We start from the raw sequence: 53,451 nt of genomic DNA on the forward strand, positions 1-53,451 counted from the left end.
GCGGGAACAAAACGAAGAAAACCGAAGAAGAATATTTATAAATTTATTCCCAGGGAAGAAGACTCAGTTACGTCACACACCATGTTCGTCCCGCCAGCTTTAATACAATTCCAGGTCGCCACTGGCAAACTGCGACGCTCATGGATTTTGGGGCAGCCGGATTTCCGTAATTTTTGATTGGCCCAAACTAAAAGACGCAATCATACAGCTTGCGACTGCCTTCGGCCTCGATTTCAACCTGGTGGGGTTAGACCTCGACGCACTTAACGAGGCACGAAACAGCGTAGCGCATTCAGGTAAACTGGCCGCACATCCTATCGGGGCTGATAAACACTCATCGGACCTTCTCAAAAAAGGCCAGTACTGCTTGCAGCTACTCATCTTGCAGATGTTGAGATATCAGGGAACGGTGATTCATTCCCAGAATAGAATGCGATCGCTTGTAGATATCGAAAAAGCTTTGACTACGGTCAGAACCTGAGCATGGCTTTCGCTATTCTGCTGAATCATAGGTAAACAAATAGATGGCCAATATTTTCGGAGTTCAATTATGGCATGCTGCGAAAAATGTTTTGATGAAGAACACATAATACAATTTATCAAGGAATTCGAAACAAAAGACGATTGCGATTATTGCTCTGGCAAGGATGTTTATATTGCCGATCTATCGGATGTTGGTGGATTTATAAGAGAGTGTATCAGTAAGGCGTATGAGGACGTGAATAAATCTGGTCTCTACTGGGATCCTGAAGAAAAGGAAAATACAGCAGGACAATCTATTGAGGAAATCCTTATTGATGAATACACCATTTTTTCGGAAGAGAGACTCGATGCCAGTGAACAAAGGAAGCTATTGGGTGACTTACTCTCTGAGAGTGGACCCAGTTGGAGCGACCTAAAAGATGGGGATGGTGATCCCCTGGATGGCGGATCGGCTATTTTAGTGCTACGAGACGAATTTTATGGACCGGATAGCAATAAATACGAGTATTCCTGGAACGCTTTTAAACACTCCGTAAAACATCACGCCCGCTTCTTTGATCTTGGGGAGGATCAGTATAAAAGGGACCAGATTCTTGAACCGGTACTTCTGCTGCTTGATGAGCAAAGCATTCCCTTGGTTACTGGAACGACACTCTGGCGGGCACGGGCAGAAGGACAGAAACTTCCCCACACAGCCAAAGAGATACAGAATGAATTGGGTCCTCCGCCCTTGGACAAAGCTATGCACAGCCGTATGAGCCCATCTGGGATATCATACATGTATTTAAGCGATACGCCTGAGACGTGCCTCGCGGAGATAAAGCCAGATGTGGGAACGAGAACTTGGCTGGGTCAGTTTTTAACCAAGAAAGATTTAAATATTCTTGATCTAGCTGACGTTCGAGCTCAATATCCAGACAGCATCTTTAGTCCCGATTATGACCATGACAAAAATTGGGCAACAAACTTTCTGAAGAGTTTTGCCCAAGAGATATCGCGTCCGTTCAAGGAAGAGTCTAATGCGCTGGGCTATGTACCGACACAGGTATTTACAGAACTCATTAGAAGTAACGGATATGATGGTATAAAGTATAAGAGCAGTCAACGGCCCACTGGAACAAACTACACGCTATTTTGCGGACCAGTGGAGTCATATACCCCCTACGATTTACCCACCGTTACCGGCATAATCTGCTTTACTGATTGGATGCGCTTAACTTTACTCAGGACAGTCAGCATACAAGAAATAGATTACAAAGCCAAAAGTGGCCCTTTTGACAGGGAACAGAACTTTACGGAAGCTGACATGTTAGCGGAGACTGATATCCGCTCGGGTGCTTCATGAAGGGAAAGCGGCGGCTTATGCCCTTGTCACTTAAACTAAGCGTCATGCAAGTAATTATAATCATATTAACAACGGGGATTCTTATGGGTGCAAGTATATAGCCATCATTCCACCACAAATGAATAACCTTGGACTCTGGGTATTTAATTTCCCCCTGAAAATTAAGGTCCCTTTGATTGGATCAAATTGAAATAAAATTATTTTCTTTTCATCAATAGATACGTATGATAAAAACCAATCCGTTTTTAGGACGTTGGGAAAATACGGAAAAAATGACGCATAGGTTGAAATAGCCGCAATGGATGTGAACTACATAAATCCTTTTTTGCAGGGAACTCTGGATGTTCTTAAAACGATGGCTTTTATAACCGCCGTTCCGGGAAAGCCATTTGTTAAAAAAAACACAGCCGCCGCCGGTGATGTTTCGGGGATCATTGGAATAACCGGAGATGCAACCGGTTCTTTGGCACTCAGCTTCACCGAGCCATGTATTTGTGAAGTGGTCAACAGCATGCTGGGTGAAAATCATTCCGTAATCAATCCTGCGATCATCGATGCCGTGGGCGAACTAACCAACATGATTTCAGGAGCAGCCAGAAACTTAATGGAAAAAGAAGGGATAAAGGCCTTCGCAGCGATTCCGACCGTGGTCCATGGAAAGAATCATACAATCAATTCCATTTACAATGTCCCCAGCATCATCATTCCCTTTTCCACCCCCGCTGGATTGTTTTTCGTCGATGTATGCATCAAAACAACAACACAGGATGAAAGAAAAACTGCAACATATCGGGTAATAAACACAAAAACCAAGATCGATGCACCCTCCGGCGAAATTGCCGAAGAGATAAAAAAGCAAGAAGAAGAATCGGAAGTTACAGATAGAGGCGCTAAGTTGAGAGAAAAACTGAAAGAGTCTCTTTCAATGAAGAATGATATTGAAAAACAACTTTCCAACGACACCTTTATGGATCTCTCGAAAAGAAGAACATTTAAAAAAAGGGCTGCCGATCTCGAGGTCGTAATCCACCGTTTGAAACTCGATATTTCAACATGGGAGATGCTCTCCAAGATGGCTCCCGCCGAAATTGACAACCAGAAAATCACCAATAATTACCAAAATTATCCCACGAATAAGCCAAAGTAACGCGTGACGTAACTATTCAGGCGGTCCCATTAACTCACGGCTGAGAAAAAATAGACTATCCGGTGCGGGAAGGTCGTAATATACGCCGTATTCTCCTCCCCAGGCAGGGTTCATCCCCCGCAGAAAAAGGTAGAAAACCCCTCCGAAATGGCGGCGATAGTCGTAGTCGGGCTGCCGCAGCTTCAGATATGCGTGCAGCGCCAGCAGATAGATGTAGTATTGCAGCATGTATTTATGCTCGGCCATGGCCGCGGGAAGTTTGTCGCGCCTGTAATCAAGTCGGCTTTTGCCGAGAAAATTGGATTTCCAGTCCACCAGAAACCAACGCCCCTTCCAGTTAAAAACCATATCCATAAACCCCTTCATGAATCCGCGCAGAGGTTCAAACTGGATGCGCCTCAGTGAGTAAATAAAATCATCAGGCCGGGGGTTTTCTGCAAAAACTCCGCTTTCGCTGAAGATATCCCTCAGCCTGTCCTGGGAAAGATTCTTCAGCGGAAAGTAGAATTCGAGTTCGTTCAGACGCTGTTTAGTCCCAATTTCGGATAAGCTGATAATCTCCTGTTTTTCAGCCTGTTTGTTTCTGTCACTGCCCGTCCCTGCGATAAGTTCTCCAGGCGCCTCCCCGTCCGGGATGTCCGGAAAGCGACGGTTAATGTTCATAATAATCAAGGGGTGGTGGATAACCCGGTCGATCATTTCCAGAACAGTACCCTGCAACCCGGGATTAAAACCATTTTCGCGCAGTTTTACGACAACCGCATCCGGGAGGACGGGCTCAGGACGTTTGGTGAAATCGCATTGTTCAAGTATTTCGTGGAGAAGAACACCGGAGCGGCTGCCGGGGGGAAAATTAAGGATCGGATCATCTTCGTCTATCTTCTCTTCCCGTTCCGGAAACGATACCTGGGGATTGTCCATAGCGTCGCGATCGGGATACTCGCCGGCCTGTCCCCCTCCTCCGGCAAGATAGGAAAAACTGGCCACCCGCCAGGAACGGTCGATCACCCCGTCAAACTCCCGGCATACAGGCGCTGCGGCGGCAGACGAACGCGGCAAAGCGGTTATTCCCTCGCAATCCGGCAGCGGCAAGAGTTCTATCGCCCCTTGCGACGCGGCGACTATCTCCTGCATACGGGCGCGAACAGAATCACCGGAGAGACCATGATAATTTTTTGCCGCAGCCGTTACAATATCCTCCTCTTCCCCATCTTCTTCGCCATGTAAAAGATAAGCGGGCGCGGATGTTCCCGCTTTGTTGATCCATCCCCAGACAAAGGTGCAACTATTTACAGCCCTCGTCAGGGCTACGTAGAAGAGGCGTATTTCTTCGGCAAGCAGCTCTTTCCTGGTCTGCCGCAGATGGGCGGGATATTCGTCAGAGCCCAGATCGCAGACCTGCCCGCTTGCTCGCTCATGATAGAAAAGCGGCGCTTCCGGTTCTCTGAATCCCCCCCAGAGAAAGGGACAAAAAACAATCGGGTATTGCAGCCCCTTACTCTTGTGAATCGTCACGATCTCCACCGCGGCGCTGTCGGTCTCCAGACGAAGCTGATGTTCCTCCCCTGCCGGATTGTCCATCTTCCGGGCAAACCATTGGAGAAGAAGATCCAAGGTCATATTTTTCTCTTCCGCCTCTTTTTGCAGCGCCTCGGCCAGGTGCAGGAGGTTTGTCAAACGACGTTCTCCCCCGGCAAACGAAAGCAGCCGCTCCCTTACGCCCTCCCGATCGATAAAAAATCGGAACATCCTCAATAATCCGGCGTTCTCCGATAATTCGTGATAACGTTGGAATTTCTGATGCCAATCTTCCCATAGGACTTCATCCGCCTTAAGGGCGTTCAGCGCCTGGAGATCACACCCAATCATATCGGCTGCCAGCGCTGCCAGCATAAGATCATCCCGATCCGGAAAACGGACGGCTAACAGAAACCGCTCCATTTCCGCCGCCTCATGCGACGAAAAAATGCTTTCTGCACTATGCAGAACGGCCGGTATTTTCAGCTCGGCAAGGGCATCCCGGCAGAGGATCGCCTCCTGGTTTGTACGAACAAGGATCGCAATATCCTCTGCCTGCACCCTCCGCTTGCCGATGGTCGCCTTTCCCGCTCTGCCGGAAACAATGAGTCTTGCAATTTCAGCGGCGAGAGCCCTGGCGATCCGGGGTCGGGCAACGCCCCGGGACAGAGGTTTTCCATCTCCAGCATCTATTAACCAACACATCATAGGTGGTTCATAGATGCCATTAATAATTAATTTATTTATAAAACAATCACTTCCGGAAGAGGCATCCCGATACTCGATCTCCGGAAAAACGAACGGCGCCGTTCGCATGGAAAAGAGCGTGTTTACGGCCTTGATCAGAGTGGGTTCGGAGCGCCAGTTGGCTGTGAGGGTATAAACAGAATCCACCTCTCGGCCCGCTGCCAGATAGGCAAAAATATCCGCGCCGCGAAAGCTGTAAATAGCCTGTTTGGGATCGCCAATCAGAAAAAGGATGTTCCCGGCATCGCGAAAGACCTCTGAAAAGATTGCGTATTGAACCGGGTCGGTATCCTGAAACTCGTCAATCAGCGCGGCTCTGTACTGTTTGCGGAGAGCCGCCGTCAAATGTTTCCCCCCATTTCGGAAAAGGGCATGCCGGAGGCGGAGGAGTAAATCGTCAAAATACTGAACATTGTGGTCCTGTTTTTTCAGCGGCAGCTCTTTTGTCAGCGTCAGCAGCAATTCCCTCTTTACATAAAGCAGACGTTTCTCCAGAATTTCCTGCAATTTTCCGGAAAGAAACAATATTTGCTGGCACAGCTCAAAAAATGGATGTTCCGGAGGGGTTGTCCCCTTGCGTACCGCCGAAGCGATAAAGGCGGCGGAAAATTTCTTGAAAAAGTCGCAGGGAAAAAGCGACGGCGCCCCCGGAGAAAGAAAAATATCCATTTCCGAGATCAGCGCTGCAACCCTTTCGCCATAAATATTTTTTTTCAACGCCGGATTCATAAGAAGTTTTGCCGACTCTCCGCGAAAGGAAGGCCACTGATCGCGCAGCTCGGACAGCCTCTGTTTCAAATCGGCGACTATAGATTCCTGCCTTTCCTGAACGGGCGGCTCCGTTTCCGGAAGTATTAGCAAATCTTCGGAAATGTGACTGTTTCGAGAAAATTTAAGCAGGCTGCTCGGATCGATTTTACGATTCAGCGCATAGGCTGCAAATTCCTGAGAGGTTTCGTAGAAATTCCTCCTCCAGAAATCCTCTACTACCTCTTCCCTGAGCTTGAGGTCATCGGTTATCAGCTCCGTATCAAAAAGCTCGCCGCTCGCGAAGGCATTTTCCTGCAACACCCTTCGGCAAAAGCTGTGGATCGTGTAAATTGCCGCCTCGTCGAAATCGGCAAGCGCCCTGGTCAACCGTTCAACCGCCCTTGCTCGTTCTTCGGCTTTTGCCAATTTTTGGGAAAGCCCGGCAAGAAAACCGTCCGCTCCCGTGTCGTTTTTCAATATTCTGAGCGCTGCGCTTATGACCTTGCGGATTCTATCGGTAAGTTCGTTAGTCGCGGCAACGGTGTATGTGACAACAAGGATTTCTTTTACCGATAAGCCCGCCTCTATCAAAAGGCGTAGGTAAATTACTGTTATGGCATGTGTCTTTCCTGTTCCAGCTCCGGCTTCAATAAGGTTCGCACCCCGTAAGGGGGCGTTGAGGGGGTCAAACTCCCCCCTAAAAAAAAACTTATTGTCTTTCATCTTTCCAGCCTCTTTTTGCAGGCAAGAAGCGGCTGGAAAACCATGAGCGCCGTTTCCTGAAACGCACCGTCCCTGAAAGGCGGTTCATCGCCGAAGCATCGCTGGCAATAGGGGTCGTTAATCTCCCCATAGGCATATTCTTTGTCCGCCCAGGTTGTCATCGCCCGCCTCAGGGCCTCCTCTTCACTTTTTCCTCCGTACATGGCCTCGGCATAGCTAAGAGACGTCTCCGGGAAAAAAGGCAGCGGCCGACGCAGGCCGGCGGAGTACAGACCGAGGAGTTCTTCCAGTAGAGCCGCCGCATTTTCAGGCCGTGCAAAAACCCATCCCCCCTCTCGCCCGAAAAACAGCGCTGGCAGTGAGAATCCCTCCTCTGCAACGGAGATAAGCAACAGCTCAATCCAGATTCCGAGTAAATCCCGGGCGCGAATTTTACCAAACCGGTACTTCAGAAGACCAGATTCGGTCAGATATTTTAACCTTCCGGTCACGCGCAGTCCGGCGATCGCCAGATCAACGTCAACAATCATTTTTTGAACATTAATTTTCGATTTCTTCCCCCAGTCGGGAATGGTTTTCAATAATTCTACTAATTCGCTTACCTCGCCGGCCAAGGATTCATATTCACAGAACCCGACGGTTCCGTGAGGAAGACTCCCCGCAGCCGTCAAGACGGGATAAAGTTCCTGTAGGTCTCCTCCTTGAACGGCATACGCCAGCATAGTTTCCGCCGTCTGGAATCCTGCAAGCCCGCCAATGCGGAACAGCTCTTTTTCGGGAAGGATTTCATACCCGTTTTCGAAGGTAAGGCCAATCCTCTTTTTCAGCAGATATCGTGACGGATTGCTGAAAAATGACTGCAAATTGGCAATGCCGACTTCCCGCCAACCCACCTCCGGTTCGGGGAGCGGGTCGGTAAAAAACTCCTTCTTTAACCGGCACTCCTGAAATCGCAGATTAATGTCCATAATAAGCGCCCGGGCCGCTCTCAGATTTTCACGGGAATAGCTGAACAGTTTTGAGTTATTAGAGAAATATTCGGGATGAAATGCCTGCAAATGGTGCAATGTAAACAGTTGTTCCCGCAGTGTCCCCGCCTCAGCGCTGAATCCCTCCTCCAGACAGTCGAGCAGCTCCGATACCACCCCGGACGGGGGAATGACGCTGTTGTCTTCGCTGCTGAGCCCGGTATAACTTATGTAAAATGTTTTACGGGCGGACAGCAGCGCTTCCAAAAACAGGTAGCGATCCTCGTCCCTTTGCGAGGGGTCCCCCGGTCGCGGTTTTTTGGCCATCAGATCGAAATCAACGGCGGCAGAGCGCCGGGGAAAATCGCCATTGTTCATCCCGAGCAGACAGACAATCCGAAAAGGAATACTCCGCATCGGGAGCATCGAGCAGAATGTAACCCCGCCCCGCAGATATCCGTAAGGATGAATCGTTTTCTGGAGATAATTCTGAAAAAGAGCTTTTGCCGTTAAAAATTCAACATTCCCAGTGAACATGGCCCTGTTTTCCATGGCCCCTGTCTCTTCGACTTGTTTGCGCAAAAGGTGAAGGTCTTCTTCGTCGTCCTGGCCGCCGGATGATTCAAAAAGTGAGTTGATCATTGACAAGAAACAAAGCGCCCACGCTTTAAGGGAACGGGGCGCCATAAGGGTCTTGCGAAGCGAGATTATTGTTTCAACAAAGGAAATTAATCGTCCCAGGATTTCCCCGTCGCTGCCTTCGATGTCTCCATACGGCACAATTCCGGCAAACATGCCCGCATCGCCAGGCAATGCATACCCTAACAGCAGACGCTCCAGCCCCATTTGCCAGGTGTTTTCACTGGTAGCAGGCAGACCGGACATTTTGCGATCGAGAGCGTCCGTCCCCCAACGGATTCCCGATTCCACTGCCCAGCGGCGCATCAGCTCCACCTCTTGCTCTCCCAATTCAAAGCGTCTTCTTACGGGAGGAAAATCGAGCAGTGCCATAACATCGGCAAGGACAAAGCGGCCCTTCAGAAGCTCCAGGACGGCAAGCAGCGCCCGAACAAAGGGGTTGCCCCTGGTCAGTCCCCGGTCAGCAATACTGAAGGGAATCTCCCTGCCTCCAAAAACCGCCTCAATAAACGACCCGTATGCTTCTATCCGGGGCGACATGACAACGACATCCGTCGGCAAAAGCCCCGGTTCTTGGGAAAATATTTCCAGGAGCTGATCGTAAAGCACCTCTACTTCCCGCAGGGGACTATGGCAGGAATGGATTTGGATTGATTTGTCGCACGAAGACAGCATAACTGCGGGGGCGTCGGCGCCGCGATCACGCAGATTCAGGATGTCCGACTGAACGATCTCTAAAAGCGCATTTTCCCCGGGATCAGAAAATTTATCTGTAATATCGAAGGAAAACTGGAGAAGCTGCGCATAAAAATCCCGACCGCAACGGCCAAAAGAGGAAAGCAGTTTGTTCCCCCGCTGCAGGTAGAGATCATCGCTGGTGGCTGTTTTCCAGGACGTATTTTCCCGCACCCGCTTTACCATCATCCCCATCTCCCGTTCCGAACGTATATCCGTCCAAAACTCCCGGCTGGGGTTCAAAAAAAATCCATTTATCTGAATTGCCCGGGAAAGAAGCTTAAAGATGTCCAGATAGAGGGGGGGCAGATTGGAGATGCCGAATATCGAGATCCTCTCAGGAAGAAGCGAACGCACCGTCTGCTGGTTTAGTTGACTGGCAATGGTGGAGCGCAGGCCGCCGATATGCTCAGCCCGGCAGGAGGCGCGGATTTTTCTCCACATATCTGCCTGCCACCGTTCTTCGCCTGTTGAGCTGTCGCCCTTTTCCCAGGCGGCTATGGTCTCCGGACGATAGACCAGATAACGATCATAAACCATGGCCAGCATTGCAGAGAACTGGTATGCCCGCAAACCGCCGGAATCATCGGCAAGGTAGTTCCGGATTTCGAGATAGAGGGGATCACTCAGACAGGGCGGCAGGGCCTCCATAATTCGCCATGTCAGGATATCGGGTTCGTACTCGTCGCCGATCGAGATCCCGGCGAGCTTAACCCCGCTTTCGTAAAGAAAAGCACGGGGAAAGGGAAATCGGACATTCGCAGAGACGCCGTTTCTCTCTGCCAAACGCATCGAAACCCAGTGTTGCATCCCCTTGTTATGTACAACGACAATCTCGCTTTGGAGGGGATTTAAAAGGGGAGTATGCATGACATCGGCAAGCACATCCGCGAGCGTTTCAAGCCTGTTTCCCCAATAAATGTTGAAACCGCCCATGAATATCTGCCCCCGATGCCACAGAAAACTTCAGCTTGTCCTTCCGGCTTAAAACTTTTCCTTGATCAGCATTGTAGTCGGATCGAGCAACGCCGATTCGCTAACGGCGCCGCTTCCCCGCAGAACCTTTATATGAACGTCGGCATGTTCATGCCGAAGCTCCATGATGATTTCAAACAATTCTGCAAACGGGGCAAAGGAGGAGGGCAAACTATCCGCGACCGGCTCTTCATGACGGTGGGTCTGAACGGTGAACCATGCCTGCATCCCGCGTTTTTCCGCCAGTTTTTTTAGTTCTTTGATATCCGAAATTCTCGAATCTTCGAAGTTCAGACCGTCAATGATCATGATGGAGGGAGAAAATATCCCCTGCTCGGAGAGATCGTTCAGTCGTTCCTCCAATTTAGGAACGCTGAAACCCTCGACACGGAAGGTCATGATAAAGCGATTGGGCAGCAGAGACTCTAAAAAAGCGGCTTTATTGACCCTTTCGTCACCGGCGGCAAGGAGACGGAAAAGCTCATTATACCAAATATTTACCTTGTCAACTGGATCGTTGAGGCTGATATGGAGAACCTTTTTTTCATTGAGCAGCCCGCTTAAGGCCAGTTGCACCAGAAAGGCTGTTTTGCCTACCCCGGCGCGGGCCAGAACCGCACCGAAACCACCTTTGGGAAGGATTTCTTCTGACTCAAAACCGAGTTGACGCATGGTGTTGCGAAGGATCATTTCCTGTTTAATCATGGCGTGACTCCTGTCTTTGAATTCAAAAATACGTTATCATTATTGTTTATATCCACACCCCTGACTTCATGCCTCGCTTTTTTTCTTCTGGGCAAATTCCTCGGCGAGTTTTTCCGCGACTGACTGCGGAACCTGCCGGTAGATGGAAAATTCCATCGTAAACTGCGCCTTTCCCTGAGTCGAAGAGCGCAACACCGTGGAGAATCCAAACATTTCGGAAAGGGGCACCTGAGATTCGACCACCGTCATTACCCCCTCGTCCTGGGCGCCTACGATCATCCCGCGCCGCTGATTGAGCAGGCCCATGACAGAACCCTGAAACTCCGTCGGCGTTTCGACGACAACCTTCATGATCGGCTCCTGAATTACCGCTTTTGCCCTTGCATACCCCTCGCGGAAGGCGCCGCGGGCGGCAGCCTGAAAGGCCATTTCCGACGAGTCAACCGCATGGTAAGCCCCATCGTTGATGACGACCCTGACGCCGGTCACCGGAAACTCCATCTTCGGCCCCTTGGCCATCGAAAGCTGAAAGCCCTTTTCGCAAGCGGGAATAAAATTGGTCGGGATCAAACCGCCCTTGATCTGATTGTCGAAGATGAAATCCTCGTCGCCCTCGGTTATCGGCTCCATATAGCCGGCAACCCGCCCGTACTGGCCGGAGCCGCCGGTCTGCTTCTTGTGCGTATAATTGAATTCGCCCCGCTGGGTTATCGTCTCGCGATACGCGACGCGCGGCTTGCTTGTTTCGACTTCCGCATCGTACTCCCTTTTCATCCGCTCAACGTATATTTCCAGATGCAGCTCGCCCATCCCCTCAATGATCGTTTCCAGCGTTTCCTCGTCCACATGGGCGTGAAACGTCGGGTCTTCCTTGGTAAAGCGGTTGAGCGCCTTGGACATGTTTATCTGCGCCTTGTTGTCCTTCGGAACAATGGCCAGCGAAATAACCGGTTTGGGAACAAACATCGAGGTCATCGTCAGGTTGAGTCCAGGAGCAACAAACGTATCTCCGGAGGAACACTCGATTCCAAAAAGCGCCCCGATAACCCCGGCAGAGACTGACTCCATGTCTTCCATCTGATCGGCATGCATCCGCACAACGCGCCCCACCTTGGTCTTTTTACCGGTGCGCGTGTTGACAATGGTCGCGCCCTTTTCCAGGATGCCCTGATAAACGCGGATATAGGTAAGCTGCCCGTAATGTCCCTCTTCCAGTTTGAACGCCAGGGCAACAATCGGCTTTGTCGGATCAGAGTCAAGAACAACCGGCGCCTCATCGTGATTCAGATCAAGGGCGGTGTTCACTACCTCGTCCGGAGAGGGCAGATAGTTGATAACTGCGTCTAAAAGCGGCTGAACGGCCTTATTTTTGTAGGCAGAGCCGATGAAAACCGGGGTCATTTTTCTTGTCAGGGCGCCTCTGCGGACGGCCTTGGCAATCATTTCCTCAGTAACCTCGGTTTCCCCGAGAATCGCCTCGGTAAGTTCGTCAGAAAAAAGCGAAGCGGCATCAATCAGTTCTTCGCGCTTGCTGCGAGCGGCCGCCAGAAGTTCGGAAGGAACCTCTTCAACACGGATAATCTCTCCGTTGGCGCCGTCAAAATAAAGCGCCTTCATGGACAGCAAATCGACAACTCCCTGGAAATTGGCTTCCAAACCTATCGGTATCTGCATTGCCACTGCGTTGTGACCCAGTTTGGAGCGAAGCTGCGAAACAACCCGCTCCGGATTGGCGCCGCTGCGGTCGCATTTGTTGATAAAGGCAATACAAGGAACATTGTACCTCTTCATCTGCATGTCAACGGTAATGGACTGGGACTGAACGCCGCCGACAGAACAGAGCACAAGCACCGCGCCGTCCAGTACGCGCAGCGAGCGCTCCACTTCAATGGTAAAATCCACATGCCCGGGGGTGTCGATGATATTTATCTCATAATCCTTCCATTGGCAGAAGGTAGCTGCTGAGGCGATGGTAATGCCCCGTTCCTTCTCCAGCTCCATCGAATCCATGGTGGCGCCGACACCGTCCTTGCCTTTGACGTCGTGAATGGCATGGATCCTTTTGGTGTAAAACAGAATCCGTTCCGTCAGTGTCGTTTTTCCCGAATCAATGTGCGCGCTAATCCCGATGTTTCTAATTTTCTCTATCATGGTGCTCATACCACTTCCTTTATAAAAAATCGGTTGGAAAACCGTTTGCTGCTTAATAAAATTTCTTTATTTACAATATAATTAGAGGGTTTACAGAAATCACGTTTTGTCATGGAGAATTTCCCGCAGGGCCTCGCACAGGAGTGTAACGTTTTCCCTGCGACTGGAGAATCCCATAAGGCCGACCCGCCATATCTTACCCTTAAGAGGCCCAAACCCGCCCGCTATATCAATATTATAGGCTTCGCGAAGCTTTGTCCGCACAGCCGCGTCGTCAACCCCTTCGGGAACAAGAATCGTAGTCAGGGAGGGAAGACGGTTCTCTTTTTTGACCAGACACTGAACCCCGATACTGTCCATTTTTTCAAAGAGATATTCCGCAATCCTCCGGTGACGCGCCCAGCGATGCTCCAGCCCCTCTTCCAGCACCAGCCGCAGACCTTCGCGAAATCCGTAGTGGAGGGTGGTCGAGGGGGTATGATGATAAACCCTCTCCTTGCTCCAGTATTTTTCAATTTTAGTCAGATCGAGGTACCAGTTCGGCACCGGGGATTTCCTATCATGCAAAACGGCGGCAGCCCTGTCGCTTACGGTAAACGGGGAAAGGCCGGGAGGACAGCCGAGACACTTCTGGGAGGCGCTGAAGGCGATATCAATTCCCCAAGCATCAATGGAAAGGGGAACGCCACTCAAAGATGTTACGCAATCGACAAGGAAAAGCGCTCCGTGCCGATGGACTATCTCGCCGATTCCTTGAAGCGGCTGCAAGGCGCCGGTCGAGGTTTCCGCATGAATCAAGGCCAATATCTTGGCGTTGCCGTTTTCCTGAAGCGCGGTCTCAACCTCTTCCGGCGTGAATACCTCACCCCACGGTTTTTCGATCCGGATCACATTGGCTCCGTAAATCTTTGCCATCTCGCACATTCGATCGCTGAAATAGCCATTGCAGAGGATCATAACCGTATCGCCCGGCTCTACAAAATTGCAGTACGCGGTTTCCATGCCGGCGCTTCCCGTACCCGTCATCGGAAGGGTCAGGGTGTTTTCGGTCTGAAAAACCTTCCTGAGCAACTGCTGCTCCTCGTCCATCAATGCCAGCCAGGCCGGATCGAGATAGCCGACAAGCGGGGCGCTCATCGTCCGCAATACGCGGGGATGAACCGCACTGGGACCGGGGCCAAGAAGCAGACGATGCGGAACGTTCAAATCGCTGACTACAGATTCCATATCAATCCTCCCAAAAAGTTAGTTAAACAAAACGCCGCGGCAAATCCATTGTCGCGGCATAAACAACATATTACGAACGGCTGGGAATTACAATTTATGGGCCGAGATGTCAAGGAAAATTAGCTGATTTTACTCACGACTATTGACCGCAACCTTTATGAACATTAATCTTCGATTTCCCTGCGCGAGGTTTGAGAGAATGTTGAGTTCCAGTGTCGGCGAGGCAGGGAAATAATGGTGTCAAACCTACACTTTTTGAATATTTTTTATGCCGCGCCCCCCATTATGGTCAGCCAGCCAAATCGGATCATCGCAAAAGAAGTGAGCGACACGATCAGCCATAGCGTGATCGCCATGATGAGCGGTCGTACGCCCAGCGTCCGGAGATCTTTAACTGTCAGACCGGCGCCGATAAGAAAGAGTGTCGACACCATGAGCCGCTTTCCGCCAAACGCAAACAGGTCGAACAGCCATGCACCGTCCGGCAGCCACGCACGCGCAGTCGCCGCCGCCAGGAATCCGAAAAGGAACCACTGGATAGTCGTCTTGGAGGCGCTGCGATGCAGACGCGCGCTTGCAAACGAAAGTGGCAGAATCCAAAGTGCGCGCGTCAATTTAACGGTCGTGGCTATGGCTAGTGCTGTTGTACCATAGAGAGTTGCCGCGCCGACCACGCTGCTCGTGTCATGAATTGCCAGTGCCGCCCACAGACCGAAAGCTTGTTCTGTCATCCCCAGAGCGTGTCCGATGCCGGGGAAGATCAGCAGACCTGCCGCATTGAGGATAAACACAACCGCCAGAGCGATGGCAGTCTGCGCCGGCGTCGCGCCTATGGTCGGGGCAATAGCGGCAATGGCGCTACCGCCGCAGATGGCTGTGCCGCTCCCTATAAGCGTCGTCACTTTCGGATCGACCGCTAAAAGTCTGCCGAGAGCCCAGCCCACCAGCATGGTGAGGGAAATGCTGATAAACGTTATGCCGATGGAACTGTAACCAACGCGCAGCACCACATCCAAACGCAGGCCGAACCCAAGCAGGATAACGGCCCCCTGCAGGAGGTATTTACCCGCCTTACCGGTAAAGCCGCGCGCTCCGTTCCCCAAAGCAAGCGCACACGCTATCCCAAGCAAAAGCCCCATCGCGGGCGACGCGAAAAAAAATGGGGCCGCCAGCGCCCCAATCGCCCACAACGCGGGAAGCTGCCAGTCCTGCAAGAATCTTCTCATTGGTGTCAAACCTACACTTTTTATATTTTCTGTCCTCTTTTGACTTTAAATCTGCTTAACTAACTCTTCATTACCTGGTCTTTTTCTGGAGATTAAATGTGGAATTGTACTTATGGCAGACCGCCTCCACACTGCGCACCCGTTTCTTCCGAACCATCTCGCTGAGTACGCGGCTATTTTCAACCCAGGGTAAAATAGCTATCTTTTCGAAGCGGCGAGGATCTCTACGGCCCGGTCAGCACTACCCAGCACCTCGCGATTCTTGCGCATGTACATCTCGCGAAGCGCTTCGCGTGCCGGTCCGAGATATTTCCGCGGATCAAATTCCGAAGGCTTCAGTGCAAAAATTTCGCGGATTTTCGCTGTCATGACCAGCCTGCCGTCAGAGTCGATATTGATCTTGCAGACCGACGAGCGGGCCGCCTGGCGAAGCTGATCCTCGGGGATACCGATGGAGTCCTTTATTTTGCCGCCATATTTATTGATCGTCTCAACGGCATCCTGTGGCACTGATGAGGAACCGTGCAGGACGATCGGAAATCCGGGAATGCGCCTTTCTATCTCATGGAGTATGTCGAGACGGATTTTGGGATTCTGTCCCGGCTTGAATTTGTAGGCGCCGTGTGAGGTGCCGATCGCGATCGCCAGCGAATCAACTCCTGTGCGGGAAAGGAAATCCTGGACATCCTCCGGACGAGTATAGGTGTGGGTCTCGGAGGAGACATCGTCCTCGACACCGGCCAGGATCCCGATCTCGCCTTCAACGGTGATATCGTGCTGATGGGCATATTCGACAACCTTGCGGGTCAGCTCCGCATTTTCCGCATGCGGCAGGTGGGAGCCGTCAATCATGACCGACGAAAAGCCGGATTCGATGCAGGAGATGCATGTTGCCAGCGAATCGCCATGATCCAGATGGAGCGCAATCGGAATCTCGCCAAGGTTTCGGTCTTTTGCCTCTCGTTTCATCATCTCGACAGCCCCCTGGGCCATGTAGCTCAAAAGCGTCCGGTCGGCGTAATCCCTGGCTCCTTTGGAAACCTGAATAATGACAGGAGACTGAGTTTCAAGGCAGGCCATCACAATCGCCTGCAATTGCTCCATATTGTTGAAATTATAGGCGGGAACGGCAAACTCGTCTTTTACTGCCACGGCAAACATCTCTTTTGTGTTCACAAAGCCCAGGGTTTTGTAATCGATCATGACATTCCTCCTTCGTAAAAAAGATTAGAAAAAAGACGACGTCCCTCAACGCCCGTGAAAAACACGAACTCCGGCTGTATGCCTTATCACAGCCAGCCAATGACGACAACAGTTACTTCAGGCCTCGTCGCCGCTAAGATGATTATTTAGCCCATACTCCTTTAATTTGTTCTGCAGTGTGCGGCGGTTGATGCCGAGACTTTTTGCCGCCCGCGTGCGGTTGCCGCCCATATCTGCCAGCGTCTTGATGATCAGGGCCTTTTCCATCTCGGAGATGGAGAATCCGGAGGAGATATCGAGAAACTCCTTCCCTTCTGCCGGAGAAAGCATTTGAATAACGAGGGGGAAATCGGCAGGGATAATCGCCGCTTCCCGCGCCATGATTACGGCCCGTTCGATGCAGTTCTCCAGTTCCCGGATGTTTCCCGGCCAATCGTAACGCACGAGTAAATCCATTGCCTTACCCGCAATGCCCTTGAGAGCCTTTCCACTTTTAGAACAATAGAGAGACAAAAAATGTTCCGCCAGCGGAGGGATGTCCTCTTTCCGTTCGCGAAGCGGGGGCAGCATAATTGGGACAACATTCAGTCGATAATAGAGGTCTTCCCGGAAACGGCCGCTCTTGACCTCCGCTTCCAGCTCCCGGTTCGTGGCGGCGATTACGCGGATATCCACCTTGACGGTGCGGTTGCTACCCAGCGGCTGAAATTCCTTTTCCTGCAATACGCGCAGGAGTTTGGTCTGCACGGCTGTGCTCATCTCCCCGATCTCATCGAGAAAAATCGTGCCGTCATCGGCTAGTTGAAACCGGCCCTCGCGCCGCGCCATAGCACCGGTAAAGGCGCCCTTCTCATGTCCAAATAGTTCACTCTCCAGCAGTGTTTCAGGAAGGGCGGCACAGGAAACCTTGATAAACGCCTGCCCGGCCCGGAGGCTGTTGTGATGAATGGCGTTGGCCACGACTTCCTTGCCAGTTCCACTCTCACCCATTATCAGCACAGTTGCATCGGAGGGTGCCACGAGCGACAGCGTATCGACGAGACCTCTCATTTTCGCGCTCCGGGCAATGATCCGGGAAAAATCGAAACGATCCCCCAGGCGCTCCTTGAGCATGATGTTCTCCTCACGCAGGTGATAGTGCTCCAACGCCTTTCCAATCAGAATCTTCAGTTCATCGATGTCGAGAGGCTTCATCAGATAGTCGAAGGCCCCTGCTTTCAGCGCTTCCACGGCTGTTTTTACCGAAGCGTAGGCGGTCATGATCAGTACTGGCACATGGGGAGAAATCTTGCGAATCTCGGCAAGCGCCTCAATGCCGTCCATGGCCGTCATCCGGATGTCAAGCAGGATCACGTCGAAGGCCTCTTTTGCCACTGCCGCCACTGCCTCCGTGCCATCGGAGGCCTCTGTCACTGCATACCCATCCTCCCTAAGGACCGCGCGCAGCATCATCCGATGACTTGCCTCGTCATCCACAATAAGAATCATGGGTTTATCTTTCATGCCTGCTCCCCTCCTCTTTCGGCAAAGCGAAGATTGATGTTCATAAACGGCAGAATTATCCGGAACCGCGTCCCCTCTCCCGGCCGGCTTTCCACGCTGATGTCTCCGCCGTGGCCCTCAATAATCTGATGCACGACCGCCAATCCCAACCCCGTTCCCTTCCTCTTACTGCTGAAGAAAGGCTCGAAAACCTTTTCCAGGTCTTCCTCGGGGATGCCGTCCCCCGTGTCGGTTATAACTATCGCAACTGCATCGGGTGATTCCGTTCTCTGCAGCGAAAGCATGATCTTGCCTCCGCCTTTCATTGATTCCATGCTGTTCAAAACGATATTGATGAATACCTGAGATATCTGGTCTCTGTCCACGTGCACATCAGGCAGGTTCTCTTGATATTCCTTGAATATCGATATTTTACGCTCGGCCAAATCGGAGGCCAGCAGTTTCAATACATGATCGGCAATATCCTCCAGACGCTGCGGTTCCCGGTGGGGGACCTTCGGCCCGGCAAAGTCCAGGAGTTCCGTGATGACCCGATTGAGGCGGTCCACCTCCTTCACCATGACTATGGCATAACCCTCTTCCTCCTCCTGACCCTTGAATCGCTTCGCAAAGTACTGGGCAAACCCCTTGATCGAACTCAAAGGATTGCGAATCTCGTGGGCCACGCCGGCGGCCAATCGTCCCAGAGAGGCAAGGCGCTCGCTCCGGCGGACCTTCTCCTGAAGGTCGCGCAGCTCCGAAAGGTCTTTTATGAGCAAAACCCGCCCCTGCTCCTGACCCGCATCATCCTTGAGCGGCGCTACGCTGACGCTGATCGGGATTTTGACGTCCCGTTCCCGGCGGCGAATCTCCATCTGCTTTTCCTTTACAACCCTGCCGCTCGCGCCAGGAGCAAGCGGCTCTTCCCAAACGCCATCAAGGAAATCGGCGATATTCCGGCCCTCCATGGTTGCCGGTTCTACTCCGAGAATCTCTCCTGCCTGTCTATTGAAAGTGACGATTTTCCCATCCCGGTCGATGGACAGCAAGCCGTCGGCCATGCTTTCCAGGACATTTTCGGTGTAACTCTGCATCCTGATCAGCTTGTTGTCAACGAGATAGTAATTCTGAACTATAAAAACGAAATAAAGCGCCCCCGTTCCCAGTATAACGAGAATCGCCGCCATCAGGAGGTTATGATGACGGTCCTGCAGGCGGGCCGTTTCGGCTGTTGCCAACCGTAAACTCAGGAAGATCATCTTATCATTGGCTGATTTTCGCACTGTTCCTTTTGCCTCGACCGTCTGCGCATCACGCAACTGCACAACGGGATAGGGCCGAAACAACTGAATAACTTCAAAGACCCGCTCCCCCGGTGCAAACTGTCGGTAGCGTGTTACCATTCCCTGCTGCCGCAAGAGTATCTTGAGTGAGGAAGTCTCCGATAAATTACCGCCGCTGGAAATCGCCGCTGATTTTACGGAGGGGCTCACTGCCACTGCGACGCCCTCATGGTTGAAGATCGCGATGGAGGCAATCTCCGGTTCGCGGGCAACCTCTTTCACGAGTTTCTGGAGACGGCCGGCGCCGGCAGAAGAAGGGTCATCAGCCCGCACCCCGGCCTCAATGGCCCGGATGATGACCTGCGCTTCCCGGATGAGTGACTCTTCCATTCGCCCCCGTTCCCGGCTCATGTTCCGGTACGTGGAAATTGAGATAACGAAGAAGAGGATAATCACGGCAACGACAATGGTCCATGCGGGCAAGTATAGAGATTTATAGCGTTTACCTTTTTTCATTGGGCTACCGGAATGGGTAATTAAGGGTGCATTAAGGGATTTCATGGCACGCAGATAGTGTCAGGTCTATATCCCAGCCCCCCCGTCAAATTCATAAGTCTGTGAAAAAACGTCGAGAATTTCCCGTTTTTTCTGTTCCACATACTTATCCAGATCCACCTTGATGCCCTCGAGCTGCTCAACCGCTTCCAGCCTTTCTTCCATAGAATCTATCTGTTTCCCAAGAAATTTGAAGGCGTCGGCGATGGGATCGGGCAATTTATTGTGCCCCAGTTCAGTGAGTTCCCGGGCGGAAAAACCCATCCCGATCCGCGCCGGCACACCCACCGCAATGGCATTCGCGGGCACGTCCTTAACCACGAGGGATGCGGCCCCGATCCTCGTACCATCTCCAATATGGATGGGCCCCAAAACAATCGTACCAGCCCCGACAAGCACATGATTGCCTATGGTGGGATGGCGTTTTTCCTTCTTCAGGCTTACCCCGCCCAGCACTACCCCCTGGTAGAGCAGGACGTCGTCGCCGATATCGGTAGTCTCCCCGATCACTACTCCAGCGCCGTGATCAATGAAAAATCGCCTGCCGATCCTGGCCCCAGGGTGAATCTCGATGCCCGTAAGGAAACGGCCGAGATGCGATATGAAACGGGCCAAAAAATAAAACCGGTGATTCCAGAGAAAATGGGCGGCCCGGTGCATCCAGATCGCGTGCAGACCAGGATAGAAAAAAATAACCTCAAAGATATTTCTTGCCGCAGGGTCTTTCTTGAAGACGTTTTGCACGTCCTCCCAAATACCCTCTTTTATATTCTTTAGCATGGCTTAGCCTTTTTATTTTCAGCACCGCTGTCAGGAGTGAATTCTTCCTCCCCTGTCAGCACAAAGATCGCATTGAGGGCCAAAAGATTGGGCCAGAATCTGATCAGCTTATCACTCCCGAGGTAATAGGCCTTCAGGATGCGGAGGTTCTTCTCCTCGCAAAAATTCCTGAAATCATCAATGCTCAGGCAGCGCACGTTGGGAGTATCGTACCACAGATGGGGCAATGACTTCGTCATCGGGGCGATTCCCCGGAAGAAAAGCATGAACCGGGCAATGATATAGGCAAAATTGGGAAAACCGATGATGACCTTCCGCCCCACGCGCAGGGCCTCCCGGATGATGAAATCTATGTTCGTCACCTCCTGCATGCTCTGATTCAGGATAACGTAGTCGAACGACTGATCGGGGTACTCGACAAGTCCGCTTGTGATATCGCTGTTAAAGACGCTTAATCCTTTACGCACACACTGGTAAATGGCGGCATCATCCAGTTCTATCCCCTGCACCTTGGCACCCTTGTCCCGGGCCAGAAAATAGAGAAGATCGCCATTCCCGCACCCCAAATCGAGAACCCGGGCGCCGGGCGTCACGGCCTCATAGATGATTTTGTAGTCCAAACGAAGGGAGTCAGATGTCATAAGTTTTCACTACCTCGTAGCCTTGATATGTTTTATCCAGAAAATGTTGGACGAGATTTTGCTGCTCATCCATTTCCACAAGAAAGGCGTCATGCCCATACGTGGAGCGCAGTTCGCAATAGGTCGCATCCACGCGCCTTATCTTAAGCTCTCGCACAATCTCCTGCGACTGAACGGATGGATAAAGCCAGTCAGAGCGATACGAAATGATCAGGAAGCGGGGGTCCGCCTTTCGCCCTTCGGGAACAAGCCTCCCCCCGGAAAGATCGAAATAATCGATCGCTTTCGTAATGTAGAGATAGGAATTGGCGTCGAACCGTTTTACAAAACTGTCGCCTTTGTAATGCAAATAACCCTCTACCTCAAAATCCGCCCCGAACTTGAAATTGTAACTGGCGTTTTTCAGCCGGCGGGAAAACTTCGCCTCCATGGACTGAACGCTCATAAACGTAATATGACCGATCATCCGAGCCAAAGCCAACCCTTTTTCCGGCTGTCCGTATGCGTAGTAATTGCCATCACGCCAGGCCGGATCGGCCATTACCGACTGCCGCACCACCTCATTGAAGGCGATCTGCTGGGGTGAATGCTTGAGGGCGGTAGCAATGGGGATGGCCGAGCGAATCCGTTCGGGATACGAGGCCACCCACTGCAGCACCTGCATGCCGCCCATGGAGCCCCCCGCCACACACATAAGTTTTTCAATGCCCAGGTGATCAAGCAGATGACGCTGCGCCTCCACCATGTCGGCAATGGTAATGCTGGGGAAATCCAGGGCGTAAGGCGCGCCAGTCGCGGGATTTACAGACGATGGCCCGGTGCTTCCCTTGCATCCGCCGATTACGTTCGAGCAGATGATAAAATGTTTGTTCGTATCGAAGGCCTTACCCGGGCCAATCATGCCTTCCCACCAACCCGGGTCCTTTTCACCCTCAAGATAACCCGCCGCATGCGCATCCGCGGATAGCGCATGACAGACAAGAATGGCATTCGTTTTGTCGCCGTTCAGATCTCCGTAGGTCTCGTAGGCGATCGTTACGGGTCCGAGCTTTCCCCCTAATTCAAGGGACATCTCATTCGGCGGCTCGGCAAAGGTAAAATATTTTGTTTGTACCGGACCTACACTTTGTTTCTTTTTCATCTGAGCCACACCAATCTTTCGGTTAAATACCAGCGCAAAAATATTGTCTTTCTTTAAACCATCATTTGGAGAAAAGCCAAGTGGAGAGGTATCTTTCCCCCGTATCCGGAAGGAGCGCTACAATAGTTTTGTCAGCCGCTTCCGCGCGTTTGGCAACTTCCAGGGCGGCCCACAGGGCCGCTCCACTCGATATCCCGACCAGAATACCCTCCTCTTTTGCCAAACGCCTCGCTGCCTCGCCGCCGTCCTCATGGGAAACCAGCATGATCTCATCTATAACGCTGCGGTCCAGTACCCCCGGCACAAACCCGGCGCCGATACCCTGAATCTTGTGCGCCCCGGGCTTCCCCCCGGAAAGAACCGGCGAACCGGCCGGTTCAAGACCAATTATTTTAACAGCAGGCCTTTTTTCTTTTAAAAATTTACCCACTCCGGAGATGGTTCCGCCGGTGCCGATGCCGGAAATAAAATAGTCGATATTGCCCTCCGTGTCGGCCCAGATTTCCTCCGCCGTCGTTACCCTGTGCATCTCAGGATTGGCCGGGTTGTTGAACTGCTGGGGGATAAAGCTGTTTTTCATGGTTAGCGCCAGTTCATCGGCCTTTTCTATGGCCCCCTTCATTCCCTTCGCGCCCTCGGTGAGCACCAGCTCCGCGCCCAGGATGTGGAGAAGCTGTCGCCTCTCCACACTCATGGTGTCCGGCATGGTCAGGATAAGTCTGTATCCCCTGGCGGCACAGACGAAGGCCAGAGCGATCCCGGTATTGCCGCTCGTGGGTTCGATGATAACTGTCTCACTGTTAATTCTCTCCTGCTTCTCTGCGGCATCGATCATCGCCACGCCGATGCGGTCTTTGACGCTGGAAAGCGGATTAAATGATTCAAGCTTCACCAGCACCGTCGCCTTCATTCCCGCGGCAAGCTTGTTTATTTTGACGAGCGGCGTCCGTCCTATAGTCTTGGTAATATCTGAAAAAATCATCTTCTTGTTCCTCCTTGATCCGTTAAACGGCGGCTTTTTGCAGCGCCTGTGCGATATCGTCCTTGATGTCGTCAATGTGTTCGAGACCAATGGACAGACGGATAAAATCAGGCGTCACCCCGGTGGCTATCTGTTCTTCCGCCGTCAATTGCTGATGCGTGGTAGTCGCCGGATGGATGGCAAGCGACTTGGCATCCCCTATGTTTGCCAAATGCGATATCAAATGGAGCGCCTCGATAAATTTCTTGCCGACCGGCGCTCCTCCCTTGATTCCAAAGCCGATAATGGCGCCGCAGCCATGGGGAAGATACTTCTTCGCCCGTGTTTTTTCCGCACTCGAGTCCAGTCCGGGATAATTAACCCAGGCTGTCTGGGGATGCGTCTCCAGATAAGAGGCCACCGCCAACGCGTTTTCCGAATGGCGCGGCATCCTTAAATGCAGCGTCTCCAAACCTTGCAGGAAGAGAAACGCATTGAAGGGCGACATGGCCGGCCCCAGGTCCCGAAGCAGCCCTACCCGGGCCTTGACAATAAACGCGAGGTTTCCCAGCGGCGCCAGAGCCTTGACAAATTCAAGGCCATGATAGCTGGGATCGGGGTCGGTAATCGTCGGAAAGTCGCCCTGCGTCCAGTCGAACTTTCCCGAATCAACAATCAGACCGCCCAGTGATGTGCCATGCCCGCCAATGAATTTTGTGGCGGAATAGACGATGACATCAACGCCGAAATTAAAGGGCTGCAGCAGGTAGGGCGAAACGGTGTTGTCCAATATGAAAGGAATGCGGTTCTTGTGCGCCACGGCCGCCAAGCCTTCCAGCTCGGCAATGTCGAGCTTGGGGTTCCCAACGGATTCGGCATATATTGCCTTGGTCTTCGGGGTAATAGCCTTCTGAAAGGCATCCAGGTCGTTGGATTTAACGAATTTCACAGTAATGCCCATCCGCGCAAAGGTGTAATGGAAGAGATTGTACGTCCCGCCGTAGAGGTTATCGGCAGAGACGATCTCGTCGCCCGCACGCGCGATATTGAGCAGGGCAAGCGCGATCGCGGACTGTCCGCTGGCTACGGCCAGCGCCCCTACGCCTCCTTCCATTAAGGCGATCCGTTTTTCCAGTACATCGTTTGTGGGATTCATGAGCCGCGTATAGATATTCCCGAATTCCTTCAGGGCGAAAAGACTCGCCGCATGCTCGGTACTCTTGAACTGGTAAGACGTCGTTTGATAAATCGGCACAGCCCGGGAGCCGGTTGTCGGATCCGCTTCCTGTCCGCCATGCAGCGCCAGGGTTTCAACCTTCAATTTATTTTTTTCTTCAGCCACAGCATTCTCCTTCACAATAGCTTAAATATATAAGTGTTTTTAATTACGGATAAAATTATCAGCTCACCCGTTCTGCGCAACTATATAAATTGAGCCCGCCTCCCTTTGCCAAGGTTGCCATACCGAGTCCCACATCCCGGGCAATCTTGACCGCCTGATCGGTGGGAGCGCCGGAAGAAACCACCAGGGGGATTCGACAGCGCAGCATCTTGGAGGTGATCTCCGAAGAGATTCGCCCGCTCGTCAACAGCCACTTATCCTCAAAATTCAACCCCTGCGCAAGCGCCTCGCCTATAACCTTATCAACAGCATTGTGTCTCCCCAGATCATCGCGAAAAATAAGCATCTCACCCTCTCGGGAGGCCACGGCAGCGCTGTGCACGCCCCGCGTGGATTTATGTTCCTCCGAGAAATTCAGGAACATTTTCATAAGCTCAAAAACCCTTTTCCCCTCAATCACAAAATCGGAATCAAGCCTGTCCCGCTGCAGCACATCGAGGGGGTTGTGAAAGATAATGCCCTTCCCGCAGCCGGAGGTATAGACCCTTTTAAAAACGAACTCACCCGGCAATGTTTCCGGATCAATGCCGATGCTTGCCTTCCAGAGCTCTTTGTCAATGATCAGCGACTCGACCGCGGCGGCATCAGTTATTACGCCGGAGTTATAGAGAAAACCGATCACGAGATTTTCAAGATCCGTTGGCGAACACAGGAGCGTGGCCATTTCCTTGCCGTTCACCTCGAGCGTGAGCGGCGCCTCCTGCGTCACCCCGACTGCCCGTATCTCTCTTTCCTTCGTGCCAATGAATATAACCTCAAATTTTTCCATATCCTTACCTGTGGTTCAGCATTCGTTCGATACTCCCGAGCGCCCTTTCCCGCACCTCATAGGGTACAGTAACCTCGTGCGTCATCCCCTCCAGAGACCACAGCACCTTCTCCAGCGTGGTGCGTTTCATGTTCGGACAAACGGCAAGTTCCGAGGCGGGATAAAATTTCTTGCCGGGATTCTCCAGGCGCAGCCGGCGCAGAATGCCGACTTCTGTGCCGACAATGAATTCCTCCGCCGCCGCTTCGCGGGCATGCGCGCACATGCCGCCAGTGGAAAGCACCTGATCGGCCAAAGCAATCACGGAAGCAGAGCATTCCGGATGCACCATCACCACCGCCTCGGGATGGAGCTCTATCTGCTTCTCAAGAGCCTCCGGCAAAATGCGGGCATGCGTCGGGCAAAAACCCTTCCATGTGATAAACGCGCGCCCCAGTTGCGCAGAAACGTAATTGGCCAGATGCTTGTCGGGGACGAAGATGATCTCCTCGTCATCCCGGAAAGCTTCTCGCACCAGCGAGACGGCATTGGAGGAAGTGCAGGCCAGATCGCACTCGGCTTTTACCTCCGCAGTGGTATTCACATAACATAAAACCCTGGCTCCCGGATGCAGGGCCTTGAGAGCGCGGAGTTGTTCGGCGGTAATCATGTTCGCCATGGGACAGCCTGCCTTGGGATCGGGAATAAGCACCGTCTTTTGAGGTGAAAGGATCTTCGCCGTTTCCGCCATGAAGTAAACGCCGCAGAAGACGATCACGTCGGCATCCGTCTTTGAGGCCTGGATGCTTAAGCCGAGGGAATCACCCACATAATCGGCAATATCCTGCACCTCGTCTATCTGGTAGTTGTGCGCCAGGATTACCGCGTTTCGTTCCACCTTGAGTTTCTTTATCTTTTCAATTAATTCCATATAATACCTCCTCGATTACTCCTCCCGCCAGCACGCGGTCATCCTGATAACAGACCACGGCTTGACCAGGGGTTATTGACTCCTGTGCTTCTTCAAAGATCACTTTCAATTTGTCCTCATGCAAGAAAAGCGCACAGCGCGCCGCCTTTTTACGGTATCTGATCTTCGCCTCGGCCACAGGCGGCAGATGGCTGTCCCCGACCAGGATATTCAAATCACCGGCAATCAGGCCTTTTGCATACAGGTCATTTTTTTCTCCCACGACGACCCTGTTCGACTCCACATCCAGAGACACCACATACAACGGAGAGGAACTGCTGATCCCCAGCCCGCTTCTCTGTCCTATCGTATAAAAAGGGACGCCCCTGTGTTCTCCCAATTTTTTCCCTGCCAAATCCACAATTGCGCCCGGCTTGCTCATAAGTCCCTTTCCCTCAAAGAAGAAATGGTAATTCTTCTGCTTTACAAAACAGATGTCCTGGCTTTCGGCTTTTTCCGCTACTGGCAAATCGGCCTTGCGCGCCATCATGCGAACCTCGTCCTTGGTAAAGGGCGCCAGAGGGAACAGAATCGACGGCAGCGCCTCCGGAGCAATTGGGTAAAGAAAGTACGTTTGATCCTTCATTCTGTCCCGCGGCCTTTTCAAAAAATACGCTTCCCCTTCCCTGCCGATTTCCGCGTAATGCCCAGTAGCCAGAAAGTCGAATCCGGAAGAACGCGCCGTTGCCAGCAGCTTGCCGAATTTCAGATAACGGTTGCAATCGATGCAGGGATTCGGCGTCCTGCCCCGACTATATTCGGAGACAAACTTTCGGATGACCTTATCCTCCAGGTGCGCCGAATAATCCAGAACGTAATGAGGAATGCCAAGTCTGGCACATATCCCGCGGGCATCTTCAATGGCTGTGGACCCGCAGCACTTTGCCTTCTCGCTGTCGCCGCCGTCGGCTACGCCAAGGCACATGGTCATGCCCGTAACATCGTAACCGCCTTCCTTCAGCAATAAAGCCGCTACGGATGAATCCACTCCGCCGCTCATGGCTACGAGAACCTTCTTCATCATTTCCCCAGTTTTTCCTTTTTCCGGTAGCGCGGCGACAGGGAACGCAAATTCCTCACGATGCGGGGCAAAATCATGAGCACCGTGTCGATATCCTCCGCGGTTGTTGCCTTCCCCAGCGAAAACCTGAGAGAACCGTGAGGAAGCGATGGCAGAGGGCCGAGCGCCACAAGAACATGAGAAGCCGCAGAGCTCGCTGAAGAACAGGAGGAGCCACTGGAACAGGCGATCCCTTCGATATCGAGGTTCATGACCATCGCCTCCCCCTCAATGTAATTAATCGTGATATTTACATTATTGGGGAGCCGTTGCGTCGCATGGCCGTTCAGCTTTGTTTCGTCGATGTTATCGAGCACCCCCCTGATCAATTTGTCGCGCAGAGCGCCAATGACTATTGCCTCCTCCTGCAAGAGCTTCCCGGACAGTTCCGAAGCCTTGCCCATGCCCACGATACCCGGCACATTGTGCGTGGAGGAACGGCGTCCTTTTTCCTGCCCGCCCCCGCGGAGGAAAGGCTCAACTCTCGTTCCCTTCCTGATATAGATGATTCCCACCCCCTTTGGCCCGTACAGTTTGTGACCAGATGCGCTCAATAAATCCACGTTCAGTTCATTTACGTCAATGGGGATATGACCAAAGGTTTGCACCGCATCGGTGTGAAAATAGATATCATTTGCCCGGGCGATTTTTCCAATTTCGGCGAGGGGCTGTATCGTGCCCACCTCATTATTGGCGTGCATAATTGAAATCAGGATTGTTTTATTCGTGACGGCGTTTTTTACGGCATCTGGATCTACAGCGCCATACCTGTCCACCGGAAGGTAGGTAACCCGGCATCCTTGCTGTTCCAGGTCATGGCAAGTCTCCAGCACCGCATGATGCTCGATCACCGTGGTAATGATATGGTTGCCCTTCTCCTTCCGCGCCGCCACCGCGCCCTTCAGGGCAAAATTGTCGCTTTCCGTGCCGCCGCTGGTGAAGACTATCTCTCCAGCCTGAGCGCCGATCAGGGAAGCAACGGAAGCGCGCGCCGTCTCCACCGCTCTTTTCGCCTCCTGCCCAAAAGAATGCAGACTGGAGGGATTGCCGAAATGTTCCGTGAAATACGGAAGCATCGCCTTGACAACCGCGGGGTCTGCCGGCGTAGTCGCCGCATAATCTAGATATATCGATTTCATTGTGTTCTCACCTTTGGTTTCATTGCCTTATTTAATGCCGCCGCTATCATATGCGCGGAGAAAGTGAATCTTCAATTTTATCCATCTTCAGCCTTAGCAACTGCTCCAGATTAATGGAAGCAAGCACCTCCGATATCTTTTCTCCAAGCAACACCCAGACATCGCGGCTGGCGCAGATGGGCGAGCGGGCGCAGGCGGATTTATCCTTGACGCAATCCACAAGCGACGTACCTCCTTCCAGAACGTCAACAATTTCTTTAAGGGTGATCTGCGCAGGAGCCTTTGTCAGGGTATAACCGCCACGTGCCCCCCGACTCGAATTTAACAAACCAGTGTCCCGGAGCAATATCGCAATCTGACTTAAATATTTTTCCGACATGCCTTCTCCGCGGGCAATATCCTTCAAATAATAATATCCCTTGCCATAGTTGCGGGCAAGAACGAGCATCAACCTAACGCCGTAGCGAGACCTTGTGGAAATTCTCATAACCCTCCCTTAAAATCTATATGCTACCATTTTGGTGGCAATTAACTCAGAAGAAGCAGTCTTGTCAAGGAAAAATAATTATAAGGAAATATTTCTTGACAAGCGACAACACTCCCTATATATATCGCGGCGTTAAATGCAATGTCCTGCAACCATACGTTAAAAGAGGGTTATTTTTATTACTAGGCGAAAGAAACTTCTTGCAGCTTTTTTATGGTTGTAGTGCAAACATTCTAAGTTGTGAAAAAGCCTGTGTAAGATAAACAAGGAGGAAAAATGTCTGAAAAACGGAAAGAAATACTCGGGTATTTCTTCAATATAGTCAGCCTGATTGGTATGATTCTGGCCGTGGTGGCTACCAGCCTGATCATTGTTATGCTGTCCATGGAAATAATTACCGGCGTGGAAAGCCCCTATTTGGGCGTACTCGTTTACTTTATCTTCCCCGCAATGCTGATTATAGGGTTGCTTCTTGTACCCATTGGCGCTTTCCGCCTAAGGCAACAGCATCGACAGGCGAAACCTGACACGATCACTCCCTACCCCGATATTGATTTGAACGACCGCCACAAGCGCCGGTTATTCGTCATTTTCATTTTCGGCACCGTGCTCTTTGTTCTCATCATTTCCATAGCCGCTCTCAAGGGCTATCATTTCACCGAGTCTGCCGAGTTTTGTGGAAAACTCTGCCACGCGGTAATGACGCCGGAATACAGCGCCTGGAGCACATCTCCCCATGCCCGGGTTCGTTGCGTGGATTGCCACATCGGACCGGGCGCAAAGTGGTATGTCAAGGCCAAAATTTCCGGATTGAAACAAATATATGCAGTACTGGCGCATACCTATTCTTCTCCTATAGAAACACCCGTCGCAAACCTCCGACCCGCGCGCGACATCTGCGAGCGCTGCCATTGGCCGGAAAAATTTTACTCAGGACGGCAAAGGATATTCTATCACTATGCTGCCGATGAAAAAAATACGCCTAGAGAAATCAATATGCTGATCAATATCGGCGGCACTCCCAAGACCCCGACCGCGGCGGGAATACACTGGCATATCAGCAGTGAAGTTTATTATTTTGCCAGGGACAATAAACGTCTTGACATCCCCTATGTCGCCGTCAAGGAGAAGAACGGCAGTCTAACCGAATACAGACAGGAGGATTCGCCTCTAACCAAGGAGGAGGAGCTCGCCAAAGGACAGAACCGTCTAATGGATTGCATTGATTGCCATAACCGTCCAACGCATATCTATCGTTCCCCCGGTCAGGAGATGGATGAAAACTTTGTCTCCAGCCATATCGACCCCTCACTGCCTTTCATTAAAAAAGTGTCGGTAGAGCTGCTAACAAAGCCTTACAAGACTAAAGATGAGGGAATGACAGCCATCGCCACCGGCATCGAAGAATACTACGCCAAGAATCACCCTAAACTGGCAGGTGAGAAAGCCGCTGCGATCAGACAAGCTGTTGAGCGCGTCCAGGATATTTATAACAGGAATTTCTTCCCGAATATGAAAGTGTCCTGGAATACATACCCCGATCATATCGGTCATTTCTACACGCCCGGTTGTTTCCGCTGTCACGATGGAAAGCACAAATCCGCCGAAGGCAAGGTAATTTCAAAAGATTGCGCCATCTGTCATACCGTTTTAGGGCAGAAACAGGAAAACATCCGACCGGGAACGAAGGTAAAAGAATTTATCCACCCGACGGATATCGGGGACAGTATGACAACAATGAATTGCAGCGACTGCCATTCTGCCGGCGGTGAAGACGTGCCCGGTGGCGGAGGCAAGGGCAAATAGCCCGGCGACAAAGGCTTTGTTCCTGATAAAATAACGAATAAAGTTTTACCGAAGCCGGCGGCGCTCATTATCTTTACCGGCATTGCATTACAAACAAAAAAAAGCGGGGATCCCCCGCTTTTTTACACTGGACCAATAACTCAAAAAACATAAAAAATACGACTCAAGGCGGAGAAGATGAACGACAGACTATCCTCTCTTGAATCCACCGTAGAACAGGTCGCCAAGCGGTTGGATGAACTGGTGCTGAAGGTGGATGCGCTTTCAAAAATGGTCGATCTTTACGGATCGCTACCGGTTAATACCGATGCGACGTCCCCGGATGACTCGCTCCCCGACGCATCGGAGGCGATGCTTTCATGGGTGGGCCGTTCCTCGCTTTTGCAGCGTCTTTCCACAATGTGTTTTCTTTTGGTCATCGCTCTGATTCTGCGCACCGTTACCGATAGCAGGGTGATAGACCTGCCCTTCGGTTCCCTCATCGGCATGAGTTACGCCGCCATTCTTATGTTTATGGGCTGGCGGAGATATAAGAGGGAAAACCAGCTGGCGCCCGTCTTCACCGTGTGCGGAACTTTATTGATGTTTACAATCATTGTTGAGGCGCATGCCCATTTTGGCATTCTTTCTTCTGTATCATCTTACATCATGCTGATTCTGACCGGTCTCGGCGCCGCGACAATCAGTTATGTCTATCGGGTTCCGGCTCCAATCGCCATAGGAAACCTCGGCATGTGCGTCTCGGCCGCGGCGATCGATTATCCCTCTCCTTATTTCCCCTACCTGGTGATTGTCCTTCTGACGGCCAATCTGTTGGGTTACTTTACGGCCCGAGCCCACCGGTATGTCTGGCTTCGCTGGATATTGCTGCTGGTTACACTTTTCATGATCACCCTCTGGGGAATCAAGCTGGGAATGGCGCTGCGGGGCGACGAAGGCATAACAAGGACACTGGCGCAGACCTGGTTCCTGCCGCTTTTGACCATTTTCTCGTCAACATACGTGATAACGTCATTAATGGGGATCATCAGAACCCTCCCGGACAAACTAAACAGATTTGAACTCGTGCTGCCCACCATCAATGTTGTCTGGGCATTCGCGCTGGCCCAGTACGTCGTGTCCGCCACGGGTGGCGGCATACTGATTCTCGGCGCCCTCGGGGCAGCCGTCGGATTCGGGCATCTGGCCGTAGCGCCCTGGCTGGCGAACTGGGATCAAAAAGGGGCGCACGGGAGCAATGCATTCGTTTTTGCCGGGTCGTTGTTGCTGGCGCTTGCCTTACCCGTAATTGCAGACAACACATTACTGTATCTGCCCGTATTGGCGGCGGTTGCGTTCTGGACATCGGTCATGTCGGCAAAATGGGGAAGCGGCAGCGCTCGCTTGACATCGTACCTTTTGCAGATTTACGCGAGTATAACAATCGCGACAGCGCTGCTCAGTGGGGGAAAGCCCAACTCATTTTTGATAAACGTAGTTTCCACAGCCGGAATCGCCTGTTTGGGGCTTTTGCAATACCGATGGTTGCGTAACACAACGCCGCCTGAGGAATCGGCCTTTTTTTCGAAGATCGACAAAGGCGATTTCAGCGCTGTAACGGTTTTGCTGGCCGCCCTGCTGAGCGCCTTTGTCTTGTTGCGGGTTATCCTTCAAAAAGTAACAGTCACGTTTTTTGTTCCTGCTGATGTGAGCAATATCATCCAGGGAAGCCAGTCGGTCATCATCAATATATCAGCCATTGTCCTGATGTCAATCGCGCTGGCAAATCGCAGCAGGGAATTGCGCAATGTGGCCATCCTGCTAACGACAGTCGGCGCCATCAATGTTTTTCTGTATGACCTTGTCCTTGGGTACGGCATACCGCTGGTTCTCAGCGTCCTCTCCTTCGGTCTTGCTACGGCGGTAGAATCGGTAATCTTGAAACGCTGGCAGCGTCTGCCAACGCCCGGCCGATCATAACAATAATACCCCAGCAGAAAAACGTTCTCCCAACTTTTCTGCCGATTTATTATGTCTATACAACCTGAGCAGTTACGAATTATTTGCTGCGGTGTAGCTATCAGTGCATATATCACCCCCCGCATTGAGCGCACAAAGACGATCCGTCCCAATGTGGGGGGGTCCAATATTTTAATTGCCCGTCAATTCTTCCTTCTTCCACGGAGGCAGCAGCTTAAGAAGGATCGAAAGAATCACAAACGGAATGATCAGCAAAACCAGTGCAACGAGAAACCCTTCAATGCCCATCATTTCCATTTTATAGGTAGTCAACCCCCGGAAACTCTTAGAGAACAGTTGTCCGCCGATCACCACATTCCAACGGGTGCTGAAGATCCCCAGCTGAATCAGCAATCCGCAAACAAAATAAAGCAGTTTCCGCACCTCTTCTTGTAGCTTCAATATCTTGATTACCGCCAGGACAAAAAGAGGGAGCAGCATGCCGAGCAGAATCTGGAGCACCACCAGGCTCATGAAAAGCTTAGTCGATACCAGTTGGGAGAGGATCTTGATCGACTCCTCGCTTTCATAAAGCCGGTGGATGAAATCGAGCACCTCGATCGAAAAGTCAACAATGACTGCATAGAACAGAAAGGAAGCCACCTTGTCGAGACATTTCATGTCAATCTTCCCGCCCAGAAGCGGCTTGACAATCATATAGAGCAGCATCACCATCGCAATTCCCGAGACAATGGCCGAGAAGAGAAAAACAACCGGCATCATCACGCTGCTCCACCAGGGATTTGCCTTGATCGATCCGAAGATAAAGCCTACATATCCGTGGAGCAGAAAGGCTGATGGGATGCCGATGATTGTAATGACCTTTACCGTCTTCTTGTCAAAGGCGACAGCTTTTTCACTGATGTCGGTCGAAAATAGGGAGAGGAGCTTCAGCAGCCACTTTCTCAAACCAGTCGTCTCGGAAGACCAGACGATCATATCCCGACGGTATTCAAAATAGATTTCCAGCAGAAGCACGAGCATCAAATACCAGAGGTAAACGAAACCGAACATCGCCATCGCCGAGGTTAGATTAGGGGTCATGAACATCTCATAGGAGCGCTCCGGCCGGCCGAGGTGGAGCTGTAAAGGCAGCGGCGCGATCAGCATAAACGCAAGCGCCGTCAGCATTGCCAAGCGGTAGGTTGGCTGGAGCTCCTTCACGTTAAAGACCTTGACAAGTGAGGCCAGAATGAAAGCCCCGGCCACCAGCCCCGTAATATAGGGATAGACGACAATCAGGATCGACCACTGAATGTCGATTTCGTTCGGGTAGATAAAACCCATCACCTGCCTGGAAAGTTCCGTGAAACGCTGGACCGCTTCCATATCAGTTAACCTCGCCATCAAGATTTGCATAATAAACTTTGGGATCTGTATTTAAGGACGGTTTAAGGACGTGTATCTTGTTCATCCGGCTAAACCTTCCCAAGGGACTGGCGATGCTTTTCAGGTCGCCGAAAACCCTGGCCTGCTTCGGGCAGACCTCGACGCATACCGGGAGCAACCCCTTCACCAGACGATGATAGCAGAATGTGCACTTGTCGGCGACACGGGTTTCCGGATGCAGGTAACGGGCCCCGTACGGGCAGGCCTGGATGCAGTATCGACAGCCGATACAGCGTTTGCTGTCCACGAGGATCACACCGTCGTCGGTTTTAAATGTAGCCCCTACCGGGCAAACCTGAACGCAGGGCGGATGATCGCACTGATTGCAGAGCTTGGGCACAAAAAAACTGCGCAGCACCTCCTTTTCTGGAAAAACATCCGGCATTTCAACGCTTTCCATATTGATGGTATTGACGTAAACGGTATTGTCCGTCTTGATCACATACCTTTCCACCCAAGTGCGAAAGTAGAAAGGAGCGGCAGGCACATCATTTTCAGTTTTACAAGCCTGCATGCAGCGACCGCAACCAATACATTTGTCAATATCGATCCCCATCCCGTAGTAGTGTTTCGTGGTATCGTAGTCCTTGTTCAGGATGGTTGCCCAAGCGTCTGCGGTAAGCCCGCCCATAATTCCGCCAGCCGAAATAACCCAGCAAAGATTTTTCAAGAAGTCTCGCCGCTCCATCAGATTCCTCCTAACGTATGTGGATAGTGGCACTGCCAGCAAACATATTTTTCACCATGCGCGTTCATATCAACAGTCGGAACGCCCTTCCGGGGTGAAGCCTTGTCATGGCACTGTCCGCAAAATTCGCGCTTGTCGGGCTTTGTCGGAAGCACCGTCCGGGGAGAGGTTTTGTGCTTATCCGGCGTAGAGTGGCAAACGGTGCATTCAATCAGCGCGTGATACGAAGCGGCCTTTGCCCGTTCGATCTGCGCATGACAGGCGTTACAGGAGTGAGGAGTCGTAGGCGGCTTTGGGTTATGCGGGTTATGGCAACTGATGCAAGGCTTCCTCGGGTTGTGAGTATCCGGATTGATCTGCGGAAAACCTGTCGGCCGTGAGGCGTTGTACTGATGGCAATAGACGCAGTAGTCGCGCTTTTTCGGCGATGTGGGTTTTACCTCCGTGGGATTATCGACATGTTTTTGGGATGCGCCGTGGCAGGATTCACAGGATAAATCCCGATGGTAGCCGATCTTTTTGATTTCCGGCTCCTTATCATGACATTGCGCGCAGACCTCAGCGCCTGCATACTTGATCCCTTTGGCCGCTTCGCGCTGGGTCGAAGAGAGTTTCTGGACAGCAGGATCCTTAATTTCCGGGGGGATTATAAATTGCCGGATCACCAGCAAAACCACTGCCAAAACTAAAAAGACAACTATAACCCTTACCGCCTGTTCCGGCAGTTTTTTAAAAAAATCCACCATGCCAGCCCTCCGCATCCATTATTGCACAAATTTATTCAACTATTTTCTGAAGTTTTCCTTATGGATTGATCCCGTTCGTATTGAGTTCTGCCAGCTTCATGGGCATATTTAGAGTGTGAGAAATCACCCCGCTGAATAGGGATGGCGATCCTCATGAACAGCGTAAAGATAAAAAGTCCGAAGGCCCATATCCCGAGTGAAATGGCTATTTCATTGATATTCGGCAGGTACTCGTAAATCTCGCCGAGCGGATCGGGAATAAAGCCGGGAACGATCAGGCCGAGCCCCTTTTCAATCCATACCCCAACGATAATCAGCAGTGAACCAATATTGAGGGTGATCAGATTCTTCCGGGTTGCGGGAATCAGAAAGATCAAAAAGGCGGTAATATTCATCACCATAGCCGACTGGATCCAGGGGACCAGCGAATCATGACCGTGCAGACCCTGAAAGAGATACTGCATCGGCGCCAGGTGAATGGTACCCGAATAATACTCCTTGAAAAGCTCGGCTCCCAGCAAAAACAGATTGATGAACATCGCGTAGGCCATCAACTCGGCGACCTTGAACAGCGCCTCGTTCTTGATTTTCAGCCCGGCCGTCTTTCGCAAAATCTGGAAGATGATCAGCGCCATCGCCGGCCCCGAGCAAAAGGCGCTGGCCAGAAACCGGGGCGCCAGAATGGAGGCGTTCCAGAAGGGTCGAGCGGCGAGTCCATTGTAGAGGAACGCGGTAACCGTATGGATGCCGACCGCCCACGGAATTGATAATAAGACAAGGGGAATGACGTACTTTCTGACCGGTTCCTTGCCGAAGTAGGTCTTGACCAGAATATAGATCGGAACGATGGTGTTCAACACCAGATATCCATTCAGAACGATCACATCCCAGGCCAGCAGGGAATCGGGAAAGGCGAGAATGCCGATGAAGGGAATGATATGCCAGAAGCGGTCGGGTCGGCCAAGGTCGGCCAGCACAAACATCAGGGCCATGATAATCGCCGAAGCTGCCAGGAGTTCCCCCAAAACGACGATTTCCTTGATGGGATCGAAGTGGTAGATATACGCCGGGATAACGAGCAGCACTGCTGCGGCGGCAACGCCCACCAGATAGGTGAAGTTGCCGATATAGAGACCCCAGGAGACCTGGTCCTTCATGTTAGTTACGATCAGCCCCGCGTCCAGTTGTTTTATGTAGAAGGCAATGGCTACACCGATGATGGCAAGCAGGAAGGCGCACCAGAGATAGTAAACCTTTGTCCCCACAAATACCATCCGAATCGTTTTTTTAAAAAATATCCAGGCTTCCATTCAATCCTCTAAAGGCTATGCGGAAAAGAAGTAATAAAACTTGGGTTCGGTGTTCAAATCTTCCTTTAATCTAAATACTCTTTTATTTTCAATAATGTACCTTATCTCACTATCAGGATCGAGCAGATTCCCGAATTTTCGGGCGCCTGTGGGACAGGCCTCAACACAGGCGGGGTAACGCCCATTGCGGACCCGCTGAATGCAAAATGTACATTTTTCGACGACATTCTTCATTCGTGGACGGTTTCCCAGATAATGCACCTCCGTATTCAGCTCTTCCGGGGGGATATTGGGCTCACCCCAGTTAAAGACCCGACCTTTGTAGGGGCAGGCGGCAATACAATAACGGCAGCCGATGCACCAGTTGTAATCGACAACGACAATGCCGTCCGGTTCTTTCCAGGTGGCATGGACAGGACATACGCGCACGCAAGGAGGATTTTCGCAATGCTGACACTGAACCGGCATATACTGAAAACCCGGTTCAGGCACTTTTTCAGGGTTGTAGTAATGTTCGGTATTTTCGAGGTTGATCAAGCTGCCATCCTTCAGGCGGACAACCCGGATCCATTGGAGCTGAGGATTGATGCGGGACTGGTTGTTCTCTTTCACGCAGGCGTAAACGCATCTTCGACACCCGATACAACGCGACAGGTCAAGACCGTAGCCCCAGAGTACCGCGGCGTCGGCTGGCTGAGTAGAGATATGGAATTTCTTCCCATATTTCCGAAAATATGTCTCCTCAAGCCGCCGGATGGCCTCCTTTTTTTCCGCCTCCGTCATCTCCCGAAAATGTTTCTGGAGAAACGCTTCCACTCGGGCCTGGGTGCACGACAAGCTTCCCAGTGAAAGCGCCGCCATGGCGCCCATGGACATCATCTTCATGAAATCTCTTCTGGTTTGAGATCTATCTTCCATTTTTCCGTTCCGGTTTTATGGGTGGTGGTTCCGGTTTCAGGGATTTAAATTTGGGGTCATGGGGATTATGACAATTTACACAAAGGAAATAGACCCTTTCCCCTCCCTTGAAATAGCCAATCCTTTTACCGTGGATGCCTACTTTCCAGTCACGGTAGATATTTCCGTGGCACTGTCCGCAAAGCAGGTGCGACTCCGTAAACTGAATTTTGTCCCCATTGGCCAACTTCAGCTTATCCCTGTCTGTGGGATTGTGACAATCCAGACACCAGCGATCATTTTCCGCATGGTGGAGTTTGATGTTGGCATGCTCGTCCTTGAGCTCTCTTTTTTTTGCGTTCACTTCCATCCCTGCATGGCAGTTGCTGCAGGGGAATATACCCTCTGTCAGAGGGGGCGTGGAAACCGGATATTCATTATGGCGAGCCGCAAATACCGGCACGCCAAACGCAATAATTGCAAACAACAACAGAGGAACGATTTTCATGGCCTTCGTCCGTTATCTCCTAATTATCATTGTTCATATATATTATTTTAACGTTCCCCTGAGATGAACGTCCCTTAGGATTGTACGGCGAAACTTCTGGCATTTAGCCAACTATAAGTCAAGCATTATTTCGTATAGTACCGCGGTTTGGGAGCGTCATTGAAGTAAGCCTTGCGTAATTTCATCAGTGTTCCTTAAGGTTAAGAAAAGTTGAATCGCGACCGAAGATAAGTGAAAGAAGCCAGTCGAAAACAATGCGCACTCTATTGAAAACGCCTGTTATCAGTAGGGAATAAGCGCCCATCCAGATCAGGCGCGCCGAGAAGCCGTATAGCCGGATACGGTAAAAACGGAAAACTGCTTTCGAGTCGCCAAGGGAAACAATCTCCCCAGAATCTGTGTAACGATAAGCCTTCTTGCTCCGGCCCCTGATGTCGGCTATGATGTTATAGGCAACGATCTTTGCCTGACGAACCGTCGTATGGGCCCGCGGCGGTATAGGTTGGGCCGATTTGGGGTTCTCAAAGTGGGCGCAATCACCCAAGGCATAAATTCCCGGAAAACCTTCCACCTCCAGATATGTATTCACCTTGACTCTGCCCAGATTATCCGTGGGCGCCTCCACCGCGGCAATCAGTGGATTGCTGACCATCCCGGTTGACCACAGGATCGTGGCTGTAGAGATAACCTCCTCATCATTGATTTCCATGTGTCCTTCCCAAGCGCGAGTCATGCGACTGTTTGTTCGCACTTCAATTCCCATATCTTCAAGTTGCTTCATAACATATGCGCCCAATTCATGATCCATGCGCTCTACTACCTTTGGCCTCGACTCTATCAGCATGATTTTGATATTGTTCGGGTTTATACCCTTGTAGTAGCGAATGAGATTCTTGAAGATGCAGTCTCTCAATTCTGATACCGCCTGAATTCCGATGTATCCCCCGCCCACAACGACAAAGGTGAGCAGCTGTTTTTGCTTCTGCATATCTTTTTCGATTGCCGCTTGCTCAAAGACAGCAATGATATGGTTCCTTAACTTCATAGCATCGTAGAGGGTCTTCAAGGTGAAGACATGCCCGCCCTCCAGGTTCAATTGCGATTTGTCCGGCACGCTGCCCAGCGCCATCACAAGACAATCGAAATCCAGCACCCCCGCCTCTGTGGTGACTTGACGATTTATAAGATCTATTTTTTTTACCGTGGTCAGGATGAAATTGAATCGATCACGCCAATGCAATCTCCTGACCGGGTAAGAGATATGCCTGGTTTCGATGCTGCCCATTGCCACTTCGTGCAGCAGCGGTGTGAAAAGAAAGTAATTCTCGTCATTTACCACTGTTATCTGCACATTCTCATTTTTATTGGTGGATTTTACCAGATGCCGCAATGTATAGGCGCCGCCGAAGCCGCTGCCCAAAATTAAAACCTTGCGATCGCCCACATAAAGTTTTCTGGGCTGGTCCAGGGTCTTTTTAGTGACAAAGTTTTCCCCACTCTCCTTGACAAGCGCGGCAAAAAGCCTCACCAAAGAAGCTGGGCTGAATATTTTTTGGGCGATCCTTCCATAGCTGTAACTGCCGGTGAATATCCCCCAGGCTGCTTTGGTAAACGGCTGGCGTTCTGTCTTTTTTTCCTGCTCGTCGCCGATCAGTCTCTGCTGCGCCAGCATAAAGATCTTTGATTCCTTCACCCGATCATTTATGGAAAACAGCAGGTGTCCCCATTGGTTGTTCCAGCGCATATTATTGTAAATGGGACGGTAGTGTTGTCTAAATTCCCGGCTCGATACGCCATAATTAATGGCAGCATCTGCGGCGGCGCGGGCCATCGTCAATGAAGAGCCAATGCCATCCTTGTAAAGCCTTGTACAGGCGGCATCTCCTATGGCAATAAATCGGTCAGCATAATAATTACTGGCGGCCGAAAAGGATGTTTGGGGCCGGCAGCCACAGGCAATCTCGTATTTTTGAGGCAATATTTCCCTTACCACCGCATAATTCAGAAAATCCGCAATGGTTACTGGGTACTTACTGCTGCTTAACACTGATACATTGACAAAATCGCCTTTGGGAACAAGGGTGCCGAAGATCATCCCGGAATGGGGAATAAGAAAGGCGTGGGCAACATTGCCAAGCCGGGAACGCACATCGGCTGCGCCTAAATAAAGTTCGCTCATTGCCATTACGTTGGTTTCCGGCGGTCCATATGCTGTGCCCTCAATGAGCATCTTGGGGGCGTTTACCCCGATAGCCAATCCCAAGAGATCGTAATCAATTCGCTTCCCGGCTACCTCAATCCCGGCGCTCTCGCCCGTCCACAAACGGGCAACCCTTTCGTTTACCACCTCAATGCCGTTATTTTCCACTTGTCGCAAAAGCCAGCCATCAAAACTGATCTTTTTTTCATAATGGGAAACTCGCGGCCCTCCCCCGCGATAAACACTCATGATTTTTAGATCATTATCCGGGTTGCTGATGTCTATGGAGGCATAAGGGCTGTGCACGGCAAACCGGTCAATGATCGTCTGAATTACCTCGGGAGGCGGGGTGATGTTCAACTCGGCCATGTTTTTTATCAGGGACATTGAAATAATGCCGGCGCAACCCTTGCAGCCTTTAGGACCCAGGGCATCGAAAAAACGGTCCTGATAGATTGTGATCCGGGGATTCAATCCTTTGATATGGGCAAAATGACGAAGGTAAAGCGCAAAAAAACTCCCCGCCGGACCACCGCCGATAATTGCAATCCGGGAATCATTATCTATCTTATAGGATGGATGATTCATAGTTCTGTGATTATAGCAATTTGCTCAACCGATTGCCATAAATAAAAGATAAGTAATCTGCCCTCGCAGAGATGCAAAAATATTATCAACCAAGAGGCAATTGCAAAACCATTTGTCATTCCCGAATGTCTCTATCGGGAATATGGTTTTTCAGGCAGTTAGAACCAGATTATGAACATTAAACTTCGTTTTCCCGCTCAGAATCGTTGCGGGAATGACAAGAATGGGGAGTTTTGCAATTACCTCAACCAAGATTTGCCAATTTTTTAGAGAGAGGATGTAACTATAGGATCAACCAAGGATCATGCGGGGGATTTATATAAATTGGGGTCACATAATTCAACGCAGCTTCAAAGCGAAAGATTTGACGCGCATAACGGGATTATAGGAACGTTTGGATTCCGCCAGGTTGGGAAGATTCATATCGCTTTCCTTGTTTATATATTTAAAATCACTGAATAATCTTCTTGCGCATTCGTTATCAAGGAATTGATACAGGCCTTTAATCCCTGAAAAGGCCTTTTCAAAATTGAGCGTTCCGGTTGACCCGTTGAGCTTGGAACCAATGCCCAATGCCGAAACTTTATCATCGATGCGAATGAGGATGCCCATTGATTCAAGGTGTTCAATATTTTTCAGTGTTGTAACCAGGGCAGCCTTTTCACAGTAGAGGCCGAAGTCTTGATCAATGTCACAGTCTTGTTCTGCGCACCATATCTCCAAGAACTCGATACATTCAGCGCTTTGCTCCTGGCCTATCGCCTCTATGGAAACACGACCTCTGCCGAGGTATTCACGGGAAAACTGATTAATAAGATTACGTTTTTTAGAATACTTGTTGCCTTTAAGCAAACTCAGGTCTTCCGTCAAATAGACGTAGTCAGTAAATGCACTTTGCTCTTCCATGGAAAAAAAATCATCAAGCTCGGATTTTTTGAGATTCTCTATGTAGTCGCCAGGGGCAAAACGGTACTGCGTGAAGCCCAAATCCCCTGCGAAGCGGCTCAATTCGGCAGGCAAAAAGATCCTTCCCTTAGCAACGGGAAGTATCAGGTAGCGCTCCTCCGGATGGCCCTCCGGCTCCCCGGCAATAAAAAGAATCCCGTCTTTCACAATATAACTGCTTCTGTAATTCATAGTGCTCCAGGCGATGAGAGGCGCTGGAGAATAAATACTGAGACTATAGGGCTGCCCGGCAAAATAGGTCTTTATGAAATTGTAACTGGAAATATCAAGAGGTATGAAGTTCATTGTTTTTCGGCCATTAACATTGGCGTAGCGGAAACCATCTCCTTAAAACCGGCACGACTATAAAGAATTTCAGAACCGGGCTCAGCGATGAGACCAATCCAGGATATGCCGTCGGCATGAAGTATTTCAATGAGTTTCTGAATTATCAATGTCCCGATTCCCCTCATCCTGAAATCGGCACGAACAGTCAAATCCTGAATATAGGCGTCACTGATGCCATCGCTAATTGCCCTGCCCATTCCGACAATATCCTTATCATCGGCAGCGATTACAAAACAATGACTGCCGGAGATTAATCTCGCGGCCAACTGCTTTTGGCAATCATCCCCGGCATCCCACCACCCCTGTGCCCTGTATAGGGAGATAATCTGCCGGATTTGCTCTTCATCAGGTTCCCGAAGAACTGCACAGCTAAATTTGCTGTCATTAATGCTTGTCATTAAACATCGTCTCTATCGGATAGCTCGGCAACCTCTTTTCACTGCCTTCAGGATTGTCTCTGCCGCTTCATAGGCCGGGACCGAAATTACAGATATTCAGCGGCAAAGCGCCATTCATACAAAAGGAATGAAAACGATCAGAAGGGCATACCATCCTGGTCGTTATTCATTCTTTTCTATCCTCCGTAGCTGTGCAAACCCGAGAGAATCAGGTTGACTCCGAGGTAACAAAAGACCGTAGCCAGAAAACCCACGATCGAAAGGATCGCAGCTTTTTTCCCTTTCCATCCACGGGTAATCCTGGCGTGGAGGTAGGCGGCGTAGATCAGCCAGACAATCAGCGACCATGTTTCCTTGGGATCCCAGCTCCAGTATGTTCCCCACGCCACATTCGCCCAGAAGGCGCCGGTAATGATGCCGATCGTTAACAGGGGAAAACCAATGGCTATTGTTTTATAGCCTACTTCATCAAGCAGGTCGGAAGCGGGCAGATGAGCGAGAAACGCCCCTTCACTTTTGGAGGTGCGGTTTTCTGCCTTAACCTTGAACAGGTAGAGGAAGCTGACGCCGAAGGAAACGGCAAAGGCGGCATAACCCACAAAACATGTAACCACGTGGGCAATGAGCCAGTTGCTCTGTAAAGCAGGGACAAGGGGCTGTATCTCATTGGGATTAAGCGAAGCATAAGCCATAATGATAAACGGGAAAGGAGTTACAAAGGCTCCCGCCGTCTTGATCCCGAATTTTCTCTCCACGATCAGGTAGGTAACAGCAATGGTCAGGGCGAAAAACACCAGTGATTCATAAAGATTGGTAAGCGGCGCCCGGCCGATGCCAATCTGGTATGATTCATACCACCGGAGCAATATCGCTGCCGTCTCTATAATAACTCCGCCAAGCAGCGCCCCGGTGCATACCTTGCCCAGCATCTCCGATCTGAACGCCAGATAAGAGACATAAAGAACCATGGCGAAGAAATATACAAAAATAGATATGCCAAACAGCAGTGAATTAGTCATTTAGGAAACCTCCTGTAAACGCTTGGCGAGCCGCTTCAGTTCGCTTGCAAAAGCGTGTTTATTCTTGTTCGCCGTTCCGCCGGCGGTAAGCTCCGTCTTGCCCTTCTCGTCACTTCTTATCCTGATCCAGAGCTTCTTGTGCGACACGAAAAAGGCCAACATGATGCCGACCACCAGCATGATCGATCCCAGCCACACCAACCAGACGCCGGGATCTTTGGCAACCTGCAGCCCTGTGTATTTTTTCATATTGAAGCCCTTTACCACAAAGCTATAAGTGCCGTCGTGATTCACCCCGGGTTGGCCGGGGGTAATCCATATCCCCTCGGGCGGGGCGGCGGGGCTGTAGATGTTAAGGCCGATTGCCGGCCCTCCTTCGGAACCGTCGGGCAAATGAAAATGCTCCTGGTAATCTGCAACTTCGATGGTAAGGTTTGCGCCGGGAACAGCCGTTTCCTTGCGAAAGGGGGTAAATGCACTGCCCAAAAGAACGCCGTTCTTATCCATGACATCGAAGGTAATGTCGGGGAAACCGCCATAACTGGACTGGTAGAAGGTGATTCCCTGATAGGTCAGCGGATCGTTGACGCGGATGGTTTTTCTGATCACTTCCTTACCGTCCTGAATGACGGAAAGATCGCTCCGGTAATCCTTGGGCATGCCGTTGGGGTAAAAATCGACATTGAAGGAATTGCAGCGTACGGAGAAATTCAGGGTCTTGACTTCGTTTTTCCCGGCGGAAATGGCGGAGATCGTTTCCCCTTCGTAAACGTTCACATAGCCTTTGAACCCAAAAAGCGATCCGGTTATGGCACCCGCAAAGATAACCAAAATACTCAGGTGGGTAAGTAAGAAAGAAAGCCGGCTGTACTTGCCCGTCTCGAAAAATAAATGACGGGTATTTTCCACCTCGGTCACCAAGGGATGGACGGAGAAATCTTTACCAGCCAGGGCTATCGCCTGTTTTTCGACTTCCTCAGCGGGAAGGTTATATTTTATCTTCGTCAGATCGGCAGTCAGTTCCGCTTCGAGTTTGTCATCGAGAACGACGTTTTTCTTTTTCATCCCTCTGATGATGGCGGGATAGCGATCCATCGTGCAGGCGATGATGTTTAGCGCTAGCAGAGCCAGACAGGAAATGAACCACCAACTGTGGTACATATCCAGGAAGCCGAGCTTCCCGAAAAGCTCAACCGTCCCCGGGCTCAGGTAACTGTAATACTCCTGCGGCAGTTTGTTCTGTTCAATGACGGTGCCCAAAACTGAAACAATGGAAAGTATCAGCAAAAGAACAATAACCAGTTTGAGCGAAGTAAAAATATTCCAGATCCGGTCAACTATGTCCGGCCCTTTCTTTGGCTTTTTAATCTCTTCCGACATGATAATCTCCTTGCATGTCAAGTATCTGCAAAATCATGATTACTTATATATAAAACAAGCATCTTCAACGAAATAATGGCCAAAAAACGCCGCGAATAGCGAAAAGTAAAAGCCCCCGGCACGAAACCGAAAACCATGCGGGGGCTTCAATATTATCAGACGCGTCAGGCAACCGTGTAGCCAGCCTTCAATAACAAGGTAAAAAGGCAAACGCCGATCGCTTCCGTTCGTTCCCTAAGATTATTTCTTATGACACTTTGCGCACTCTGTGGTGCCGAAGGCCTTCTTCCCGTCGTGGCAGGTTCCGCAATTCTTGCCCGCCTTCATATCGGCCATGGTGATAGAACCGGCGGTCGTTTTCATCTTAAACACCGCGGTATGGCAAGATTTACAATTCAATTTCTTGTCCGCATGCGTTTTCCCGTCGAAGACCACCTTGCCTGAGCCCTTGCCTTCATATTCCACTTTTTTACCGGGACCAACAGCCAGAGAAACACTCGCAAGACTCAAGACAAACCCAGCGATAACTGCAAAAACCAAAAACCTTTTCATAAATACCTCCCTATAAAATTTATAATTCACCCCTGTGCCAAAAACCGCCACTCCAATGGGCGCGTTATATACGCGATCAGGAAGCTTAATGTCAAGATAATTTTCACTCAAATTGCCTCAACGAAAAGCTGTTCATGTCGCGCGGATTTCTACAAATCTCTGTAAATAAATTTACTTTTAAAATATTTTGAAAAATTGGTTGACTTTTAAAAACGCGGGGTACAGTATCCCGAAACAAAGAACAAACAAATTAGAGACTCCGGATAAGGAGCCGACTTAGGTTATTTGTACGTTTATCTACTTAACATTATGATAAATATTCGCAATAAATAAATGTTTATTATCTCGCTGCAGACCCTGCGAATAATAATAACGAGGTCATAGTTTATGGAGAAGCTTCTGATAAATAAAGACATCACCATTCGTAAAAAGGTTTACAGCTATATCCGTGAACAGATTTTAAGCGGCGCCATCCCCCCCAACAAACGCCTCATTGAAACAAAAATTGCCGAACAAATCGGAACTTCAAGAACCCCTGTGCGGGAAGCTCTTCACAGCCTTGAGCTGGAAAAACTTATTAAATCCATCCCCAGCGTAGGTTACGTGGTTAATCCGATCAGCGAGGAAGACGTAGCTCAAATATGCGAGATTAGAACGTTAATTGAAGGTTTGGCGGCCCGTTGGGCCATGGCAAAAGCCCATAAAGAACTGATTCTGGAGCTGTCAAAAAATTTAGCTGCCGCGGAAAAAGAGGTTGAGCAGGGAAACATCAAGACATTCGTCGAACTGGATGGGCAGTTTCATGAAATTATAGCCAAATTGAGTGGCAGTGAGCGTTTACTTGAATTGGCCCAGACATTGAGGGGCCACATGCTTAGATACCGGGCAAATAGTATAACAAAAAAGGAAGTCGCCGTAAGGGCCATTGCCGGCCATAAAATGATATTTGCGGCCATTGAAGCAGGCGACCCGCAAAAGGCAAATGCTGCCATTCGCTCCCACCTCGAACAATCAGCAATAGATACCAAGCTCTACGCCTTCCAAAAAAGCGATGATGATAAAAAATAATGTTTGGCGCTAAAGAAATGAGGGAAGCAGACGATGATAGAAATCAAATTTTATGGCAGGGGTGGACAGGGCGCGGTAATCGCATCGCAGATCCTGGCAAAGGTTTTTTTTCTTATGGGCAAGTACCCGCAATGCTTTTCCGTCTTTGGCGGGGAGAGGCGCGGCGCCCCTGTAGCGAGTTTTTTACGGGTAGATGATAAAAAAATCCTCCTTAAATGCGAAATTCGCCGTCCCGACGAGCTCGTTTACATGGCGCCGGACCTGGTTGACGAAAAAGAGGTTGAGGCAACACTGAAGCCGGGCGGGTTAATTCTCATCAACAATGCTCTTACAGATAATGAATTTAGCAACTTGAAAAAATTTCGCCTTGCCTTGGTTGACGCCCTCTCAATCTCCGAGAGCCTGGGCATGGGCGCTATGATCAACACTGCCATCTTAGGCGCATACGCCAAGGCCAGCGGCGCCGTGCCAATGGATTATCTGGAAAGAGCGATCAGAGAAACGGTACCCGCAAAGATTGAAGCGAATGTCGCCGCCGCAAAAAAGGCATACGAATTGACAAGATTTGTATCTTAATAATATAAATATTAAGGAGTTGGGTAATGAATCACTACGGCATAACCATTGAGGACTTAAAGCCGATATCCCCTTTCTCGCAAGGGTCAACGGAGTGTTTTTTAACAGGGCTATGGAGCAGCAAAAAACCCTTTTACGTGGAAAAGACCTCGCCCTGCCGCCAGGCGTGCCCGATAGGAAACGATATTGCAAAAGCCTTTTATCATGCCTCAAAAGGCGAATACGACAAGTCCCTGAGAATTTTTCGTCAGGACAATCCCCTGCCCGGCGTCTGCGGAAGGGTTTGCTATCATCCCTGTGAGCTGGCCTGCAACCGGAAGGATTTTGATGAAGCAATTAACATTCGCGGTTTTGAAAGGTTTTTGTCCGATCACGGCAAGGTTGTTGCAGAAGGGGATGCATCAATTCAGAAAAGAACAGAAAGGGTCGCCGTTATCGGCTCAGGCCCTGCAGGTTTGAGTGCCGCCTATCATCTGGCCAGGTTAGGTTTTTCTGTTACTGTTTTTGAGGCCCTGCCTGAGCCGGGGGGAATGCTTAGATACGGCATTCCCGAATACCGTCTTCCCAAAAGAATCCTCCAAAAGGAAATCGGCTATATTGAAAAGCGGGGAGTGACAATAAAGACCGGAATCCGGGTGGGCGATAACCTGTCCCTCGCTCAACTCAAGAACGATTATCAGGCGCTCTTCATTGCCGCAGGCGCTCATGGCGGCATGCGGCTGGGAATCGAAGGGGAGAACCTTCCCGGCGTTATGGAAGGCATAAGGTTCCTCAGAAATATCGGGCTGGGTGAAAAGGTAAAGGTAGGCAAAAACGTGGCAGTGATTGGCGGTGGGAATACCGCCGTTGATTGCGCCAGAACGGCGAGACGCACCGGCGGAAAAAATGTTACGATCATCTACCGGCGTTCCCGCGCTGAAATGCCGGCCTTGCCGGAAGACCTTGAATATGTTCAAAATGAAGGCATACAGATCAATTTTCTTGCTGCCCCGAAGCGTTTGATCGCCGAAAACGGCCGGCTTACCGGGATTGAGTGCCTGAAAATGAAGCTTGGCGCCCCTGATGCCAGCGGGCGGCCGCGGCCGACCCCTATCAAGGGCTCTGAATTTATAGTCCCGGTCGATACGGTAATAGCTGCCGTTGGACAGGTGCCAGAAACGGAATTTGTAAAGGAACTGGGCATATCGCTCCAAAGGGGCATGATTGAAATTTCCCCTGACACCGCGGCTACAAATATTGAAGGCGTCTTTGCGGGCGGCGACAGCGTCGGGGGAAAAGCCTTTGTAGCCGACGCTATTGCCAGCGGCAAGAAGGGGGCTTTAGCCATTGCCTGTTATCTGGATGGAAAAGATATAAAGAAGGAATTTGCAATCCTTCAGATTGGCGATCAACCCTCCTTCTCTTTTGCGCAATTGATGAACCCCGAAAATTACAGCGTTGATCTCAAAAAAATAATTCCCTATGACAGGATAAACACCCTCTGCTTCACGCACAGCGGCCGGCAGAATAATCCCGAGCCGTTGACGCCGCGAGAAGGGGTAAAAAGTTTTAATGAGGTAACGGGGGGGATTCCTCCGGCTCAGATGTCGGCAGAAATCGATCGCTGCTTTAAATGCGGGACCTGCACTCAATGCGATCTTTGTTTTCTGCTCTGCCCGGATATTTCCATCATCAAGACCGGGGGAAACGGGTATAGCGTGAAGGTGGATTACTGTAAGGGCTGCGGAATTTGCGCTACCAGTTGCCCGCGAAATGTGATTGAAATGGGAGGCGGCAAATGAAGATACTTCTACAGGGAAATTATGCGGTAGCGGAAGCGGTTCATCTTGCCCGAGTGCAGTTTGTAGCGGCTTATCCCATTACTCCCCAGACCCCGATCTACGAGCGACTCTCGGACATGGAATTGGAAGGGAGGCTTGCCGGGGTCATGATGCGGACAGAATCTGAGCATTCGGCCATGGCAGCCTGCATCTCGGCTTCATTAACGGGCGTGCGGACATTCACGGCAACAGCTTCTCAGGGAATCGCCCTGATGCACGAGATGCTTCATTTCGCCTCGGGAAACAGGGTTCCCATCGTGATGTGCAATGTGAATCGCGTTATTGCCATCCCCTGGGCCTTCGGCAGCGACCAGTCGGACAGCCTCTCCCAAAGGGATACCGGATGGCTGCAGCTTTATTGCGAGGATGCCCAGGAGGCGGTTGATACCGTCATTCAGGCCTATAAGATTGCCGAACAGGCGCTCTTTCCCGTTATGGTCTGCATCGACGGTTTTTTTACCTCCCATTTTCTGGAACCCCTCGAACTTCCGGAGCAGGATGCCGTAGATAGGTTTCTTCCACCATTTTCCATACCAACGCGTCTTGACACAAATAACCCCGCCTTCATTGGAAATGTGGTAAGTCCTGAACAGTACATGGTTTTTAGGCAGCGCAGTTTTGAGGATATGGAGAAGACAAAACCGTTGATAAAAGCGGTTGACAGAGAGTACCGGGAAATTGTGGGCCGGGGATATGATATGGTAGAAGCAGTCAATACGGATGGCGCCGAGATAGTCCTCGCCACGAGCGGCGCCATGACGAGCACGGCGCGCGTGGCAATCGAATCTCTCCGAGCCAAGGGTTACAAAGCCGGCTTGCTCAAGATGAAAGCTTTCCGGCCCTTTCCGACTCAGGAAGTGCAGGAGATCTTGAAAAATGTCCCCAAGATAGCCGTCCTTGACCGGAATATCAGCATCGGCAAGGAGGGAATATGGTGCCAGGAGTTGAAAGCGGCACTTTATCCGCTTGCGCATCATCCCCTGATAAATGGCTATATTGCCGGCATCTGCGGCGCAGATGTGTCGCCCGACATGATTGAAGATATTGTGATTGATACGCTCAATAAAGAAAAAGCAAACGATTTGCCTACATGGGTACGGAGGGATTAAAAATGGTTCCCGAACAGATGGAAAAAGAATACATGCGGACCGGACATATGGGTTGCCCCGGCTGCGGCGTAGCAACCACAATGCGACTTGCCTTAAAGGTTCTTGGTGAAAAAACGATCGTCGTTATCATCCCGGGATGTCATGCCGTGATAAGTGCAAACTATCCCAACAGCGTCCTTACCGTTCCGGCCTTCCATTCGGCCTTTGAGATAGCCGCCCCCACAGCGGCAGGCATAGCCAATGCGTTGAAACTCAGGGGAGATAACGATACCACGGTGCTGGCAATAGGAGGCGACGGCGGAACTTTTGATATTGGGCTCCAGTCCCTGTCGGGCGCTGCGGACCGGAACGAAAATTTCATCTATCTGTGTCTTGACAACGAGGCGTACATGAACACGGGCATCCAGTCCAGCTCCTCTACGCCTGAGAATGTCTGGACCATGACCACCCCGGGAGGAAGGCGGGGGAGAAAGAAAAATCTGATGCAAATCATCGCGGCGCACCGTTTGCCCTACGCAGCAACAGCCACGATGGGCAATCCCTTCGATTTGATGGAAAAAATAGAAAAGGCCAAGGCGGTAAAAGGCACCCGGTTTATCCATGCACTGGCGCCGTGTCCTACCGGCTGGAGAATGGCTGAAGATTTGAGCGCCAAAGCGACTATGTTGGCCGTGGAGACAAAAATCTTTCCCCTCTATGAGATCATTGACGGAACCCAGTACCGAATAACCCATGAACCTCAGGGGATACCGGTGAGCGAGTATACGAAAATCCAGGGCCGCTATCGACATTTCAAAGACGAGGAAATTGCATCCTTCCAGCGGCAGGTAGATGCGGATTGGGAAGAGCTTATTGCAAAAACAAAAATCCGTGCTTAAAAAAACAGCGTCTTGCGATGGAGGACAAAAATTATCTTGATAAACGAGCCAATTGCAAAACTCCCAACGCTGTCATTCCCGCGACGCTTCTGGGCGGGAAAACGAAGTTTAATGTTCATAATCCAGTTTTTAACTATTTGAAATCATGGATGCCCGACAAAAGCATTCGGGCATGACACGGAGTTTTGCAATTACCTCAAACGTAAAAAAGAACCTTTGATTCTGTGCCGAATAGTTTTTGACAAAGGGAACGATCAAAAGAATCACCGGCAACCCTCTGTGCCTATTTTTTCCCGCCATATAATTCCGCTTTTATCTCTTCCAGGGCGGTTATTACCGGCTTGAGGGATGCCTTTAACGAATCCAATTCCTGGACGGATTTTTCGGCGACGGGAGTGACAGCTTCAATCCCTTTAGGCGTCAAGTCGTTGGACAGGTACTTCTGAATTTCCTTCAGGTCCGTCAGACAAGCAAGGTACGATAGTTTTATTCCTGATCCTGCCGTAGGAACCTGATCATACATTTCTGCTAATTTCTTGCGGCGCTCTTCGCTGAGTTCGCGGATACGCGGATTAGTATAAGCGTCCCCCTGCTTTTCCCACTCTGCAAAATACTTTGTGCTTCGTAATTTCATTTCCTCTATATGTTTGATCACCAGATTGCCCTGACTCTCAAGATTGGCGACAGCGTCTGAATAGACGCCGAAGGATTTTTTCAGATCGGGTTGCGCTGACTTGATAAGGGAGTCAAGTGCTGTAGCCGTAACATCAATCTGGACACTGATTTTTTTGATATCGCTATCCACTTCCTCTATGGATTTGGAGGTTTTAACGGAGCGATCCATGCCGGTAGTTGCACACCCGTTCAGGAAAACGGCCGTGCCGAGTAGAAGCATGGTGAAAAATGCAAGGGAGCGATTTTCGCGTTTCATGATATTCTCCTTTTGATACTCATTAGTTGATATTGTGTTAATGGCTGCTCGATTCTAAACCCGCGCCGCCGCAACGAAGCAATCCCCTCAATACCCCCAGGGATTGATAACGATGGATGGTAAAAATATACTGATACCCGGCGGCGGAGGCGGTTCATAGATGACTGGCGGCTGGACATAAACTCGCGCCCTGTAGTTGGTATAAGGCCGATAAACACGCCGGCCACGCTCATACACATAGTGGCCGCGGTCATTACCACGGCCTCTTTGCTCATAACGGCTGTTGTCGTGTTTCCTTCCTTTATCCTTGCCGAGGGCCGGCGCCACGTTTATGCTGCCAATCATTGCGGCTAAAACAAGCCCCACAACAATCTTTCCTCCAATGGATCTAAAATTCCATGCACTTGCTGTTCTCATAAAGCACTCCCTTCTTGGATCGGTTCCAATCTCCGTTTTGGCGTCATCTTCAGTTTGCGGTATTGCCGATCATTTCCTCTTGGACTTTCCATATCTCCCCGTCCGAAATATCGCGTCGGTACTCTTCTTCTGTTCATCCGACATGCTGGAATAGAAAGCCTCAAAAGGCGGAATGAGCTTCTTCAGTTGCTCTAATTGGATTTCACTAATTTCGCTGTGGAATTTCATTGACTCGACAGCGTTCTTCGTCTTGGTGTTTTCAGCCTTGACCTTGGCAATGAAGGCATCCATCTCTTTCGCATTTTCCCGCATCACCCCGGTAAAGTTAATCCACAATTCTTCCTGAACCTTGGTGATCGAAAGCTCGCCTTGAAGCTGTTTGATCTGGGCCTCAGCATGTTCGACGGCAGAGGCTCTGACAACTGCCGACGCTTTCTTATTGACTGAGGCAGCAAAAGAAAAATTCCCATTGGCTAAAAATAGAGCGGATAGAAACACCGCCATCACAACCACAACTGTAGCTGGGGAAATAACTTGATAAGCCTTTAGTTTCATGATCTGTCTCCTTTAGTTTAATCTTTAGAGGTAATTGCAAAACTCCGTGTCATGCCCGAATGCTTTTGTCGGGCATCCATGATTTCAAATAGTTAAAAACTGGATTATGAACATTAAACTTCGTTTTCCCGCCC

43 protein-coding genes are annotated in these 53,451 nt (G+C 50.7%); 9 read left to right on the forward strand and 34 right to left on the reverse strand.

Features of this window, described 5'->3' with window-relative positions; all coding sequences use genetic code 11:
• The first annotated feature begins 550 nt into the window (after positions 1 to 550).
• Complete coding sequence (locus M0P74_11955) at positions 551 to 1,828, forward strand: RES domain-containing protein (GenBank protein ID MCK9364295.1); 1,278 nt, start codon at positions 551 to 553, stop codon at positions 1,826 to 1,828.
• A 298-nt stretch (positions 1,829 to 2,126) separates the two neighbouring features.
• Positions 2,127 to 2,975 carry a chemotaxis protein CheX gene (locus tag M0P74_11960; protein ID MCK9364296.1) on the forward strand — a complete coding sequence of 283 codons (849 nt, stop codon included), beginning with the start codon at positions 2,127 to 2,129 and terminating at the stop codon, positions 2,973 to 2,975.
• A 12-nt stretch (positions 2,976 to 2,987) separates the two neighbouring features.
• Here M0P74_11960 and recB read toward each other — a convergent pair whose 3' ends face one another.
• The 19 genes from recB to M0P74_12055 all read right to left on the reverse strand — a co-directional run bounded on the left by recB (position 2,988) and on the right by M0P74_12055 (position 29,191).
• Positions 2,988 to 6,713, reverse strand: coding sequence for an exodeoxyribonuclease V subunit beta (gene recB / locus M0P74_11965; GenBank protein MCK9364297.1), 3,726 nt, complete (start codon positions 6,711 to 6,713; stop codon positions 2,988 to 2,990).
• Entirely contained in the window at positions 6,710 to 9,991 is a 3,282-nt protein-coding gene (gene recC / locus M0P74_11970; protein MCK9364298.1) for an exodeoxyribonuclease V subunit gamma, read from the reverse strand. The genes recB and recC overlap by 4 nt, the downstream gene beginning before the upstream one ends.
• A gap of 48 nt (positions 9,992 to 10,039) precedes the next feature.
• A complete protein-coding gene (locus tag M0P74_11975; protein MCK9364299.1) occupies positions 10,040 to 10,735 on the reverse strand; it encodes an AAA family ATPase in 696 nt (231 codons plus the stop codon).
• Between the two features lie 66 nt (positions 10,736 to 10,801).
• On the reverse strand, positions 10,802 to 12,895 hold the full coding sequence (fusA, locus tag M0P74_11980) for an elongation factor G (GenBank protein ID MCK9364300.1): 2,094 nt from the start codon (positions 12,893 to 12,895) through the stop codon (positions 10,802 to 10,804).
• A gap of 90 nt (positions 12,896 to 12,985) precedes the next feature.
• Entirely contained in the window at positions 12,986 to 14,113 is a 1,128-nt protein-coding gene (locus tag M0P74_11985; GenBank protein ID MCK9364301.1) for an alanine--glyoxylate aminotransferase family protein, read from the reverse strand.
• Between the two features lie 266 nt (positions 14,114 to 14,379).
• Positions 14,380 to 15,327, reverse strand: a complete 948-nt coding sequence (locus M0P74_11990; protein ID MCK9364302.1) for a putative sulfate exporter family transporter — start codon at positions 15,325 to 15,327, stop codon at positions 14,380 to 14,382.
• A gap of 210 nt (positions 15,328 to 15,537) precedes the next feature.
• Positions 15,538 to 16,542: a class II fructose-1,6-bisphosphate aldolase gene (locus tag M0P74_11995; protein MCK9364303.1), complete on the reverse strand. Its 1,005-nt coding sequence runs from the start codon at positions 16,540 to 16,542 to the stop codon at positions 15,538 to 15,540.
• Between the two features lie 117 nt (positions 16,543 to 16,659).
• Positions 16,660 to 18,045, reverse strand: a complete 1,386-nt coding sequence (locus tag M0P74_12000) for a sigma-54 dependent transcriptional regulator (protein ID MCK9364304.1) — start codon at positions 18,043 to 18,045, stop codon at positions 16,660 to 16,662.
• Complete coding sequence (locus M0P74_12005; GenBank protein ID MCK9364305.1) at positions 18,042 to 19,823, reverse strand: ATP-binding protein; 1,782 nt, start codon at positions 19,821 to 19,823, stop codon at positions 18,042 to 18,044. Before M0P74_12005 ends, M0P74_12000 begins: the two co-directional genes overlap by 4 nt.
• A 66-nt stretch (positions 19,824 to 19,889) precedes the next feature.
• Positions 19,890 to 20,642: a serine O-acetyltransferase gene (gene cysE / locus M0P74_12010; GenBank protein MCK9364306.1), complete on the reverse strand. Its 753-nt coding sequence runs from the start codon at positions 20,640 to 20,642 to the stop codon at positions 19,890 to 19,892.
• On the reverse strand, positions 20,636 to 21,283 hold the full coding sequence (metW, locus tag M0P74_12015) for a methionine biosynthesis protein MetW (protein MCK9364307.1): 648 nt from the start codon (positions 21,281 to 21,283) through the stop codon (positions 20,636 to 20,638). The genes cysE and metW overlap by 7 nt, the downstream gene beginning before the upstream one ends.
• Positions 21,273 to 22,424 (reverse strand): homoserine O-acetyltransferase, encoded by a 1,152-nt coding sequence (locus M0P74_12020; GenBank protein MCK9364308.1) that lies wholly within the window; start codon positions 22,422 to 22,424, stop codon positions 21,273 to 21,275. Before M0P74_12020 ends, metW begins: the two co-directional genes overlap by 11 nt.
• A 61-nt stretch (positions 22,425 to 22,485) precedes the next feature.
• Positions 22,486 to 23,406 (reverse strand): cysteine synthase A, encoded by a 921-nt coding sequence (gene cysK, locus M0P74_12025; protein MCK9364309.1) that lies wholly within the window; start codon positions 23,404 to 23,406, stop codon positions 22,486 to 22,488.
• A 22-nt stretch (positions 23,407 to 23,428) separates the two neighbouring features.
• Complete coding sequence (locus M0P74_12030; GenBank protein MCK9364310.1) at positions 23,429 to 24,727, reverse strand: O-acetylhomoserine aminocarboxypropyltransferase/cysteine synthase; 1,299 nt, start codon at positions 24,725 to 24,727, stop codon at positions 23,429 to 23,431.
• 58 nt (positions 24,728 to 24,785) lie between these two features.
• Positions 24,786 to 25,556, reverse strand: a complete 771-nt coding sequence (fdhD, locus tag M0P74_12035) for a formate dehydrogenase accessory sulfurtransferase FdhD (protein ID MCK9364311.1) — start codon at positions 25,554 to 25,556, stop codon at positions 24,786 to 24,788.
• A 4-nt stretch (positions 25,557 to 25,560) separates the two neighbouring features.
• Positions 25,561 to 26,466, reverse strand: coding sequence for a quinolinate synthase NadA (gene nadA / locus M0P74_12040; GenBank protein MCK9364312.1), 906 nt, complete (start codon positions 26,464 to 26,466; stop codon positions 25,561 to 25,563).
• A complete protein-coding gene (gene mnmA / locus M0P74_12045) occupies positions 26,453 to 27,529 on the reverse strand; it encodes a tRNA 2-thiouridine(34) synthase MnmA (protein MCK9364313.1) in 1,077 nt (358 codons plus the stop codon). The genes nadA and mnmA overlap by 14 nt, the downstream gene beginning before the upstream one ends.
• Entirely contained in the window at positions 27,526 to 28,704 is a 1,179-nt protein-coding gene (nifS, locus tag M0P74_12050) for a cysteine desulfurase NifS (GenBank protein ID MCK9364314.1), read from the reverse strand. The genes mnmA and nifS overlap by 4 nt, the downstream gene beginning before the upstream one ends.
• Positions 28,705 to 28,750: 46 nt before the next feature.
• Entirely contained in the window at positions 28,751 to 29,191 is a 441-nt protein-coding gene (locus M0P74_12055) for an Rrf2 family transcriptional regulator (GenBank protein MCK9364315.1), read from the reverse strand.
• Between the two features lie 276 nt (positions 29,192 to 29,467).
• On the opposite strand from M0P74_12055, the gene M0P74_12060 reads away from it, so the two are divergent.
• Positions 29,468 to 30,997, forward strand: a complete 1,530-nt coding sequence (locus M0P74_12060; GenBank protein MCK9364316.1) for a NapC/NirT family cytochrome c — start codon at positions 29,468 to 29,470, stop codon at positions 30,995 to 30,997.
• Positions 30,998 to 31,174: 177 nt separating this feature from the next.
• Positions 31,175 to 32,956 carry a DUF2339 domain-containing protein gene (locus M0P74_12065; GenBank protein ID MCK9364317.1) on the forward strand — a complete coding sequence of 594 codons (1,782 nt, stop codon included), beginning with the start codon at positions 31,175 to 31,177 and terminating at the stop codon, positions 32,954 to 32,956.
• A 171-nt stretch (positions 32,957 to 33,127) separates the two neighbouring features.
• On the opposite strand, the gene nrfD (M0P74_12070) is transcribed toward M0P74_12065, so the two are convergent.
• The 12 genes from nrfD (M0P74_12070) to M0P74_12125 form a co-directional block, all read right to left on the reverse strand.
• A complete protein-coding gene (nrfD, locus tag M0P74_12070) occupies positions 33,128 to 34,324 on the reverse strand; it encodes a polysulfide reductase NrfD (GenBank protein ID MCK9364318.1) in 1,197 nt (398 codons plus the stop codon).
• A 1-nt stretch (position 34,325) separates the two neighbouring features.
• Positions 34,326 to 35,072 carry a 4Fe-4S dicluster domain-containing protein gene (locus tag M0P74_12075; protein ID MCK9364319.1) on the reverse strand — a complete coding sequence of 249 codons (747 nt, stop codon included), beginning with the start codon at positions 35,070 to 35,072 and terminating at the stop codon, positions 34,326 to 34,328.
• Positions 35,072 to 35,818: a cytochrome c3 family protein gene (locus M0P74_12080; protein MCK9364320.1), complete on the reverse strand. Its 747-nt coding sequence runs from the start codon at positions 35,816 to 35,818 to the stop codon at positions 35,072 to 35,074. Before M0P74_12080 ends, M0P74_12075 begins: the two co-directional genes overlap by 1 nt.
• A 35-nt stretch (positions 35,819 to 35,853) precedes the next feature.
• Positions 35,854 to 37,128, reverse strand: coding sequence for a polysulfide reductase NrfD (gene nrfD / locus M0P74_12085; protein MCK9364321.1), 1,275 nt, complete (start codon positions 37,126 to 37,128; stop codon positions 35,854 to 35,856).
• A 15-nt stretch (positions 37,129 to 37,143) separates the two neighbouring features.
• A complete protein-coding gene (locus M0P74_12090) occupies positions 37,144 to 38,046 on the reverse strand; it encodes a 4Fe-4S dicluster domain-containing protein (GenBank protein ID MCK9364322.1) in 903 nt (300 codons plus the stop codon).
• The gene (locus tag M0P74_12095; GenBank protein ID MCK9364323.1) at positions 38,036 to 38,533 is read right to left on the reverse strand and encodes a hypothetical protein; all 498 of its coding nucleotides are present in this window, start codon (positions 38,531 to 38,533) and stop codon (positions 38,036 to 38,038) included. Before M0P74_12095 ends, M0P74_12090 begins: the two co-directional genes overlap by 11 nt.
• A gap of 184 nt (positions 38,534 to 38,717) precedes the next feature.
• Positions 38,718 to 41,321 (reverse strand): FAD-dependent oxidoreductase, encoded by a 2,604-nt coding sequence (locus M0P74_12100; GenBank protein ID MCK9364324.1) that lies wholly within the window; start codon positions 41,319 to 41,321, stop codon positions 38,718 to 38,720.
• A gap of 339 nt (positions 41,322 to 41,660) precedes the next feature.
• A complete protein-coding gene (locus M0P74_12105; protein ID MCK9364325.1) occupies positions 41,661 to 42,572 on the reverse strand; it encodes a phosphatidylglycerol lysyltransferase domain-containing protein in 912 nt (303 codons plus the stop codon).
• Positions 42,569 to 43,012 (reverse strand): GNAT family N-acetyltransferase, encoded by a 444-nt coding sequence (locus M0P74_12110; GenBank protein MCK9364326.1) that lies wholly within the window; start codon positions 43,010 to 43,012, stop codon positions 42,569 to 42,571. Before M0P74_12110 ends, M0P74_12105 begins: the two co-directional genes overlap by 4 nt.
• 176 nt (positions 43,013 to 43,188) lie before the next feature.
• Positions 43,189 to 44,031, reverse strand: coding sequence for a c-type cytochrome biogenesis protein CcsB (gene ccsB, locus M0P74_12115; protein MCK9364327.1), 843 nt, complete (start codon positions 44,029 to 44,031; stop codon positions 43,189 to 43,191).
• Positions 44,032 to 45,411: a cytochrome c biogenesis protein ResB gene (locus M0P74_12120; GenBank protein MCK9364328.1), complete on the reverse strand. Its 1,380-nt coding sequence runs from the start codon at positions 45,409 to 45,411 to the stop codon at positions 44,032 to 44,034.
• Positions 45,412 to 45,651: 240 nt separating this feature from the next.
• Positions 45,652 to 45,963 carry a cytochrome c3 family protein gene (locus tag M0P74_12125; GenBank protein ID MCK9364329.1) on the reverse strand — a complete coding sequence of 104 codons (312 nt, stop codon included), beginning with the start codon at positions 45,961 to 45,963 and terminating at the stop codon, positions 45,652 to 45,654.
• A gap of 387 nt (positions 45,964 to 46,350) precedes the next feature.
• Between M0P74_12125 and M0P74_12130 the strand changes: the two genes are divergently transcribed.
• Genes M0P74_12130 through M0P74_12150 form a run of 5 tightly spaced genes read left to right on the forward strand, consistent with a single transcriptional unit; the run spans position 46,351 to position 51,414 of the window.
• The gene (locus tag M0P74_12130) at positions 46,351 to 47,031 is read left to right on the forward strand and encodes a GntR family transcriptional regulator (GenBank protein ID MCK9364330.1); all 681 of its coding nucleotides are present in this window, start codon (positions 46,351 to 46,353) and stop codon (positions 47,029 to 47,031) included.
• Positions 47,032 to 47,064: 33 nt separating this feature from the next.
• Positions 47,065 to 47,607, forward strand: a complete 543-nt coding sequence (locus M0P74_12135) for a 2-oxoacid:acceptor oxidoreductase family protein (protein MCK9364331.1) — start codon at positions 47,065 to 47,067, stop codon at positions 47,605 to 47,607.
• Positions 47,608 to 47,633: 26 nt separating this feature from the next.
• Positions 47,634 to 49,388 carry an NAD(P)-binding protein gene (locus M0P74_12140; GenBank protein ID MCK9364332.1) on the forward strand — a complete coding sequence of 585 codons (1,755 nt, stop codon included), beginning with the start codon at positions 47,634 to 47,636 and terminating at the stop codon, positions 49,386 to 49,388.
• Entirely contained in the window at positions 49,385 to 50,536 is a 1,152-nt protein-coding gene (locus M0P74_12145) for a pyruvate ferredoxin oxidoreductase (GenBank protein MCK9364333.1), read from the forward strand. Before M0P74_12140 ends, M0P74_12145 begins: the two co-directional genes overlap by 4 nt.
• A 2-nt stretch (positions 50,537 to 50,538) precedes the next feature.
• Entirely contained in the window at positions 50,539 to 51,414 is an 876-nt protein-coding gene (locus M0P74_12150) for a thiamine pyrophosphate-dependent enzyme (protein ID MCK9364334.1), read from the forward strand.
• 283 nt (positions 51,415 to 51,697) lie between these two features.
• On the opposite strand, the gene M0P74_12155 is transcribed toward M0P74_12150, so the two are convergent.
• The 3 genes from M0P74_12155 to M0P74_12165 all read right to left on the reverse strand — a co-directional run bounded on the left by M0P74_12155 (position 51,698) and on the right by M0P74_12165 (position 53,317).
• Positions 51,698 to 52,345: a DUF2959 family protein gene (locus M0P74_12155; protein ID MCK9364335.1), complete on the reverse strand. Its 648-nt coding sequence runs from the start codon at positions 52,343 to 52,345 to the stop codon at positions 51,698 to 51,700.
• Positions 52,346 to 52,432: 87 nt separating this feature from the next.
• Entirely contained in the window at positions 52,433 to 52,762 is a 330-nt protein-coding gene (locus tag M0P74_12160; protein ID MCK9364336.1) for a hypothetical protein, read from the reverse strand.
• A gap of 69 nt (positions 52,763 to 52,831) precedes the next feature.
• Positions 52,832 to 53,317, reverse strand: a complete 486-nt coding sequence (locus M0P74_12165) for a Spy/CpxP family protein refolding chaperone (protein ID MCK9364337.1) — start codon at positions 53,315 to 53,317, stop codon at positions 52,832 to 52,834.
• Between the last annotated feature and the right edge of the window lie 134 nt (positions 53,318 to 53,451).

It is taken from the genome of Syntrophales bacterium (assembly GCA_023229765.1).
Taxonomy (GTDB): Bacteria; Desulfobacterota; Syntrophia; order Syntrophales; family UBA5619; genus DYTH01.

Excerpts from the sequence above, each read along its gene's own strand:
- M0P74_11955 (MCK9364295.1), top strand. The coding sequence starts at position 551 with ATGGCATGCTGCGAAAAATGTTTTGATGAAGAACACATAATACAATTT.
- M0P74_11960 (MCK9364296.1), top strand. The coding sequence starts at position 2,127 with ATGGATGTGAACTACATAAATCCTTTTTTGCAGGGAACTCTGGATGTT.
- recB (MCK9364297.1), bottom strand. The coding sequence starts at position 6,713 with ATGAAAGACAATAAGTTTTTTTTTAGGGGGGAGTTTGACCCCCTCAAC.
- recC (MCK9364298.1), bottom strand. The coding sequence starts at position 9,991 with ATGGGCGGTTTCAACATTTATTGGGGAAACAGGCTTGAAACGCTCGCG.
- M0P74_11975 (MCK9364299.1), bottom strand. The coding sequence starts at position 10,735 with ATGATTAAACAGGAAATGATCCTTCGCAACACCATGCGTCAACTCGGT.
- fusA (MCK9364300.1), bottom strand. The coding sequence starts at position 12,895 with ATGAGCACCATGATAGAGAAAATTAGAAACATCGGGATTAGCGCGCAC.
- M0P74_11985 (MCK9364301.1), bottom strand. The coding sequence starts at position 14,113 with ATGGAATCTGTAGTCAGCGATTTGAACGTTCCGCATCGTCTGCTTCTT.
- M0P74_11995 (MCK9364303.1), bottom strand. The coding sequence starts at position 16,542 with ATGATCGATTACAAAACCCTGGGCTTTGTGAACACAAAAGAGATGTTT.
- M0P74_12000 (MCK9364304.1), bottom strand. The coding sequence starts at position 18,045 with ATGAAAGATAAACCCATGATTCTTATTGTGGATGACGAGGCAAGTCAT.
- M0P74_12005 (MCK9364305.1), bottom strand. The coding sequence starts at position 19,823 with ATGAAAAAAGGTAAACGCTATAAATCTCTATACTTGCCCGCATGGACC.
- cysE (MCK9364306.1), bottom strand. The coding sequence starts at position 20,642 with ATGCTAAAGAATATAAAAGAGGGTATTTGGGAGGACGTGCAAAACGTC.
- metW (MCK9364307.1), bottom strand. The coding sequence starts at position 21,283 with ATGACATCTGACTCCCTTCGTTTGGACTACAAAATCATCTATGAGGCC.
- M0P74_12020 (MCK9364308.1), bottom strand. The coding sequence starts at position 22,424 with ATGAAAAAGAAACAAAGTGTAGGTCCGGTACAAACAAAATATTTTACC.
- cysK (MCK9364309.1), bottom strand. The coding sequence starts at position 23,406 with ATGATTTTTTCAGATATTACCAAGACTATAGGACGGACGCCGCTCGTC.
- fdhD (MCK9364311.1), bottom strand. The coding sequence starts at position 25,556 with ATGGAAAAATTTGAGGTTATATTCATTGGCACGAAGGAAAGAGAGATA.
- nadA (MCK9364312.1), bottom strand. The coding sequence starts at position 26,466 with ATGGAATTAATTGAAAAGATAAAGAAACTCAAGGTGGAACGAAACGCG.
- mnmA (MCK9364313.1), bottom strand. The coding sequence starts at position 27,529 with ATGATGAAGAAGGTTCTCGTAGCCATGAGCGGCGGAGTGGATTCATCC.
- nifS (MCK9364314.1), bottom strand. The coding sequence starts at position 28,704 with ATGAAATCGATATATCTAGATTATGCGGCGACTACGCCGGCAGACCCC.
- M0P74_12055 (MCK9364315.1), bottom strand. The coding sequence starts at position 29,191 with ATGAGAATTTCCACAAGGTCTCGCTACGGCGTTAGGTTGATGCTCGTT.
- M0P74_12060 (MCK9364316.1), top strand. The coding sequence starts at position 29,468 with ATGTCTGAAAAACGGAAAGAAATACTCGGGTATTTCTTCAATATAGTC.
- M0P74_12065 (MCK9364317.1), top strand. The coding sequence starts at position 31,175 with ATGAACGACAGACTATCCTCTCTTGAATCCACCGTAGAACAGGTCGCC.
- nrfD (MCK9364318.1), bottom strand. The coding sequence starts at position 34,324 with ATGGAAGCGGTCCAGCGTTTCACGGAACTTTCCAGGCAGGTGATGGGT.
- M0P74_12075 (MCK9364319.1), bottom strand. The coding sequence starts at position 35,072 with ATGGAGCGGCGAGACTTCTTGAAAAATCTTTGCTGGGTTATTTCGGCT.
- M0P74_12080 (MCK9364320.1), bottom strand. The coding sequence starts at position 35,818 with ATGGTGGATTTTTTTAAAAAACTGCCGGAACAGGCGGTAAGGGTTATA.
- nrfD (MCK9364321.1), bottom strand. The coding sequence starts at position 37,128 with ATGGAAGCCTGGATATTTTTTAAAAAAACGATTCGGATGGTATTTGTG.
- M0P74_12090 (MCK9364322.1), bottom strand. The coding sequence starts at position 38,046 with ATGGAAGATAGATCTCAAACCAGAAGAGATTTCATGAAGATGATGTCC.
- M0P74_12095 (MCK9364323.1), bottom strand. The coding sequence starts at position 38,533 with ATGAAAATCGTTCCTCTGTTGTTGTTTGCAATTATTGCGTTTGGCGTG.
- M0P74_12100 (MCK9364324.1), bottom strand. The coding sequence starts at position 41,321 with ATGAATCATCCATCCTATAAGATAGATAATGATTCCCGGATTGCAATT.
- M0P74_12105 (MCK9364325.1), bottom strand. The coding sequence starts at position 42,572 with ATGAACTTCATACCTCTTGATATTTCCAGTTACAATTTCATAAAGACC.
- M0P74_12110 (MCK9364326.1), bottom strand. The coding sequence starts at position 43,012 with ATGACAAGCATTAATGACAGCAAATTTAGCTGTGCAGTTCTTCGGGAA.
- ccsB (MCK9364327.1), bottom strand. The coding sequence starts at position 44,031 with ATGACTAATTCACTGCTGTTTGGCATATCTATTTTTGTATATTTCTTC.
- M0P74_12120 (MCK9364328.1), bottom strand. The coding sequence starts at position 45,411 with ATGTCGGAAGAGATTAAAAAGCCAAAGAAAGGGCCGGACATAGTTGAC.
- M0P74_12125 (MCK9364329.1), bottom strand. The coding sequence starts at position 45,963 with ATGAAAAGGTTTTTGGTTTTTGCAGTTATCGCTGGGTTTGTCTTGAGT.
- M0P74_12130 (MCK9364330.1), top strand. The coding sequence starts at position 46,351 with ATGGAGAAGCTTCTGATAAATAAAGACATCACCATTCGTAAAAAGGTT.
- M0P74_12135 (MCK9364331.1), top strand. The coding sequence starts at position 47,065 with ATGATAGAAATCAAATTTTATGGCAGGGGTGGACAGGGCGCGGTAATC.
- M0P74_12140 (MCK9364332.1), top strand. The coding sequence starts at position 47,634 with ATGAATCACTACGGCATAACCATTGAGGACTTAAAGCCGATATCCCCT.
- M0P74_12145 (MCK9364333.1), top strand. The coding sequence starts at position 49,385 with ATGAAGATACTTCTACAGGGAAATTATGCGGTAGCGGAAGCGGTTCAT.
- M0P74_12150 (MCK9364334.1), top strand. The coding sequence starts at position 50,539 with ATGGTTCCCGAACAGATGGAAAAAGAATACATGCGGACCGGACATATG.
- M0P74_12155 (MCK9364335.1), bottom strand. The coding sequence starts at position 52,345 with ATGAAACGCGAAAATCGCTCCCTTGCATTTTTCACCATGCTTCTACTC.
- M0P74_12160 (MCK9364336.1), bottom strand. The coding sequence starts at position 52,762 with ATGAGAACAGCAAGTGCATGGAATTTTAGATCCATTGGAGGAAAGATT.
- M0P74_12165 (MCK9364337.1), bottom strand. The coding sequence starts at position 53,317 with ATGAAACTAAAGGCTTATCAAGTTATTTCCCCAGCTACAGTTGTGGTT.